This window comes from Streptoalloteichus tenebrarius, assembly GCF_024171885.1.
Lineage (GTDB): Bacteria > Actinomycetota > Actinomycetes > Mycobacteriales > Pseudonocardiaceae > Streptoalloteichus > Streptoalloteichus tenebrarius.
In genome coordinates this window covers 1-57,671 of sequence record NZ_JAMTCP010000031.1, presented here as the reverse complement: position 1 = coordinate 57,671, position 57,671 = coordinate 1, and the positions used below count along the sequence as shown (strand labels likewise).

The following is a 57,671-nucleotide window of genomic DNA, read 5'->3' as shown; positions in this document are numbered from 1 at the left end:
GCGGCCGGCGACCCGGTTCGTCGCCGGGTTCATCGGCACGTCCAACATCCTGGACGCCACCGTCTCGGGCCTGGCCGACGGCGCGGTGGAGCTGACCGCCGACGGCGTGGAGCGGCTGCGGGCGAGCCTGCCGGCCGGCCGCGCGGTGCGTCACGGGCAGCGACTGGCGGTCACCGTGCGCCCCGAGAAGCTGCACCTGTACGACGCCGACGGCGACGAGCAGCCGCCAGCGGGCTGGTGCTCGCTCACCGGCACCGTCGCCGACGTCGTCTACACCGGCATGTCCACGCAGTACGTCGTCGACGTGCCCGGCGGCGGGTCGCTGGTGGCGTTCGTGCAGAACGCCCGGCGGATCTCCGACGCCGGCACGCCGGGCCAGCCGGTGCGGATGGCGTGGGACCCCGAGTTCACCGTCGTGCTGGACGCCGAGCCGGTCGGGCAGGACCGGCGTGAGCTGGTCGAGGAGGTGCGCTGACCCGATGGGTGGCAACGAGCGGACCGTGCGCGTCGCGCGGCTGTGGGACGCCGGCAGCCCGAGGATGACCCGCCGGTCGATGCTGCGGTCGATGGCCTTCTTCGCGCTCGCCGCGCAGGGCGCCGCGGCCTGCGGCATCTCCGAGGCGCCGCCGGCGCCGAGCGGGTCGGCGACCGACGTGAAGGCGACCAACGACGTCGACGAGAAGAAGCTCAACTTCTTCAACTGGACCGACTACATCGCCGACGACACCGTGCCCGGCTTCCAGGCGGAGACCGGCATCCAGGTGACCTACGACAACTTCAGCTCCAACGACGAGCTGGAGGCCAAGATCGCGTCGGGGGCCGCCGGGTACGACCTGGTCGTGCCCAGCGACAACTTCCTGCGCCGGTTCCTGCGGTCGAACCTGGTCCGCCCGTTGGACCACGACCTGATCCCGAACCTGCGCAACCTGGAGCAGCGGTTCAGGGAGGCCGACTACGACCCGGGCAACCGGTACTCGATCCCGTGGGCGTGGGGCACCACCGGCCTGGCCTACTCGCGGTCGCAGGTCGGCGCCGAGGTCACCGGGTTCTCCGCCTACGACCTCGCGTCGGTGAAGGGGCGCGCCACCATCCTGGACGAGGCCAGGGACGGCATGATGATCGGCCTGCTGTCGCTGGGCCACGACCCGAACACCAAGGACGCCCGGCAGATCGAGGACGCGACCCGCTACCTGCTCGACCTGAAGAAGAAGATCGGGCAGATCACCTCCGACGTCATCGAGCCGCTCACCTCGGGCCAGGTCCCGCTCGCGCAGTGCTACTCGGGCGACGCCTTCCAGGCCAGGAAGGCCAACCCCGACCTCGCCTACGCCATCCCGCGCGAGGGCGGCATGAGCTACGTCGACCTGCTGTGCATCCCGGCCAAGGCCCCGCACGCCGAGAACGCGCACCGCTTCCTCGACTACGTGCTCCGGCCGGACGTCGGCGCGAAGCTGGCCAACGCCATCCGCTACGGCAGCGCCAACGCCGCCGCCAAGCCGATGATCGACAAGGAGCTGCTGGACGACCCGCTGGTGTACCCGCCGGCGGACGTGCTCGCCAAGCTCCCGTTCACCAAGGACCTCGGTCCTGACGTGGAGGCCAGGTACGCCGACGCGTGGACCAGGGTCAAGACGGGCTGATGGCACGGCGTCGCGTTCCCCGTTGGCTGTCGGCCAACCTCCTGCTGCTGCCGACCGGGCTCTGGTTGGCGTTGTTCCTGCTGGTCCCGCTCGCCCTGGTGGTGCAGTACAGCTTCGCCACCAGGGACACCGGGCCGCTGCGCGTGGTGTTGCCCTGGACCGCGCAGGCGTACCGCACCGCGCTGGACCCGGCGTTCCTGCCGATCTTCGGTCGGACGCTGGCCTACGCGGCGCTGACGACGGTGGCCTGCCTGGTGCTGGGCTTCCCGCTGGCGTGGTTCATCGCGCGGCACGGCGGCCGACACCGCAACGCGCTGCTGGCGGCGGTGCTGGTGCCGTTCTGGGCGAGCTACCTGGCGCGCATCTACGCGTGGAAGGCGCTGCTGGACGGCGACGGCCTGGTCAACCGGCTGCTCGGCGCGGTGGGGTTGGGCCGCGAGGGCGGCTTCCTGCTCACCGACGGCGCCGTGGTGCTCGGGCTCACCTACGGCTTCCTGCCGTTCATGGTGCTGCCGCTGTACGTGGCGTGCGAACGGTTCGACTACCGGCTGGTGGAGGCGTCCTACGACCTCGGCCACGGCCGGGTGTCGACGTTCTTCCGGGTGGTGTTGCCCGGGGTCCGGCCGGGTGTGCTCGCCGGCTCGCTGCTCGTGCTCGTGCCCTCGGCCGGCGACTTCGTCACGCCGAAGCTGCTCGGCGGCGTCGACCAGTCCACCTTCGGCAGCGTCATCGACGACCAGTTCCGGGGCGGCAACAACTGGCCGCTGGGGTCGGCGATGGCGGTGTTGCTGATGGCGTTGGTGGTCGTGGTGCTCGTCGTGCGTGGCCGTCGAGGGGAGGACGTGCTGTGAACGCGCACCGCGCCGACGGGCGCGTGACCGTGGCGGGGGAGCCCGCTCCCCGGGGCCGCCGTCGCCGCGGGGCCGGCCGCCGGCCGTGGGCGCTGGTCACCGCGGTGGCCCTGGTGTTCGTGTTCCTCTACGCCCCGATCCTGTGGCTGGCGCTGGTCTCGTTCAACGACTCGCGCACGGTCAGCCGGTTCACCGGGTTCTCCACCCACTGGTACGCGGAGCTGGTCGCCGACGAGCGGGTGCGGTCCGCGTTGGGCCTGACGCTGCGGCTGGCGCTGAGCAGCGCCGCGGTGTGCACCGTCGTCGGCACGCTGGCGGCGTTCGGGCTGCGCCGGGTGTTCCGGGGGCGCGGGCTGTGGACGGTGGTGCTCAGCCTGCCGCTGGTGGTGCCCGAGGTCGTGATGGGGGTCAGCCTGCTGGCGTTCTGTGTGAAGCTCGCCGGCATCCCGCTGGGCTTCGGCGCGCTGCTGGCCGCGCACGTCGCGTTCTCGCTGAGCTTCGTGGTGGTCGTGGTGCGGTCCCGGCTGGCGGGGATGGACGTGCGGCTGGAGGAGGCCGCCGCCGACCTGGGCGCCGGCCCGCTCACCGCGTTCCGCACGGTGACGTTGCCGCTGGTCGCGCCGGCGGTGGTCGCGGGGGCGGCGTTCGCCTTCCTGCTGTCCTTCGACGACCTGGTGATCTCCAGTTACCTCACGGGCGTCGGCTCCACCACGTTGCCGGTGTTCATCTACGGCCAGGCGAGCAAGCGCGGGGTGTCGCCGGAGATCGTCGCCCTGTCGACGCTGATGGTCGCCGTGAGCGCCGCGTTGTTGCTCGTCGGGGTGGCGGTCGTGTCGTGGCGGGCGCGCCGGGCGGGAAGGCGCGCGGACCTGGCGCTGCCGGGCTGACAGACGGCTGCCAGGTCGGGCGGGCCGGTGGAGAGGTAGCCGGTGAAGAGGTCGAGGTGGCGCGGGGCTCGTCCCCTGCGCCGCCGAGCTGGAGAAGCCCCCGCCGGGGTGCTGACGACGGCGTGCGCCTGGTGTCGTCCGACCGGCGGCTCGGGCGGCTCGGGCAGCTCCGGCGGCGAGGCGGCGGGGCGGCGGGGCCCCCGTGGTCGGCGGGGACGAGTCCGGACAGACGTCGACCGCGGCGCCCCTCGGGGAAAGGGGCGCCGCGGTCGGTGCTGACGGACCTGGCCCGTCAGTGGGTGACGCGCCTGCCGACGACCGCTCGGTAGATCGCCAGCACGACGATCGAGCCGAGGATGGCCAGCAGCCAGGTCCGGATGTCGAAGAACTGGCCCAGGTCGGTGTTGAAGATCAACCGACCGATGAAGCCACCGACGAAGGCGCCGACGATGCCCAGCAGCATCGTCACCAAGATCCCACCCGGGTCCCTACCGGGCATGATGGCCTTGGCCAGTGCGCCCGCGAGCAAGCCAAGCACGATCCAGCCGATGATGCCCACCGGTGTCTCCTTCCTCGGCGCGCCCGGGGCGCGCCCTCGGCGATCACTACCGCCGCTACTGAGTTGCCCGTGCGCGGCGTCCTCACGCTCCCCTGGGGTTCGTCGTTATCAGGACGTTATCTTGGGGCACCTCAACGGGGGTTTACCCCGGTTCGGGGACAATGGGGGCGATGGAGTCCGCCAGCAGCCAGGGCCCAGCGCCCGCAGCACCCCAGACGCCCCCCTCCCAGCAGCGCGGCGTGCTCGTTCTCGGGTCAACCGGGTCGATCGGCACGCAGGCGCTCGACGTGGTCCGGCGGAACCCGGACCGGTTCCGCGTGGTCGGCCTGGCCGCCGGCGGCGCCGACCCGGCCACCGTGGCCGAGCAGGCGGTCGAGTTCGGCGTGTCCGCCGTCGCCCTGGCCAGGGCGACCGCCGCCGAGGACCTCCAGCTCGCCCTGTACGCCGCCGCCCAGCGGCGCGGCTACGAACGCGGCGAGTTCCGCCTGCCCCGGGTCCTGGTCGGCCCGGACGCGGTCACCGAGCTGGTCGCCAGCACCCCGACCGACGTCGTGCTCAACGGCGTCGTCGGCTCGCGCGGCCTGACCGTGACCCTGGAGGCACTGCGCACCGGGGCCACCCTCGCGCTGGCCAACAAGGAGTCGCTCATCGCGGGCGGCCCCCTGGTGCTGGCCGCCGCGCGGCCCGGCCAGATCGTGCCCGTGGACTCCGAGCACTCGGCGCTCGCGCAGTGCCTGCGCGGCGGCCGCGCCGACGAGGTCGACCGGCTGGTGCTCACCGCGTCCGGCGGCCCCTTCCGCGGCCGGCGCCGCGAGGAGCTGGACGAGGTCACGGTGGAGCAGGCGCTGGCCCACCCCACGTGGGCCATGGGGCCGATGAACACCCTCAACTCGGCGACCCTGGTCAACAAGGGCCTGGAGCTGATCGAGGCGCACCTGCTGTTCGGCGTGCCCTACGAGCGGATCGACGTGGTGGTGCACCCGCAGTCGATCGTGCACTCCATGGTCGTGTTCGCCGACGGCTCGACGCTGGCCCAGGCCAGCCCGCCGGACATGCGGCTGCCGATCGCGCTCGGCCTCGCCTGGCCGGACCGGGTGCCCGGCGCGACCCGGCCCTGCACGTTCCAGGTGCCGACGGCGTGGACCTTCGAGCCGGTCGACGACGAGGCCTTCCCCGCGGTGGCGCTGGCCCGCGCCGCGGGCTCGGCGGGCGGCTGCCTGCCGGCGGTGTACAACGCGGCCAACGAGGAGGCCGCCGAGGCGTTCCTCGCCGGCGGCATCCGGTTCACGGCCGTCGTGGACACGGTCGCCGAGGTGTTGTCCGAGGCCGACGGCTGGCGCGCGGCGCCGGCCGACGTGGCCGACGTGCTCGCGGCCGAGGAGTGGGCGCGGGCGCGGGCCAGGGAACTGGTGGGGGCGGCCGGCGCGGCCGCCGGGGCGGGGAGGAACACGCGGTGACGTTCGTGCTCGGGGTCGTCCTCTTCGCGTTGGGCATCGGCGTCTCGATCGCCCTGCACGAGTTCGGCCACCTGCTGACCGCCAAGGCCTTCGGCATGAAGGCCACGCGGTACTTCGTCGGCTTCGGGCCGAAGATCTTCTCGTTCCGCAGGGGCGAGACCGAGTACGGGCTCAAGGCGATCCCGGCCGGCGGGTTCGTGCAGATCGTGGGCATGACCGCGCTGGAGGAGGTCGACCGCGAGGACGAGCCGCGCGCCTTCTACAACAAGCCGGTGTGGCAGCGCGTCATCGTGCTCGCCGCCGGGTCCATCACGCACTTCCTCATCGGCATCCTCGTGTTGTTCGTGATGGCCGTCTCGATCGGGCTGCCCAACCTGGACAACAAGGCCATCGTCGGCGAGGTCAGCGCCTGCGTCCCGGCCACGCCCACCCAGAAGGAGTGCCGGCCCGGCGACCCCGCCCCCGCGCGGCAGGCCGGGCTGCGGCCGGGCGACGAGATCCTCGCCGTGGGCGGCAGGAGCACCCCGACCTACGAGGACGTCCTGAGGACGACCAGGGAGATGTCCGGCCCGACGCCGTTCCGCATCCGGCGCGACGGGCAGGAGCAGACCCTCACGGTGGACGTGGCGAAGGTGCAGCGCGCACCGCTGGACGCCAAGGCCGGCGACACCCAGTTGGTCAGCGTCGGCGCCGTGGGCCTGTCGAACTCGCGACTGCTCCAGTACGGCGTGCTGGAGGCCGTGCCGGCGACCCTGGGCCTGACCGGGCAGATGTTCGAGAACACCTGGGAGGGCATCAAGCGGCTCCCCCAGAAGGTGCCGGCGGTGTGGCGGGCCATCATGGGGGAGAACGACCCGGAGCGCCCGGTCAGCGTGGTCGGCGCCAGCGTCATCGGCGGCGACGCGGCCGAGCGCGGCCTGTGGGAGCTGTTCCTGATGCTCCTGGCCGGCCTGAACTTCTTCGTCGGCGTGTTCAACCTGCTGCCGCTGCTGCCGTTGGACGGCGGCCACATCGCGGTCAACGTCTACGGCAGGGTGCGGGACTGGGTGCGCCGGCTGCGGGGGCTGCCCGCGGGCGCCCCCGTCGACTACACCAAACTGCTCCCGATCACGTACGTGCTCATGCTCCTCGGCGGCGCGATGATGCTGCTCACGGTGACCGCCGACATCGTCAACCCCATCCGGCTGCCCCAGTAACCTGGACTGGCCGACGCACTGCTGAGAGGACCCGATGACCGTCGACCTGGGCATGCCCGCCACCCCGCCGCCGGTGCTCGCCGAGCGGCGCAAGACCCGCCAGCTCATGGTGGGCTCGGTCGGGGTCGGCAGCGAGTTCCCCGTCTCGGTCCAGTCGATGACCACGACGGTCACCGCCGACGTCAACGCCACGCTCCAGCAGATCGCGGAGCTGACGGCGTCCGGCTGTGACATCGTCCGCGTGGCCTGCCCGTCGCAGGACGACGCCGACGCCCTCGCCGCGATCGCCCGCAAGTCCCAGATCCCGGTGATCGCCGACATCCACTTCCAGCCGAAGTACGTCTTCGCCGCGATCGAGGCCGGCTGCGCGGCCGTGCGGGTCAACCCCGGCAACATCAAGAAGTTCGACGACAAGGTCAGGGAGATCGCCCAGGCCGCCCGCGACCACGGCACGCCGATCCGGATCGGCGTCAACGCCGGCTCGCTGGACCCCCGGCTGCTGGCCAAGTACGGCAAGCCGACGCCGGAGGCGCTGGTCGAGTCGGCGCTGTGGGAGGCGAGCCTGTTCGCCGAGCACGACTTCCACGACATCAAGATCTCGGTCAAGCACCACGACCCCGTGGTCATGGTGCGGGCCTACGAGATGCTGGCCGAGCAGTGCGACTACCCGCTGCACCTCGGGGTGACCGAGGCCGGTCCGGCGTTCCAGGGCACGATCAAGTCGGCGGTGGCCTTCGGCGCGCTGCTGTCGAAGGGGATCGGCGACACCATCCGGGTCTCGCTGTCGGCGCCTCCGGTGGAGGAGGTCAAGGTCGGCATCCAGATCCTCCAGTCGCTCAACCTGCGGCCGCGCAAGCTGGAGATCGTCTCCTGCCCGTCCTGCGGCCGGGCCCAGGTGGACGTGTACAAGCTGGCCGAGGAGGTCACCGCCGGCCTGGAGGGCATGGAGATCCCGCTGCGGGTCGCCGTGATGGGCTGCGTGGTCAACGGGCCGGGCGAGGCGCGCGAGGCCGACCTGGGCGTGGCCTCCGGCAACGGCAAGGGCCAGATCTTCGTCAAGGGCGAGGTCATCAAGACCGTGCCCGAGTCCAAGATCGTGGAGACGCTCATCGAAGAGGCGATGCGGATCGCCGAGGAGATGACCGACTCGGGTGAGATCGAGGTCGGAACCGGTCAGCCCGTCGTCACGGTTTCCTGACCCGGTTGCTCCGAACGGGTGCTCTGAACCGCTCCGGTCAGGGGTCACCGTACGCGTGCCCCTGGTGACGTCTGGCAGGCTGGGGGCGTGCTGAAGCTCGCCGCCGCCCGGCTGCTCGACGACCGGGACGCACGTCAGGTCTCTGGGGTGTTGCGGGCCGATCCCGTCGCCTCCTGCATGGTCGCCTCGCGGGTGGAGGTGGCCGGCGTCGACTCCTGGCGGCTGGGCGGCGAGTTGTGGGGCTACGGCAGCCGGTTGGACGGGCTGTGCTTCTCCGGTGCCAACCTGGTGCCGTTGCGGGGGGAGCGGCCCGCCATCAGGGCCTTCGCCGACCGCGCCCTGCGGCGCGGGCGATGTTGCTCGTCCCTGGTCGGCCCGGCCGAGCAGGTGCTCGCGCTGTGGCAGGAGCTGGAGCCGGAGTGGGGGCCGGCCCGCGAGGTGCGTGGCGACCAGCCGCTGCTGGCCATGAGCGGCGCGCCCAGGGTCGCCCCCGACCCACTCGTCCGGCCGGTGCGGCCGGACGAGCTGGAGCGGTACCTGCCGGCGGCCGTCGCCATGTTCATCGAGGAGGTCGGGATCGACCCCCGGCTCGACGACGGCGGCGCCTGCTACCGGGCCAGGGTGGCCGAGCTGGTCGCCGCCGGCAGGGCGTTCGCCCGGTTCGAGGGCGGCGAGGTGGTCTTCAAGGCCGAGATCGGCGCGTTGTCGACCAGGGTGGGCCAGATCCAGGGCGTGTGGGTGCACCCCTCCCGGCGCGGGCACGGGCTCGGGGCCGCCGGCACCGCCGCCGTCGTGGACCGCCTCGTGCGCGGTCTCGGCCGGGTCGCCAGCCTGTACGTCAACGCCTACAACCTGCCGGCCAGGACCACGTACCACCGCGTGGGGTTCCACCAGGTCGGCAGCTACGCCACCGTCCTGTTCTGACCACCCCGACGATGGCCACGCCGGCCCCGCCGCCCGCCTCGTCCCGGGTGCCGCGCACAGCCGATGCCGTGCGGGACGCCCTCCCCGGCTCCGGGCATACTGCGGCGGTGCACGGAAGACCCGCTCGGCGCAGGATCGGCGCGATCGGCACGGTGATCGCCCTCGGGCTGCTGCCCGTGGCGGGCTGCGGGTGGTTCGGCTCCGACTCCAGCCCCGAGGACGCGGTCCGCGTCTTCTACGAGGCGGTCGCCGGCGGCGACACGACCAGGGCCGGCCAGGGCACCGACGACGGCGTCAGCGCGAAGAACCTGCTGGACCGGGTCAGGGAGGCCCTCGCGCCCACCGGCCTCACCCACCGGGTGGAGCAGGTGCGCAGGCCGTCCTCCGAGGCGGGGACCGCCGAGGCGACGGTCGCGTTGGCCTGGAACCTCGGAAAGGACCGCACGTGGTCCTACCAGAGCACCGTGGAGCTGCGGCGGCACCGCGGGGAGTGGCAGGTGCACTGGTCTCCGTCGGTCGTGCACCCGAAGCTCGCGGTGCAGCAGACGCTGGCGCTGCGGGAGCTGCGGCCCGACCCCGCGCCCGTGCTGGACCGGGACGGCGTGCCCCTGCTGTCGCCGCAGAAGGTGATCTCGGTCCTCCTCGACAGGAAGGCGGCCGGCGACCTCGGCGCGGTGGCCGACGGGCTGGCCGGCGCGCTCCAGCAGTTCGACTCCTCGATCACCCGGCAGTCCATCCTCGACGGCGCGGGGCGGGTCGCCGAGGGCGAGCCCTACGCCGTGATCAGCCTGCGGGAGACCGACTACCAGCAGGTCAAGCCGCGCATCTACGAGCTGCCGGGGGTGCGGTTCACCACCGAGACCCGCCTGCTCGCCCCGGACCGCGCGTTCGCCTCCCAGGTGCTGCCGGCCGTGCGCCGCGCGGTCGAGGACCAGGTCGCCGGCCGGGCCGGGTGGCGGGTGGTCTCGCTCAACGCGGCGGGCGCCGAGGTGGAGACGCTGCACGAGCAGCAGCCCGAGCTGGCCGCGGCGGTGACCACGGGCCTCAGTCGGGCCGTGCAGTCCGCGGCCGAGGACGCGGTGGAGACGGTGCCGCAGCAGGCGATGGTGGTGGCCATCCAACCCTCCACGGGGGACGTTCTCGCGGTCGCCCAGAACAGCGCGGCCGACCGGGCCGGGGCGCTGCCGTTGAGCGGGCGCTACCCGCCCGGCTCCACCTTCAAGATCGTTACTGCCTCGGCGGCGCTCCAGGCGGGCGCGGTGGCCGCCGACGCCCAGGTCCCCTGTCCGGGGTCGTGGGTCGTCGACGGCTACCGGATCCCCAACAACGACGGCTTCGACCTCGGCACGGTGCCGCTGTCGGTGGCGTTCGCCAGGTCGTGCAACACCACGTTCGCGCAGCTCGCCGCCGGTCTGCCCGCCGACGCGTTGACCAGGGCCGCCCAGCAGCTCGGCCTCGGGGTGGACTTCGAGCTGCCCGGGGTCACCACGGTCACCGGGTCGGCGCCGCCGGCCGGCGACACCAGGGAGCGGGCCGCCGACGGCTTCGGGCAGGGGAAGGTCGTGGCCAGCCCGTTCGGCATGGCGCTGGTCGCGGCGTCGGTGGTGCGGGGGTCGATGCCCACGCCCGCCCTGCTGCGGGGCGTGGAGACCAAGGCCGACGCCCGACCGGACGCGCCGCCGCCCGCGGTGCTGGACGCGGTGCGCGCGATGATGCGCGCGGTCGTGACGGAGGGGACGGGGTCCCGCCTGGCCTCGATCCCCGACGTGCACGGCAAGACCGGGACCGCCGAGGTCGGCGACGCGACCACGTCCCACGGCTGGTTCGTCGGCTACCAGGGCGACCTGGCCTTCGCCACCCTGGTGGTGGACGCGAACAGTTCGGTCCCGGCCCTCGACGTCACGGCCCGGTTCCTGTCCTCCGTCAGGTGAGGTCACCAGCCACCCGATAGTGGAGTGAAGGAGCTGGGTGGCGAGGGAGGTCGAAGCACGGTGTAGCACGTGGAGTTGATCTCCGCGGAACACGTCGGCGTGCGGGAGCTCCGGCAGAACGCCAGCGCGTATCCGCGGCGCGTCGCCGAGGGCGAGTCCTTCACCGTCACCGACCGGGGCGTTCCGGTCGCCCTGCTGCGGCCCATCGCCCCGGGGCGACCTTCCGGGAGCAGTTGATCGCTAACGGGGAGCTGGTCCCCGGCCGTGGGGGCCGTTCCCCGAGCCCCTTCCACCGATCCCCCGTGTGAGCGCCTCCGAGGAGCTGCTCCGACTTCGGGACGAGGAGCGCTGGTGATCTACTTCGACTCCTCGGCACTGGTGAGGCTGGTGCGTCAGGGAGGCGGAGACGCCTGCCTTCGCGCGATGGGTCGCCCCGTTTCCCGACCAGGCGCGGGTCACGAGTTCCCTGGCGAGGGTGGAGGTCGTCCGACCGGTGCGGGGCCAGGGCGACGACGCGCTCCGCCAGGCCGGCGCCGTCCTCGTGGAGATCGACCAGACGCCGATGACCTCCGACGTTCTGGACGCCGCCGGCGCGCTCCCGCTCCCCCTGCGGTGGCTGGACGCCGTCCACCTCGCGTCCGCGATCCACCTGCGGGAGCGGCTGTCCGCGTTCGTCACCGACGACAGGAGGTTGCTGGCCGCCGCGGAGGAGGTCGGTCTGCCGGTCGCCGTACCGGGCGCCCCGTAAGGTGGGGGACATGTCCGTGAGAGCACCGCTCGTGCCGGGCCGGCAGTCCCCGCGTCGCCCGGTCCCGGCCACCATCGAGCGTCCCGAGTACGTGGACCGGCCCGCGCCGGCCAGGAACACGGACCCGTGGACGCAGCCGCCCGAGGTGATCGAGGCCATGCGCGTCGCCGGCAAGATCGCCGCGCAGGCGTTGCAGGAGGCCGGCAAGGCGGTGCGGCCCGGCGCGACCACGGACGAGATCGACGCCGTCGTGCACGAGTTCCTGTGCGACCACGGCGCCTACCCGTCGACGCTCGGTTACCGCGGGTTCCCCAAGTCCTGCTGCACCTCGCTCAACGAGGTGATCTGCCACGGCATCCCCGACTCGACCGTGATCGAGGACGGGGACATCGTCAACGTCGACGTCACCGCGTACATCGGGGGCGTGCACGGCGACACCAACGCGACCTTCCTCGCGGGCGAGGTGTCCGAGGAGGCGCGGCTGCTGGTCGAGCGCACCCACGAGGCGACCATGCGGGCGATCAGGGCCGTGCGGCCGGGCCGCCAGCTCAACGTGGTCGGCCGGGTGATCGAGTCCTACGCGCGGCGCTTCGGCTACGGCGTGGTGCGGGACTTCACCGGGCACGGCATCGGCCGCTCGTTCCACAGCGGGCTCGTGGTCCTGCACTACGACGAGCCGGGCGTGGAGACCGTGCTGGAGCCCGGCATGACGTTCACGATCGAGCCGATGATCACTCTCGGCACGATCGACTACGACATGTGGGACGACGGCTGGACCGTCACCACCAAGGACAAGAAGTGGACCGCCCAGTTCGAGCACACCGTGGTGGTCACCGAGGACGGCGTGGAGATCCTCACCCTGCCGTGAGCGCGTCGACCAGGGCGAGCAGCGCGTCGGCCACCGGGCCGGGCTCGGTGGCCGACGCCAGGTGGTGGCCGGGCAGGTGCCGCACGGGCCAGCCCGCCCGGTGCGCCGCCCGCGCGGCGTCGCCGTAGGCGGTGGCGCTGAGCAGCAGGTAGCCGATGCGGCCCGGCCAGGACACGTCCGGTCGCGGCTCGTCGAGGAACGCCGCGGGCACCCTGGGTTGCTCCCGTGCGATCCGCTCGCGCAGGGCGGGGTCGTCCACCAGCTCGGGCAGCGGGTCCGGCTGGAACCACGCGCTCCACGGCGGCAGGTGGTCGTCGGCGACCAGCCCGCGCAGGAGGGTTACCAGCTCGGCCGAGGCGGTCTGGTTCCAGGAGCGGCCGGGGGTGGGCAGCTCGGCGTCGAGCAGGACCAGGGCGAGGACCGGTCGGTCCAGGGCGGCGGCCAGGCTGGGCAGCAGCGGCCCCGCTCCGCTGTGCCCGACCAGGACGAGCGGCCCCGACGTGGCGTTGGTGTCGACGACGCTCGCGAACACGGCGGCCAGCCGCTGGTGCGTCGGGCTCGCGGTCCCCGCCCCCGCTCCCGCCTCCCGCTGGGTCAGGGCGGGCCGCAGGTCCGGGACCAGGGCGGGGCGTCCCTGCCGCAGGAGGGCGGCGGCCAGCGGTCGCAGGCTGCTCGGCCCCAGGAACGGGCTGTGCACGAGGACGGTGGTCGTCGGGGACGGCGGCATGCCCCGGATGATGTCACCCGACGAGGGTCGCGTGAGGGGAGGTCGCGCCGTGGGCGGTGCGTTGCTGGTCGCCGGAACCACCTCGGACGCGGGGAAGAGCGTCCTGGTGGCGGGGCTGTGCCGGTGGCTGGCCCGCCGGGGGGTGCGGGTCGCCCCGTTCAAGGCCCAGAACATGTCGAACAACTCGGTCGTCACGCCGGACGGCGGCGAGATCGGCCGGGCCCAGGCGCTCCAGGCGGCCGCGGCCGGGCTGGAGCCGAGCGTGCGGTTCAACCCGGTCCTGCTCAAGCCGGGGGGCGACCGCAGCTCGCAGGTCGTCGTGCTGGGGAGGGCGGTCGGCGAGGTGACCGCGCTGTCCTACCGGGAGCGCAAGGCCGAGCTGGCCAGGACCGTGCACGCCACGCTCGACGGGCTGCGCCGGGACTTCGACGCCGTGGTGTGCGAGGGCGCCGGCTCCCCGACCGAGATCAACCTCAGGGCGAACGACATCGCGAACATGGGCCTGGCCAGGGCGGCCGGCCTGCCGGTGCTGGTCGTCGGGGACATCGACCGGGGCGGCGTGTTCGCGCACCTGTTCGGCACGCTGGCCCTGCTCGACCCGGCCGACCAGGCGTTGGTGGCCGGGTTCGTCATCAACAAGTTCCGGGGGGACCCCGCGCTGCTCGAACCGGGGCTGCGGCAGCTCCGCGCGCTGACCGGCCGGCCCGTGCACGGCGTGCTGCCGTGGCGGGAGGAGCTGTGGCTGGACGCCGAGGACTCGTTGTCCTACGCGGCGGACGGCGTGGTCGGCCGGCCGAGGCCGCCGGTCGGTGGTCAGTGGCTGCGGGTGGCCGTGGTCCGACTGCCCCGCATCTCCAACGCCACCGACGTGGAGGCGTTGGCCGCCGAGCCCGGGGTCTCGGTCCGGTTCGCCACCGAGCCCTCCCGGCTCGCCGACGCCGACCTGGTGGTGCTGCCCGGCTCGAAGGCCACCGTGACGGACCTGGACTGGTTGCGGCGCACCGGGCTCGCCGACGCGGTGCGGGCGCACGCGGAGCGGGGGCTGCCCGTGCTGGGCGTCTGCGGGGGGTTCCAGATGCTGTCGCGGCGCATCGACGACCCGGTGGAGTCGGGCGCGGGCGTCGTGCCGGGGCTGGGGTTGCTTGACGTCGACGTCGCCTTCGCGCCGGACAAGACGCTCACCCGGCCCGTGGGTGAGGCGTTCGGGCACGCCGTCACCGGGTACGAGATCCATCACGGGCGGGTCGTGCGGCGAGGCGACGGCCTGGCGCCGCTGGTGACGTTGCCGGGCGGGGAGCCCGAGGGCGGCGTGCGGGAGAACGTCGTCGGGACCCACTGGCACGGGCTGTTCGAGAACGACGACTTCCGTCGGGCGTTCCTGCGCTGGGCGGCGGAGCGCGCTGGCCGTGACGGGTTCGTGCCGGCGCCGGACGTCGCGTTCGCGGCGGCGCGCGCGGCCCAGCTCGATCTGCTCGGGGATCTCGTCGAGCGGCACCTCGACACGGACGCGGTGTTGCGGCTGCTCGACGAGGGCGCGCCCGCGGGCCTGCGCACGGTGCCGCCCGGCGCTCCGCCGATGGAACCCTGAGGGCCTGGAGAAGACTGGGAAGGCCGTGACGAGGCCTCAGGAAGCCTGGGGAACTTCGCGGCGAACCAGAACCTGTCACCGATCCGCACGAGGAGCCTGCCGATTCGCCCGACGTGGCCGCGTTTTCGGCACCCTCAGCGCGCCAAATCATCCAAAACAGCGTTACTTGGGGGAACCCCTAAATTTATGATCGCGCGGCGCGAGGGCGGCTGACAAGTCGCTGGTTCGGGGTGTCGCGGCGGGTGGGCCGGCGCGCTGGTTAGTCCATTGTGGACGGATGTGTTGACGTGAGCCCGGGAGGATCAGGCGCGTTCGCCAAGCCCTGTGGAAGCCCGCGAGTCCCAGTGGCCGGAGATCCTCGACAAAGTGGCCGGAGATCCTTCGACAAAGCGGAAGTCGGAGACGCGTCCCGTTCGATCAGGCCGCCCTATCCGATGGCGCGTACCGCGCCGAACAGGGCGGCACCGGGCGAGCGACCCCGGGACCAAGTTGTCGTGGCAGCGAACGATCACCTACTGCTCACGATCCTGGTCGACGCGCTCACCGCGTTCCCCGCCGCCGGATTCAGGCGGCACAGGACATGTCTCGCGTGGGCACTTCGCGCTCTCCCGACGGAACGGCCAGCGGGGGGGCGGGGCGAGTCATGTCGGGAGACCAGCCCCGGCCCGTCGCGCCGTCAGTCCTGCTCGGTCTGGCCGAGCCGGCACAGGATCTCCTCCAGGAAGCCGCCGGCCTCGACCGCCGCCCGTTCCGGGTCCTGGTCGCGCACCGCGTCGAGCAGCGCGGTGTGGGAGATCAGCTCCTGGGACTGGGCCCTGAGGTCGAACGTGGTCACCACGCTGGCCCGGACCGCCTCGGTGAACCCCCGGTACAGCTCGGTCAGCACCGGGTTGTGCGCGCACTCCACGAGCAGGAGGTGGAAGGCGGTGTCGGTCTCGGCGACGCGCTCGCCGTCGCCCTCCTCGGTGGCGGCGTCCCTGGCGGCCAGCGACTCCTCCAGTCGGCGCAGGTCCTCGTCGGTCCGGCGGACGGCCGCGAGTCGCGCTCCCTCGACCTCCAGCGCCCGGCGGACCTCCAGTACCTCGCGCAGCTCCGAGCCGCAGAGGCGGCGGACGGCGCCGGACAGCTCGCTGGTGGCCCGCACGAAGGTGCCGTCGCCCTGACGCACCTCCAGCAGCCCGGCGTGGGCGAGCGCGCGCACCGCCTCCCGCACGGTGTTGCGCCCCACGCCGAGGGCCGAGACCAGCTCCGGTTCCGGCGGGATGCGTTGCCCGACCGGCCATTCGCCGCTGGTGACCAGCTCCCGCATCTGCTCGATCACCTGCTCGACGAGGCCGGCTCGCCGGGTTGTGGCCAACGGCACCGTCTCATCCTTTCATCCAAACATCCTATGTTTGCCACACTATGCGGCGTGACCGTCGAACCACAGGTGCAGCCCGACATCCGTCAGAAGGACAACCCTGCCATTCCGGACGCCGGCGTGGCAGAGGGGACGACGGAAACTCGGCTGTCCGCCCGCCCCGCGGTCGCGGTCACGGGCGGCGCGCTGCTCGTGGCCGGCGTCGTGCTGGCCGCGGCGAACCTGCGGCCGGCGGTCACCAGCCTCGCCGCGGTGCTGTCCGAGGTCACCTCCGCGCTGGCCGTCTCCGACACCTGGGTCAGCGTCGTGACCGCCGTGCCGACGCTCTGCTTCGGCCTCGCCGCGATGGGCACCCCGTGGCTGGCCAGGAAGCTCGGGGCCAGGGGCGCGATCGGCCTGGCCCTCGCGCTGTTGATGGCCGGACTGGTGGTCCGCGTGCTTGGCGGGCCCTCGGTGCTGATGGCCGGCACGTTCGTCACCAGCTCCGCGATCGCGGTCTGCAACGTGCTGATCCCGGTGGTCGTCAAGGAGTCATTCCCTGGCCGGATCGGCCCGGTGACCGGCGCGTACAGCGCCTCCCTGACCGCCGGCGGCGCCGTCGCCGCCGCGGCCACCGTGCCGCTCGACCATGCCACCGGCGGCTGGCGATGGGCCGTGGGCGCGTGGGCGCTGCTGGCGTTGGCCGCGCTGCTGGTGTGGCTGCCGTCCCTGCGGAGCGCGCGGCGGACCGCCACCACGCGAAGCGCGCCGGCCGAGGCCCGGCGCTCGCTGCTGCGGAGCCCGCTCGCCTGGGTGATCACCGTGTTCTTCGGACTCCAGTCGCTGATCGCCTACACCGTCATGGGCTGGCTGCCGAACATCCTGCGGGACGTGGCCGGGGTGGACGCCGCCACGGCCGGCGTGCTGCTGGCCGTGGTCATGGTCATCGGCGTGCCGATCAGCTTCGCCGCGCCGCCGCTGGCCGCCCGCTACCGCTCGCAGTCCGGCATGGCCGTGGCGCTGGTGCTGTCCGGCCTGGCCGGCTTCCTCGGCCTGCTGCTGGCCCCCGCCTTCGCCCCCGGCCTGTGGATCCTGCTCATCGGCATCGGGATGGGCATCTTCCCGCTGGCCCTGACGTTGATCAGCCTCCGCGCCCGCACCGGCGCGGACACGGCGGCGCTGTCGGCGATGGCGCAGAGCTTCGGCTACCTGATCTCGGCGACCGGCCCGTTCCTGGTGGGCAGCCTGCACGGCGCCACCGGCGGCTGGACCGCCTCGCTGGTGCTGCTGGTCGCCGTGCTGCTGGTGCAGATCGTGCTCGGCTGGCTGGCCGGCCGTCCGCGCCACGTCTGAGCGACAATCGACGTCCGAGCGGCACTGAACGGCACTGAACGGCACTGAGCGGCACTGAACGGCACTGAGCGACGTCTGATCGCCTCTGAGCCGCGTTCGGCGCGCGTCTGAGCCGGGTCGGGGGACGCCCGACGACACGACGACGGCCAGCGGCCCGGCGGGAGTCCCGCCGGGCCGCTGGCGTTCGGTGGCTCAGTTGACTTGGTTGACTTGGTTGACTCAGTCGTCCAGCGGCAGGTTGAGCAGGGCGTTCTCCACCAGCTCCGGCATCGACGGGTGGATCCAGTACTGGCCGCGCGCCATCGAGCGGGCGTCCAGGCCGAAGTGCATCGCCTGGACCAGCGGCTGGATCAGGGTCGGCGCCTGCGGGCCGATGATGTGCGCGCCGAGCAGGCGGCCGTCGGCCGGGTCCGCGAGCAGCTTGCAGAAGCCCGTGGTGTCCTCCATCGCCCAGCCGTAGGCGATGCCCGCGTACTGCTGGGTGGCGGTCACGTACCGCACCCCTCGGGCCCGCGCCTGCTGCTCGGTCAGCCCGACCGAGGCGACCTGCGGCGAGGAGAACACCGCGTGCGGCACGAACCGGTGGTCGGTGCTCACCGGGGCGTCGGGGTGCAGCAGGTTGTGCTGCACGACCCTCGCCTCGTGGTTGGCCACGTGCTTGAGCTGGTAGGGCGAGCTGAGGTCGCCGAGCGCGTAGATCCCGTCCACCTCGGTCCGCTGGTGGCAGTCGACCACGACGCGGCCGTCGGGATGCGTGGTGACACCCGTCGCGCCGAGGTTGAGCAGGTCGGAGTTGGGGCGGCGGCCCACGGCGACGAGCAGCGCCTCGCCCTCCACCACCTCGGCGCCGTCCGGCCCCTCCAGGTGCAGGCGGGTGACGTCGCCGTCCCGCTCGGCCCGCACGGCCTTGCGGTTGCGTCGCACGTCCCAGCGCCGCTCGGCCAGTTCGGTGAACCGGGTGGCCACGTCCAGGTCCTGGCCGCGCAGCAGGAGGTCGGACCGGGCGACGAGGGTCACGTCCACCCCGAACGAGCCGAACACGTGGGCGAACTCGGTGGCGACGAACCCGCTGCCGAGGATCACCATGCGGCGGGGCAGCTCGGCGAGGCGCATCACGTCCTCGTTGGTGTGGAAGCCGACCTGCTCGATGCCGACCACGTCCGGCACGATCGGCCGGCTGCCCGCGGCGAGCACGAACCGGTCCGCGGTGATCACCTCGTCCTCGCCGGAGCCGGTCGAGACGGCCAGCCGCTTCGAGCCGACGAACCGGCCCTCCCCGGCGTAGACGGTGACGTTGGCGCACTCCTCGGCCCGGTAGCGCCGGCCGCCCTCGGCGATCGGGTCGATCCGCCCGAAGATCCGGTCGCGGACCTCGGGCCAGCGGACCCCGGTCAGCCGGGCGTCCACCCCGAGCCGGGCGCCGGCGGCGGGGGCGTTGGCCAGGTCGGCGGTGTGCACGAACATCTTGGTGGGGATGCACCCCACGTTCAGGCAGGTCCCGCCGAACACGCCCTTCTCGACGATCGCCACGTTCCAGTCGTCGAACCGCGGGTCGAGGATCGAGTTGCCCGAGCCTGTCCCGATGATCACCAGGTCGAAGTGCCGCACGTGCCCATCCTGTCCTCTCGCTGGGGCTCCTCCACGCCAACCAGGGGGACGCCACGCCGATTCCCGCCGCCGAGGTGGGCGGGCACACGGGGGACACCGAAGGACACCGAGCGATACCGAAGGACCGAGGGATACCGAAGGACCGAGGGATACCGAAGGACCGAGGGGCGCCGAAGGACCGAGGGGCGCCGCCCGCGACCCGCGCGGACGGCGCCCCTGTCGGCGAGCCGCTCAGCTCTGGTAGGTCGGCGTGATGACCGCCCTGGCCAGGGTGTGGAAGGCCAGGTTGAAGCTGACCACGGCCGGCGTGACCGTCTCGTCGACGTCCAGCCGGTCCACGTCCACCGCGTGCACCACGAAGTAGTACCGGTGGGCGCGGTCGCCCTCGGGCGGGGCGGCGCCGCCGAAGCCCGAGAACCCGTAGTCGTTGCGCACGTGGAACGCGCCCTCCGGCAGGCCGGAGCCGTCCTTGGCCCCGGCGCCGGCCGGCAGCTCGGTCACCGAGGCCGGGATGTTCACCGCCACCCAGTGCCAGAAGCCGCTCGGGGTGGGGGCGTCCGGGTCGAAGCAGGTGACGGCGAAGCTCCTGGTGCCCTCGGGGAACCCGGTCCAGCTCAGATGCGGCGAGGTGTTGCCGCCGGAGAACGCGTGCTGGTCCGACATCGGCTCGCCGTCGCGCACGTCCGTGCTGGTCACGGTGAACGAGCCGACGCGGGGCAGCAGCTCGTAGGGGTCGGGGGCGACGGGACGTTCGAGGCTCATCGGCGCTCCTCCACGACGTGCTTTCGGGACACCCGCCCCCGGCCACCGGCCGGGGGCGGGTCGAGGACGATGATCGCCCACGGCTGTCGTGTCCCGCCGTGCGGGACACCCGCGCCAGGTGGCGGGGGCCGCCGCCGCGCCCCGGTGTGCGCCGCCGTCCGGCGGTCAGACCCGGGCTGCGGGGCCGGGGGTCGGCCGAGGCTCGGTCGTGATGCCCGCCGCCGTGGCTCCCGCCGTCGTGGCGCCCACGGCCCTGGCGTCCGCCACCTCCAGCCCGGCGGTGGCGCAGGCCAGTCCGCGGTGGCCCCGGCTGCGCCACGCGGCGAGGACGCTGGCACAGCCGAGCAGGAAGGCGAGCAGCGCCGCGACGCTCCAGCCCATGGTGGTCAGGCCGGCGAGCACCGAGAACCCGCCGATGCCGAAGGCCCAGCGGACCACCCGGCGGACGACGCCCGGTCGCCCGCCCGACCGGGTGGTGGCCCGGACGCGGACGACACGTTCGCCGAGGGTGGCGTCGCCGGCGAGGACGAGGCCGAGTTGCGCCAGCGCCGGCAGCCAGTACGAGACCGTGGCCAGCAGCACCACCGAGGGTCCGTCGAGGTCGCTCTCGCCGCTGCCCCACAGCGCGATGTTCACGACGACCATCAGGGTCGACCCGGTGAGCACGACGGCGAGCAGGTCGCACAGCATGCCCAGCAGGCGGCGCGCCGTGGTCACGGGCCGGGGTTCCTCGGCAGGGGCCTCCACGCGCTGGCCGGGGACCAGCCGCAGCACCGGCGCGAGCAGCGCGCCGAGCACGGCCCCCGCCGTGTTGGCCAGCAGGTCGTCGACGTCGAACAGCCGGTACGGGCAGGGGTAGAGGAACCACACGCCGGTGACCTGCGTGACCTCGATCAGCAGCGAGGCGGAGAAGCCGATCAGCGTGGTGACGGCGACGCCCCTGCGGAACAGGTGCCGGACGAACATTCCCAGCGGCACGAAGAGCGCCACGTTGAACGCGACCTGCTGGAACGCCGGGTTCCGCAGCAGCGCGGCGACACCGCTGCCGACCTGCTCCTTCTGGATGTCCGCCAGGAAGGTGAGCGGGTGGAGCTGGAGGCTGGACCCGCGCCCTGAGCAGAAGTCGGGCGTGATCTGCGGCAGCGGCAACAGCACGTAGGCGATTACCGCGAGGCCGTAGACCAGCAGTCCGAGCGCGAGCACCGCCCGTCCCGGCCCCAGCTCGCCCCGTCGCCGGTACTGCCGGGCGACGTAGGGCACGAACAACAACACCGCCAACACCGCTCCGGCGAACACCGCCACGAGTGCGGGCAGCAGACGGTCGCTCAACTCTCCTCCGATCAGGCCGGGCCGGAGCACACGCTAATCGACCGTTCGGGTGATCATCGGGTGCTCCGTCGGGGTGATCGCGGGGGTCCGCGGGCGCTCGGCCCGCGCCCCGTGGCCGCGGTGCTCTCCTGGGTCAGTGGCGCGCCGGAGCGGGCATCAGCAGCGCGAGCACCAGGTAGAGGAGGAACTGCGGGCCGGGCAGCAGGCAGGAGAGCACGAACGCCAGTCGGACCTTGCCGGGGCTCCAGCCGAAGTGCCGCGCGACGCCGCCGGCCACGCCGAACAGCACCCGGTCGTCCGAGCGGGTCATGCGGATCGCCATCTCAGCCTCCTTGAACGTGCACCGACGTGCACCGTCACGCACGCTGGGGTCGCGTGCTCCTCGTTCGACGAGATCCACGATCACCGGCGGCGTCCCGCGCGCGCGTCGCTCCCGGGGCCAGTTCCCCGGTACTCCCCGGGCGGTAGCCCGCTCCGCCCACGGGTGGAGGGCGCGTGCGTGCCCTCGGGGTAGGGTGACCTGGCTCTCACCGCGCGCAACGCCCCCGCCCGGGCGGCGTCTTGTCGAGTCGGGTGTCGCTGGAAGGGGGCTCGGAGTGGGTGGCAGCGGCTGGGTCTGGCCGCGGCGCGTCCTCGCCGTGGCGGCCGCGTCGGCGCTCGTCGCGTGTGGCTCTCCCGCCGACCCGGTGGCCGCGCCGAACAGCCAGGCGCCCGTGCGGCAGGACAGCGCCACGGCCACCACCACGCCCGCGCCGTCCGGTCCGGCCGTCCCCTCCTTCTCCGCCCCCTACCCCGTAGGGGAGAAGCAGGCGAGCGCGCCACCCGCCAGGGACGGGAGGGCTCCGGTGGTGACCCGGATCGAGACCACCAAGCCGGTGGTCTTCATCACGATCGACGACGGGGCGGTGCGCGACCCGGCCGCGATCGACCTGGTCCGGCGCTCCAACGCCCGGCCGACCCTGTTCCTGACGGACCGCTACGTGGAGAACGACCACGAGTACTTCCGCCAGCTCCGGGACGCGGGCGCGACGATCGAGAACCACACGCTCAGCCACCCCGACCTCAAGGGGCGCCCCTACGACGCGCAGCGCAGGGAGATCTGCGCGACCGCCGACAAGTTCGGGCAGGTCTACGGGCGTCGTCCTGTGTTCTTCCGTCCGCCGTACGGCAAGTACGACGGGACCACGCTGCGCGCCGCCGCCGACTGCGGCATGCGGGCGGTCGTGAACTGGACGGCGGCGGTCAACGACGGGGTCGTGCAGTTCCAGGCGGGCAACCGGCTGCGTCCCGGCGACATCGTGCTCATGCACTTCCGGAAGACGTTCGTCGCCGACTACCAGGCGTTCCTGAACCGGGCGGCGCAGGACGGCCTGACTCCGGTGCCGCTCGGCGACTTCCTCGGCTGAGGGCCGACGTCCGCGCCCGCCACCGGCGACGGCGCCAGCGCTGTCCATTGTGGACTCTCGGCTGCCGTGCGTGGCCGCGCCCGGCACGCCCTCCCCGCGGACGCGCCCGTTCCGCGCCGGCCACCCGATGTCATCCGATAGGTTGAGGCAGCCGTGATCGACGGCGGTGGGCGGTTCGACACGAGACGGCGGTCCCCGGTGGTGGACCCGTCGCGGTACCCGAGGGGGAAGACAGCATGAGCGAGTCCCGTCCCGGCAACGACGTCCAGGCGGTGGAGGGCCGCTCCCTGGTCCGTTTCCCCGAGATCAGCCCCAGGGCCTACGAGCACCCCGCCGACAGGGGCGCGCTGGCGACCGCGCGGGCGCTGCCGGGGTTCGACGCGATCCTCAAGGCGATCTCGGGCGCGGTGGGCGAGCGCAGCGAGCGGCTGCTCGCGCTGGCCTCGTCGGTGCGGGTCTCCGAGCGGCAGCACCCGAGGCTGGACCGGCTGCGCCGCGAGTGCGCCGAGGTCCTCGACCTCGACCCGGTGCCGGACCTGTTCGTGCAGCGCGACCCGCGCCCGAACGCCTACACCATCGGCATGGACCAGCCGTTCATCGTGCTCACCACCGGCCTCGTCGAGCTGCTCGACGAGGAGGCGCTGCGCTTCGCCGTGGGGCACGAGATGGGCCACGCGTTGTCCGGCCACGCGCTCTACTACACGGTGCTGCGCCGTCTGGTGCAGATGGTGACCGGACTGTCCTGGATGCCCGTGGGGTACTGGGGCATGCGCGCGGTGATCGCGGCCCTCACGGACTGGTACCGCAGGGCGGAGCTGTCCGCCGACCGCGCGGGCCTGCTCTGCGTGCAGGACCCTGGCGCGGCGTTGCGCGCGCACGTCATGATGGCCGGCGCCTCCCAGGCCGACGAGGTCGACACCGCCGCCTTCCTCCAGCAGGCCGCGGAGTACGACGCGGTCGAGTCGGTCTGGGACAGCGTGCTCAAGCTCGGCCACCTGGACGGCCTGGTCCACCCGCTGCCCGTGGTGCGGGCCGCCGACCTCCAGCGGTGGGCGGCGGGCGAGCAGTACCGCGCGATCCTGACCGGCGAGTACCCGCGTCGGGGCGAGGACCCGACCTCGACGTGGAAGCAGGACGTCAAGGACGCCGCCCGCTCCTACAAGGAGGCGCTGTCCACCTCGGCCGACCCGTTGGCCAAGGTGCTCAACGAGGTGGGCGACACCCTGGCCGGCGCGGCGAGCAAGGTCTGGCAGCGGTTCAACGGCAGGGACGGCAGGGACGGCGCCGACGGCGGACAGCGCGACGGCGACGCCGACCGGAAGGAGTGACGGTCAGCCACCTGGTCCACGGGCGGTTCCTCCGTCCACCGCTCCCGACGCCCGGCGTTCGGCGTTCCACCGCCGCGCCGGGCGTCGGCGTGTCCGGCCGCCGCCCAGCGGGAGCGGAGGGGGCCCGCTCGGCCTACGACTTCCGGCTCTGGTGCGACCCGTATTCCTTCGGTTGCACTGTGCACACCCCGGATTCCCTGGTCGGGCAAGGAAATCCGGGTGTGTGGACCGAAGGTGACAACTGAACAAAGGAGACAGCCATGGCGGAAACCCTGCGCCGCCTGGCCGCGCTCGTGGGCGCCCTCGGCGCCGCGGTCGCGGTGTTCCTCTCCTCCGGAGTGTCGGCGATGGCGGCCCAGCCGTCGGACGTCACGCCGTTCATCGTCGGCGGAAGTCGGGTCAGCACCAGCACCTATCCGTGGGTCGTGCACCTGACCACCGCGAGTGGGTTCCAGTTCTGCGGAGGAACCCTGGTCAGACCCAACAAGGTCGTGACGGCCGCGCACTGCACCGCGGGCGACTCGCCCAGCGCGGTCCGCGTCGTCGCCGGCCGCGACGACAAGCAGAGCACCGCGGGTGTCGTCGCGAAGGTCACCAGGATCTGGGTGCACCCCCGGTACGACGTCGAGGCGGGCAACGACGTGTCCGTCCTGACGCTGGACCGGAACCTGCCGAACGCGACGTTGCCCCTGGCGTCGGGTTCGGACACCGCGCTCTACGCGCCGGGCACCAACGCCACGATCCTCGGCTGGGGGACCACCCGTGAGGGCGGCTCCGCGTCGCGTTACCTGCTCGGGGCCACCGTGCCGGTGACCTCGGACAGCTACTGCGCCTCGGCCTACCCGAGGGAGTTCGCCGCCAGGGGCGAGGTCTGCGCGGGTTACGAGAGGGGCGGTACGGACACCTGCCAGGGCGACTCCGGCGGTCCGCTCGCGGCCGGCGGCAAGCTGATCGGGGTGACGTCCTGGGGCCAGGGCTGCGCCAGGGCCGGCAAGCCCGGCGTCTATGCCCGCGTCTCGGCGCACCACGCCGCGCTGTCCGAGCAGCTCGACTCCTGACCGGCGGCGACACGGCCGGCTCCGTCCACAATGGACGGAGCCGGCCCGTCGCCGTCCCACCGGATCATGGGCTGGTGCAGCTCGCGACGGCGAAGGGGCCCTCGGCGCTGGCGGTCCTGGGTTCCCCGTCCTCGCTCCGGACGCCGCACGTGACCCTGCCGCCCTCGGCCCCGGCGCTCACCGTCAGCGTGGCGCCCCTGGCCGACCCCTCGACCACGACCTCCTTGGTCCACGGCAACGACACGTTCTGCTCGGTGTGGGTGCCGCTGTTCCCGTTGGTGATGGTCGAGTAGCCGATGGTGACGTTCTTGGCGGTTCCGGTGACCTCGTAGGTCAGCTTCACCGACTTCGCCGTCCGGTCGATTCCCCTGCCGAACACGACGAAGCCGGCGCCGACGACGAGGACGACGGCGGCGGCGAGCACCACCCACGGCCACCTCCTCCTCGTGCTCTCCGGGGTGGCCGCGCCGGGAAGGGCCTGGGGGTCGGACATGGACCTGCCTCTCTCGTCGGGTCGCCGTTCCGTTTCCCGGCCTCGGCCGGCGGACGGCGTGGATGGATCGGGGGAGTCGCGCGGGAGACCGCGCACGGGCGCTCGGCCGCGTGTCTCGTCCTGGCGGAGCGGGGCCGGTCGGGCGGGGTCACCCGAGCACGCCGTCCAGCCATCTGTCCACTTCGGACAGAGCGTGCTCGCGGACCGGCCGCGCCGACAGGAACAGGTCGTGCATGCCACCCTCGACCGGCGTGACCGTGACCCTGCGGCCGATCTTCGGCGCCCAGCGCGCGATCTGGGCGACGTCGAGCACCGTGTCGGCCCGCATCACGTCGTCCTGCCACCGCCGTTCCCTGAGCCGGCGCTCCCTGCCCACGATGCTCCTGGTGGAGTGCATGACCAGCACCGGGACCCGCACGTCCAACCCGCGGTGCACGCGGGCGTGCCCCCGGCGGATCGCCCGGAGCCATCCGGCGCGCACGGGGAAGCCGTCGACCGGCTTCCACTCGGTGCGGAAGTCCCACTCCCCGCGGTGGTCCACGTGGATGCTCTGGCCGTAGACGGGGGACAGTCCCTTCGGCAGCACCCAGGTCGGCCACACCGCGCCCACGAGGTCGACCAGCGCCGTGCCGAGCGTGCGGGCCAGCCAGGGCTCGGCGAGGTCCAACCACGGGCTGTTGAGGACGAGCGCGTCCAGCACGTCGTCGTGGCGGCGCTCGTGCGCCCACAGCGAGGAGACCAGCCCGCCGGTCGAGTGGCCGAGCACGACCAGGCCCCGGTGCCCGTCCTCCTCGCGGATCACCCGCGCCGCGGCGTCCATCTCCTCGAAGTACAGGCTCAGGTCCGTGACGTAGTTGGGCATCTCGCCGGGGCGGAGGGACCGGCCGTACGCCCGCAGGTCGACCGCGTAGAAGTCGAAGCCGCGCGCCGCGAAGTGCCGGGCCAGGTCGACCTGGAAGAAGTAGTCGACGAACCCGTGGACGTAGAGCACCGCGCCTCGGGTGGGGCCGTCCGCCGCGGTGGCCGGGTGGCGGACGAGCGTCGCCGAGGCCGGGCGGTTGGGCTCGCCACCGAGCGGCAGGTCACGGGTCTGGAACGGGTCACCAAGGATGTCGGGCTGCACGCCTCCCAGTCTCCTCCTCGGCGGCGGACGCTCCCTTCGGCGCGGCCGGGCCAGCCCGGCGCGGCGTCGGCGGGACCCGCGTCCGCGCGGTCGGCCCGCCTTCGCCCGACCGAATGATCCACTCCACCGGTGGGTGGAGTGCTCTCCACGGCGCACGGTAGAGATCCGTTCTGCGTAACGTGCCGGTCGTCGCCGGCGCGCCCAGGAAGGAGAGCACCATGGCGCAGGTCCGCCGCGGTCCCCGTGCCCTGATCGGAACCCTGCTCGCCGTCGTGGCGATCGCCGGCGCCGCGGTGCTCACCGCCGTGACGGGCGCTCCCGCGACGGCCGGCGCGGACACGGGTCCGCCTCCCGCGTCCACCGCGGTCCGCCCGTCGCCTCCGGACGGGTCGGGAGCCGAGGAACTCCTCACGGTCCAACCGTTCGTCGTGGGCGGTCAGCGGGTGAGCATCCAGGACCATCCGTGGGCGGTGCACCTGACGACCCGCGCCGGGTACCAGTACTGCGGCGGCGCGGTGGTGGCCCCGACCAAGGTCCTCACCGCCGCGCACTGCGTGGCCAACCGCGCGCTGTCCGACCTCCGGGTGATCGCCGGCCGCGAGGACAAGCTGTCCGGTGAGGGCATCGTCGCCGGCATCGCCTCCGCCTGGGTGCACCCGTCGTTCCAGTCCACCAACCGCGGCGACGACGTCGCGGTGGTCACGTTGGACCGCGCGGTGCCGTACCCGGCGTTGCCCGTGGCCGGCGCCGGCGACGCCGCGCTCTACCAGCCTGGGTCGGTCGCCGCCGTCCTGGGCTGGGGTGACACCGCCGAGGGCGGGCCGTCGGCCCGCTACCTCATGCGCGCGTTCGTCCCGATCATGGTCGACGCCGAGTGTGCCGGGGCCTATCCGGAGTTCGACGCGGCGCGCATGGTCTGCGCGGGCTATCCGGAGGGGCGGATCGACGCGTGCCAGGGCGACTCAGGGGGGCCGCTCGTCGCCGGTGGCAAGCTGATCGGCGTGGTGTCGACGGGCGAGGGGTGCGCCAGGGCGGGACGGCCGGGCATCTACACGCGACTCGGCGTCTACGAGGAGCTGCTGCGCCCGCAGATCTGATCCCACGTGGCCGTCGCACCCGCCGTCGCTGATCGCGTGGGAAGCGGGATTTTCCCGCGTGGCAGCGCTTTTCCGTCAAATCTGATCATCATGTCGTCGCGGTCGCGCGGGGATTTCCCCGACAGGGAACGAAAAGGACGGACGGGGACGGACGTGATCCTCTCCGCCTCGATGGCCCGTGCCCGCTCGTGATCCGTTTCGTCAACTTCCCGGAGGCGCCCGGCTTTCGGTCGGACGGGAGACGTCCGTGGCAGGCCGGCGACGACGGCCCCGCGTCCCCGGTGACGCCGCCGGTGGCGCCGGTCGGCCGTTGACCATGGGTTAACCCCGGTCCCGAGCTGACCTTTCCGGGTGGTCCGCGGGTCACACGTGGGGGTCGAGTTCTGGATCTCGGTTTGTGTCTGATCCCCACCGCTGTTCCCGTGGAGAGGCACCGGAATCGTCGGTAGCGGAAGGGAGACCGTGATGGGGAGTACCGCGCGTCGTCGGGGCGGCCCGCGTCGGATGGTCAGGTGGGTGTGGAGCACGGTGGCGGCCACGGTCGTCGCGGCGTTGTCGGTGGTCCCGGCCACCGCGGCGACCCCGACCGGCGATGATCCCGGCGGGCGGATCGTCAACGGCCAACCCGTCTCGATCGAGCGCTTCCCCTGGATGGTCGCGGTGGCCACGGAGTCCGGCCAGCCGTTCTGCGGGGGGTCCGTCGTCGCACCGACCAAGGTGCTCACCGCCGCCCACTGCGCGGAGAAGGCGAAGGCCAACGACCTCCGGGTGATCGCGGGCCGGACCAACCTGGAGTCCGAGGGCGGGACCGTCGCGAAGGTGGTCAGGACCTGGTCCCACCCGAAGTTCCACGATCCCACGCCCTACGCCAACGACGTCGCCGTGCTGACCGTCGACCAGCCCCTGTCGAAGTCCGCGCTGCGGCTGCCCGCCAGGGACAGGGACCGCCGGTACTACGAGGCGGGGCGGCGCGGGGTCATCCTCGGCTGGGGCCGGACCTCCGAGGGCGGTGACGCCTCGCCGCGCCAACTGATGGGCGCGGTGGTCCCGGTGCTCTCCGACCGGATGTGCGAGAAGGCCTACGGCAAGGAGTACGTGCCGGAGCGGATGATGTGCGCCGGCTACGAGAGCGGCGGCATCGACGCCTGCCAGGGCGACTCGGGCGGTCCGCTGGTCGTCGACGACCGGGTGGTCGGGATCATCTCCTGGGGCACCGGGTGCGCGCGGCCGGGCAAGCCGGGCGTCTACGCCAAGGTGCTGAGCTACTCCCGGCAGCTCCAGCAAGAGATCAGCGACTGAGCGGGTGATGGCGATGACCCGTCTCCGCCACCGGTGGCCCCGCTCGGCGCTGCCGTCGCTGGTCATGTTGTTGTCCCTCGTCCTGCCCGTGTTCCTGCCGACGGCGGCGCACGCCGCGTCGGAGGGCCGGATCATCGGGGGAGCGCCCGTCGACGTCGCCGACCACCCGTGGGTGGTGGCGCTGGTCGACACGGCGTCCCGCCGGGCGTTCTGCGCGGGCGCGTTGGTCGCGCCGACCAAGGTGATGACCGCGGGGCACTGCGCGGCCACCAGGGAGCCGCGTCGGTTGCGGGTCGTCGCCGGCCGGACCGACCTCGTGGCGGCCCACACCGGCAGCGTCGCCCGCGTCTCCGACGCGGTGGTGCACCCCGACCTCCACACGCCGCTGGCCTACGGCCACGACGTCGCGGTGCTGACGCTGGACCGCCCGCTGCCCTACCCGACGCTGCCCTGGGCGGAGCCGGGGGACGAGTCCCCCTACCAGCCCGGCGGCACCGCCTCGGTGTTCGGCTGGGGGCGGACGGAGGAGGACGGGACCGCCTCGACGCACCAGCTCAGAGTGGCCTCGGTCCCGATGTGGGACGACGAGCGCTGCGCGGCCGCCTACCCCGGCCGGGTCGACCGCGAGTCGATGGTCTGCGCGGGGGCGGGCGGTGCCGACGCCTGCCAGGGCGACTCCGGCGGTCCGCTCGTGGTGGACGGCCGGGTCGTTGGGCTCGTCTCCTGGGGCACCGGGTGCGGCCGACCCGACCGGCCCGGGGTCTACACCCGGCTCAGCCACCTGGCCGACTGGGTGGACGCCGCGGTGCGGTCCGCGTGAGGCGGGGTGGGGCGGGGGCGACGCGTCACCCCCGCCCCACCCCGACCACGAACAGGTGCCGAACCGGTGCCGAAGAGGTGCCGAACAGACGGGAACGGACACCGGACGGGCCGCGCGCCTCCGGCGTCACTGGACGGCGAGCGCCACCGACATCGCGAGGAACGCGGTCGCGCTGAGCGCCTCCAGCGCGGTGTGCACGGCCGGCCGCCGCAGCCGGGGGGCGACCCGCGACGCGGTGAGCACGAGCATGAGTTCCCAGCCGGCCGCCAGCGCCGTGAACACCGCGCCGAGCAGCGCGAGCTGCGCGGTCGGGCTGCTCGCCGCGCCGATGAACTGGGGCAGGAACGCCAGGCAGAACAACATCATCTTCGGGTTGGTGATGTTGCAGAGGAAGCCCTGGGCGAAGCCGCCGCCGGTGGGCCCGTCGGCGGTGTCGACGACGGCGCCGGTGCGCCAGCTCCGCGCGAGCGTCCGCGCCGTGCTCAGGGCCAGGTAGCCCAGGTACGCCGCGCCCAGCCAGCGCAGCCCGGTGAGGATCGCCGGGTGCTGGGCCAACACGATGCCCAGCCCCGAGACCACGAGCGCCACCTGCGCGAGTCCGGCGGTGTGGATGCCCAGCAACGTCCGGAGCCCGGCGTCGCGGCCCGCGCGGAGCGAGGTGCGCAGCAGCAGGAACGCGTCCAGGCCCGGGGTCAGCACGAACACGACGGAGGCCAGCAGGAACGCCGGGAGCAGACCGAGGTCCAGCACGGCACACCCCTCCCTTCTCTCCCTCACGGGCCGAACAAAGCACTGTGAACTAGGCCACTTGCCCGAGGAATCTTCGGCCGAGGGGGAGCTTAGCAGAAGGATTTACGGATCCTTAGCTGTTGTGAGGCAGATCTTGACGCCCGCGCGCTGGAGCGGCCGGAGAATCCGCGGTGGCAGGGGTGAGACGCCGGAGGATCCACGTCCGCGCTCCGTCGGGGGAGAGCCGCTCGGCACGGCCTGGTATCCAGGGGGTGTGACCGTCGAGCACCTCGCCACGACCCTGCACGTGGCCCGGCCGGACCAGCTCTCCGTCTCCACGCTGTACGCGCTGCTCAGGCTGCGGGCCGAGGTGTTCGTGGTGGAACAGGGATGCGCCTACGCCGACCCGGACGGCCGTGACCTCGAACCGGGCGTGCTGCACCTGTGGATCTCCCCGACCGGCGCGCCCGAACACGTGTTGGCGGCCCTGCGCGTCCTGCCCGAGCCGGACGGCGGCTGGCGCATCGGCCGGGTCGTGACGGCGAAGGAGGCACGGGGCCGGGGGCTCGCCAGGGACCTGATGACCGGCGCCCTCGCCGAGATCGGCTCCGCGCCGTGCGTGCTCGGCGCGCAGACCTACGTCAGGGACTTCTACGCGTCGTTCGGCTTCGAGGTCGTGGGTGAGGAGTACCTGGAGGACGGCATCCCGCACGTGGAGATGCGCCGCGTCGTGCGCTGAGAGCCCGTCTCGCCGCGCCCCTTCTTGAGGCGCGCCCGCTCACTGGAGCCAGGACAGAACGGTGCGGAGGCTGTCCGCCCACTTCTCCGTGACGAGCTGGGCGGCGCGTTCGAGGTCTCCTCCGCGGAGCGCGGCGAGGATGTCCCGGTGCCACTGGTCGGAGTGCTTCTGGTGGTCCGCCTCTCGTGCTGAGGCGAGTTCGTAGCGGGACAGGTTGGTGCGCAGTGCCCGCGTCATCGTGCTCAGGGGCGGGTTGGCCGCCGCGTCGACCAGGAGGTCGTGGAAGGTCGTGTCGAGGCGCCAGCGCCCGAGCGGGTCCCCGCTCCTCGCGAGGTCCTGCGCGAGGTTGGTGAGCGCGGGCACGTCGAACCCCGCGGGGTTCGCGCCGCGGACGGCCAGGGCCTCCAACGTGCCGAGGATCGGGTAGAGGTTCGCCGCCTCACGGCCGTCGAGGGGGCGGACCGCGAAGCCCCGCGCCAACGCCGACTGGAGCACGCCCTCGGCCTCCAGGCGCAGGAGCGCCTCCCTGACCGGTGTGCGGGAGACGCCGAGCTGGCGGGTCAAAGTGGCCTCGGTGACCGGGCTGCCGGGGGCCAGCTCGCCCCGCGCGACCATGCCGGCGATCCGGGCGTAGACCGCCTCGCGGAGGGGTTCGGAGCGGGGGATGGGGGCCTCGACCGTGTCAACCGCGTCGGCCATGGCGGGCATCGTATGCGATATGCGATAACGCCCACGAGCGGAACGAGAGGAGATCACCCAAGCGTTCGTCGAGCGTGCGGGGGCCGGCGAGTGTCCCGCTGGGGGTCGCGCCCCGCTTTCGGCTGGTCGCAACGGGTATTTCGTATACGAAAAGCGAGCGCTAGCCTGCGATCATGTCGAAGAGCGTCCCCGCGCTGTCGCCGGAGCACATCGAGCGGGCCGCGCGCGAGATCGACCCCGTCTTCCGGAACACCCCCCAGTTCACCGACGGCCACCTGAACGCCGCGCTCGGCCGCGAGGTCGTGGTGAAGGTCGAGACCGTCAACCCGATCCGCTCGTTCAAGGGCAGGGGAACGCACTTCTTCCTCCGTCAGCTCGGCGAGGTCCGCCAGGTCGTGTGCGCCTCCGCCGGCAACTTCGGCCAGGGCGTGGCCCACGCCGGCCGGGCGCTGGGCGTCGACGTCCGCGTGTTCTGCGCCGAACACGCCAACCCGAACAAGGTCGCGCGGATGCGGGCGCTCGGGGCCGTCGTCACGCTCACCGGAGCCGACTTCGACGAGGCCAAGGAGGCGGCGCGGGAGTACGCGAGCGAGCACCCCGACTCCGTCTTCGTCGAGGACGGCCGCGAACCCGCCATCGCCGAGGGCGCGGGAAGCATCGCCGTGGAACTGTTCGACCCCGCGCGCGGGGCCGAACCACTGGACGCCGTGGTCATCCCGCTCGGCAACGGCGCGTTGGCGGCCGGCATGGCCAGGTGGATCAAGGAGGTCTCGCCCGCGACGCGGGTCGTCGGCGCGTGCGCCTCCGGGGCCCCGGCCATGGAGCTGAGCTGGCGCGCGGGCGCGCCGGTGCGCACCGAACGGGCCGACACGATCGCGGACGGCATCGACGTGCGGGTGCCGGTCCCGGCCGCCGTGGAGTGGATCCGCGGGCTCGTCGACGACGTGGTCCTGGTCGACGACGACGAGATGCTGGACATGGTCCGCGTCGTCCGGGACAGCCTCGGCCTCCTCGTCGAGCCGGCGGCCGTCAGCGGGCTGGCCGCGATCGGTCGGCACCGCGTGCCAGGTGACCGCGTGGCCACCGTGCTCACCGGAGGCAACGTCGCCCAGCGCGTCCTGGCGCGGCTGGGCTGATCAACGCCGGCGCGCGGCCCTCAGCAACGCCAGGACGGCGGCGCGCCCCAGGCTCTCCCTGTCGGCCCCCAGCGCGTCGAGCGTGATCGACTCCCGCTCGGCGTTCGGCAGCGCCGCCGCCCACCGCTCGGCGACCTCCCTGGGGTGCACCGGATCGTCCACGCAGCACACGACGGCGGCGGGGGCGGTGATCCGGCGCAGCGTTCCCACGTCGGGCGCGGGGTGACGCGCGGCGGCCCGGAGCGAGTCGGCCAGCCCGGTCCCGTGCCACCGCCACGAGCGGTCCAGCTCCTCGGCCAGCCAGTCGGGGACCCCGTCCGTCGCGGCCCGCAGGGCCGCCTCCAGCCCCAGCCGGTCCACCGACCCCGCGCTGGCCAGCGCGGCCAACGCCGCCGGAGCCGCGTCATCGCCCTCCCCGGCCGGCCCCGTCCACCCCGGCATGGCCAGGAGCAGGCCGGCGCACGACCCCGGGTTCCGCGCGGCCCACTCGGCGGCGAGGTGCGCGCCGAGCGACACACCGCCCACGACCACGGGGTGGCCGGCCGCCAGCGCCGCCCGGTCCAGCGCGGCGAGGTGCTCGTCGACCAGCCGCGGCCCCGGTCGCGGCGACACCGCGACGAGCCGGAACCCCAACGCGGCCAACGGACCCGCGAACGCCCGCCGCACGAACTCCGCGTCCGAGCCGGTCCCCGGGACGAGGACCGCGACCCGCCGCCGCGGCGGACTCACCCACTCCATCCGTCGATCATCTCGTGGAGGGACGCGTCCACCGCGCGCGCATGGTTACGCTGGCGAGTGGACGGCTCGTCCGGGACGACGGGCCCCGAGGCGCACGGGAGCGCGAGATGACGGGCAACGGGGGCGGCTACTGGCGCCGCCTCGTGCGTCGGCTCACCAGCGACGTCAACGAGCTGGACGCCGACGACCTGTCCCGACGGGTGGAGGCGGTGGGCGCGCGCCGCGCCGCCGACTGCCGGTCGGGGGAGGAGGCGACCGTACTCGGTCGGCTACGCAGTGTGGAACACTGTCCGCGCGACGCGGTCGCGACGCTGGAGGCGGAGCTGTTCGACGGCACCGAGGGCGTGACGCTGGTCTGGCTGGGTCGCCGGCGGATCCCCGGCATCGAGCCGGGCCGCACGATCAAGGCCAGGGGCCGCATCGCCGTGCGCGACGGCCGCAAGGTGCTCTACAACCCCTACTACGAGTTGCAGACGACGACCGCATGACCGACTCGACCGCCCGCCCCGCCACGGACGTCCCCGACGTCCCGGTCGCCGCGGCGCCGCTCCCCGGGAGGGACATGGCCCAGGACAGCGTGCAGGAGCCCGTGCCGGACACCGGGCGGGAGACCGAGCGGCAGCAGACGCTGCTGGAGATGATGGGCGGCGTCCACGGTCTGATCTACTCGTCGGTGCCCGTCCTGGTGTTCGTCCTGGTCAACGTGCTGACCGGGCTGACACCGGCGATCTGGGCGGCGCTGGGCGCCGCGGCCGCCATCACCGTGTGGCGCGTGATCCGCAAGGAGCCCGTGCAGCCGGCGATCTCCGGCCTGTTCGGGGTGGGCATCGCGGCGTTCATCGCCCACCGGACCGGTTCGGCCAAGGGCTTCTTCCTGTTCGGGATCTGGGTGAGCCTGGTCTACGGCGGGGTGTTCCTGGTCTCGGCGGTGGTCCGGTGGCCCCTAGTGGGCGTGGTGTGGTCGGCGCTCAACGGCACCGGGTTCGGCTGGCGGTCCGACCGGCGGGTCCGCCTCGCCTACGACCTCGCCACCCTGGCCTGGGTGGTGGTGTTCGCCGCCAGGTACGTGGTGCAGCAGTGGCTGTACGACAACGATCTGACCGGCTGGCTCGCCGCCGCCCGGTTGGGCATGGGCTGGCCGTTGGCCGGTCTGGCCCTGCTGGTCACCGTGTGGGCCGTGCGCAGGGACACCCAGCGGGTGGCCAGGGAGAAGGAGCGGGACGAGCAGGCCGCCACGCCCTCGGCCCCGTCGCCGTCCTGACGACCGCGCGGGCGACGCGCCGGCCGACGGCGGACGGCCTGACCGCTCACCGACGGACACCGACCGCCCCCGGCTGACACGGGAGGCCAACGGGCGGACCAGAAGCGAGAACGACGGTGCCCCTGTGGTGTGGGACTCCACACCACAGGGGCACCGTTCCGTCGTGGGCCCCGGCGGGCTCAGCAGTCGAGCGCGGCCCTGATCTGCTGCTCGACGTTGGCGGCGGCCACGAACAGCAGCTCGTCGCCGGCCTCCAGCGGGTCGTCCGGCTGCGGGACGATGACCCGGCCGCCGCGCAGGATGGTCACCAGCGCGGCGTCCTGCGGCAGGTCCAGCCGCCCCACCGGCCGGCCGGACAGCGGGGTGTCCTCCGGCAGGGTGACCTCCACCAGGTTGGCCTGGCCCTGGCGCAGCGTCAGCAGGCGCACCAGGTCGCCGACGCTGACCGCCTCCTCGACCATCGCGGCGAGCATGCGCGGCGTCGACACCGCCACGTCCACGCCCCACGCCTCGGTGAACAGCCACTCGTTGCGCGGGTCGTTGACCCTGGCGACCACGCGGCGCACCGCGAACTCGGTCTTGGCCAGCAGCGACACCACCAGGTTCACCTTGTCGTCGCCGGTGGCCGCGATGACCACGTCGCACAGCTCCATGCCGGCCTCCTCCAGGGAGGTCAGCTCGCAGGCGTCGGCGTGCACCCACTCCGCCTGCTCGACGCTGTGCGGGTCGAAGTGGGCCCGGTCCCGCTCGATGAGCATGACCTGGTGGCCCGCGGTGAGGAGCTCCTGGGCAATCGAGCGGCCGACGGCGCCGGCCCCGGCGATCGCGACGCGCATCAGTGGGCCTCCTCGGGGGGCTGCGCGGCAGCGCTACAGACGACGGTGACCGTGCCGGACAGGGCCGCGACGTAGACGTCGTCGTCGGCCTGCACCACGGTGTCCGCGGTGGGCAGCACGCCGGTGCCGAACCGCATGATGAACGCCACCCGGCAACCCGTGGTCTCCTCGACCTCGGCCACCCGGCGCCCGACCCAGTCCTCGTGCAGCGGCAGCGGCAGCACCGCGACCGTGCCCGAGGGGTCGCGCCAGGCGGTGGCCACGCCCTCCGGCAGCAACATCCGCATCAGGCGGTCGGTGGTCCACGGCACGGTCGCGACGGTGGGGATGCCCAGCCGCTCGTAGACCGCGGCGCGCTTGGCGTCGTAGATCCTGGCGACGACGTGCTGGACCCCGAAGGTCTCCCTGGCCACCCTGGCCGAGATGATGTTGGAGTTGTCCCCGTTGGAGACGGCGGCGAACGCGCCGGCGCGCTCGATGCCGGCCTCGACCAGCACCTGCCGGTCGAAGCCGTTCCCGACCACCTGCTGACCGTGGAACTCGCCGCCCAGGCGCCGGAACGCCTGGGCATCCTTGTCGATCACGGCCACGGTGTGTCCGAGCCGTTCGAGGGCAGTGGCCAGCGATGACCCCACGCGACCGCAGCCCATGATCACGACGTGCACGACGTGCCCCTCCTCGATGACGTGGGCTGTGGCAACTTACCCGTCGTCGCGTCCGGCGTCATGCCGGGTACCCCGGTGTGCTCGGGAGCACGCCGACGGGCGTTGATGCGCCAACGAGGTGATGGGAGCGCCTACGCTACGCCCCGTGTCGAAGTTCGCTACCGCGGCGAAACGCATCCTCGTCGGTCGCCCCTTCCGGAGCGACCGGCTGGCCCACACCCTGCTGCCGAAGCGGATCGCGCTTCCGGTGTTCGCCTCGGACGCGATGTCCTCCGTCGCCTACGCGCCGGAGGAGATCTTCCTCGTGCTGTCCGTCGCCGGTCTGTCGGCGTTCGCCTTCGCGCCCTGGGTCGGTCTGCTGATCGTCGTCGTCATGCTGGCGGTGGTCGCGAGCTACCGGCAGAACGTGCACGCCTACCCGTCCGGCGGCGGGGACTACGAGGTGGCCACGGTCAACCTCGGCCGGCCGGCCGGCCTGGCCGTCGCCAGCGCCCTGCTGGTCGACTACGTGCTCACCGTGGCCGTGTCGATCTCCTCGGCCATGGCCAACATCGGCTCGACGATCCCGTACGTCGGCGAGCACAAGGTGCAGTTCGCGGTCGCGGCGATCGCGATCCTCACCGCCGCGAACCTGCGGGGCATCCGGGAGTCGGGCTCGGCCTTCGCCGTGCCGACCTACGCCTTCCTGGTCGCCATCATCGGCATGATCCTGTTCGGCCTGTTCCGCGCGTTCGTGCTCGGCGACGAGATGCGCGCGGAGAGCGCGGGCCTGGAGCTGCGGCCCGAGGGCGACCACCTCGCCGGCCTGGCCTTCGTCTTCCTGTTGCTGCGCGCCTTCTCCCAGGGCTGCGCGGCGCTGACCGGCGTCGAGGCGATCAGCAACGGCGTGCCGGCCTTCCGCAAGCCGAAGTCCCGCAACGCGGCGACCACGCTGCTGATGATGGGCCTGATCGCGGTGGTCATGTTGATGGGCCTGATCGTGCTGGCCCAGATGACCGGTGTGCGGATGGCCGAGGACCCCACGCGTCAGCTCGTCAACGCGCCGCCCGGCTACGAGCAGAAGACGATGGTGGTGCAGCTCGCCGGCGCGGTGTTCGACCACTTCCCCGCCGGCCTGTACTTCGTCGCCGGCGCGACCGCGTTGATCCTGGTGCTGGCGGCCAACACCGCCTTCAACGGCTTCCCCGTGCTGGGCTCGATCCTGGCCCAGGACCGCTACCTGCCCCGCCAGCTCCACACGCGGGGCGACCGGCTGGCCTTCTCCAACGGCATCCTGTTCCTGGCCGGGTTCGCGATCCTGCTGGTCGTCGCGTTCGACGCCGAGGTCTCGCGGCTGATCCAGCTCTACGTGGTGGGCGTGTTCGTCTCGTTCACCATGAGCCAGACCGGCATGATCCGACACTGGAACCGGGCGCTGCGCGGCGAGACCGACCCCGCTGCCCGGCGCAGGATGCGGCGCTCGCAGGCGATCAACGCCTTCGGTCTGTTCATGACCGGCTCCGTGCTGGTGATCGTGCTCATCACCAAGTTCACCAAGGGCGCGTGGATCGCGCTGGCGGCGATGGCCGCGATCTACGCCCTGATGACGGCGATCCGCCGGCACTACGACCGGGTCGCCGAGGAGCTGGAGACGCAGGAGCGGACGGCCGTCCTGCCCTCCCGCAACCACGCCATCGTGCTGGTCTCCAAGCTGCACATGCCGACGCTGCGCGCGATCGCGTACGCCAGGGCGACCCGGCCGGACGTGTTGGAGGCGGTCACGGTCAACGTGGACGACGCCGACACGCGCGCCCTGGTGCGGGAGTGGGAGAAGCAGGACATCCCGGTGCCGTTGAAGGTCGTGGAGTCGCCGTACCGGGAGATCACCAAGCCGGTGCTCGACTACGTCCGGCGCGTGCGCAGCAACAACCCCAGGGACGTCGTGACCGTGTTCATCCCGGAGTACGTGGTCGGCCGCTGGTGGGAGCAGTTGCTGCACAACCAGAGCGCGTTGCGGCTCAAGGGCCGGCTGCTCTTCCAGCCGGGCGTGATGGTGACCAGCGTGCCGTGGCAGCTCGCGTCGTCCGCGCGCGTGCACGAGAAGGAGGTGCACGCTCCCGGGTCGGTGCGCCGTGGTCTGGACGGCGTGGAGACCGAGCGTGCCCGCGTGAGTGAGAAGCCGTGACCGGGGGACGTGACGCGGCGTCCGACGCCGGCGACCGGCTGACGGACGACCGCTCGACGGATGGCCGGCCGACAGACGACCGGCTGACGGACGACCGGCCGACGGGGAAGGCGGACCGCCCCGACTGGACGGGCCGCCGCCTGGAGCTGGAGGTGGGCGCGCCGGCCCACGGCGGCCACTGCGTGGCCCGGTTCGAGGGCCGCGTGGTGTTCGTCCGGCACGCGCTGCCGGGGGAACGGGTGCTCGCCGAGGTCACCGAGGACCACGGCGGGTCGTTCTGCCGGGCCGACGCGGTGCGGGTCGACACGGCCTCGCCGGACCGCGTGCCGCAGCCCTGCCCGGTGGCCCGGCCGGGCCTGTGCGGCGGCTGCGACTGGCAGCACGCGAACGCCGACGCGCAACGCCGGATCAAGGCCCAGGTGGTGGCCGAGCAGTTGCGGCGCATCGCGGGCGTCGAGTGGCCGGTGGAGGTCGAGGCGCTGCCGGGCGGCCTGCTGGACTGGCGGAGCCGGGTGCGGATGGCGGTGGACCCGACGGGACGCCCCGGGTTCCGCAAGCACCGGGGGCACGAGGTCGTGCCGGTCGAGCACTGCCCGATCACCGTGCCGGGCGCGGTCGAGGCCGTGACCGGCCGGCGCTGGCGACGCGGGGTCGAGCTGGAGATCGTCGCCGACGACGCGGGCGAGGTCCACGTCAGCGAGCTGCGCCCTGACCGCCCGGCGCGGCTGGTCGCCGGGAGCGGCGTCGTGCTGGAACGCGCCGTCGGCCGCGAGTGGCGCCTGTCGCCCGGCGTGTTCTGGCAGGTCCACCCCGCGGCCGCCGACACCCTGGCCGACACCGTGCGCGAGTGGGCCCAGGCTCCCCGGGGCGGTCTGGCGTGGGACCTCTACGGCGGGGTCGGGTTGTTCGCGGCGGTGCTGGCCGAGCAGGTCGGCCGGGACGGCTCGGTCCTGGTGGTCGAGTCGGCGCGGCGGTCGGTGGCGGACGGCGTGGCGAACCTGGCCGACCTGCCGCAGGTGCGGTGGAAGGTGGGTCGCGTCGAGCGGGTGTTGGGCTCGCCCGACCTGGCCGACGAGCGGCCCGACGTCGTCGTGTTGGACCCGCCGCGCAAGGGCGCGGGCCGGGCCGTGGTCGACGCGGTGGCCGAGCGGGACCCGGAGCGCGTGGTGCACGTGGCGTGCGACCCGGCGGCGCTGGCCAGGGACGTCGGCCTGTTCCTCGACCAGGGCTACACGCTGTCGGCGCTGCGGGCGTTCGACGCTTTCCCGATGACCCACCACGTGGAGTGCGTGGCGCTGCTGACCCGGTGAACCTGATCGGGTACCGACGGCGTGCCCGCCGGGCGCGAGGGTGGGTCCCCATGCCGCTCGAACAGCGGCCGGCGGTGCAGGTCCTCCCCACACACGCGGGGAGGGGGAGTCCAGGTCATGGGGCAGCTTGGCCACTGCGTGGCCCTCATTCCCCGCCGATCGTGTTTTATGAGGCCATGACCACAGACCCAGCTCGCCCTGCGCGAGATCAAGAACCGGTAACGGCCTTGTCTTAGTCCAGGTCGCGAAGGGTCTTCCCCGCGCACGCGGGGGTGAGTCCACGTTCGGGTATCGCTCGTCGAGATCTGCCGTGTCTTCCCCGCGCACGCGGGGGTGAGTCCACGGCGACGCCGCCGTCATCTGCGCGTCCTCAGTCTTCCCCGCGCACGCGGGGGTGAGTCTCAACGGGGGCTGGCCAGTGATCAGCCGTGAAGTCTTCCCCGCGCATGCGGGGGTGAGTCGCCGTGGACCTCGCGGCGCGGGTGGACGCGGCCGTCTTCCCCGCGCACGCGGGGAGGGGTGAGTCCAGGTGTTGGGGCAGCTTGGCCACTGCGTGGCCCTCATTCCCCGGCGATGGTGCTTCCTGGAGCCATGACCACAGACCCAGCTCGCCCCGCGCGAGATCAAGAAACGGTAACGGCCTTGTCTTAGCCCAGGTCGCGAAGGGTCTTCCCCGCGCACGCGGGGGTGAGTCCGTTCCGTCCGTCAGAAACGCGCTCAGGCCCTGGTCTTCCCCCGCACACGCCGGGGTGATCCACCGACTCGCGGGTCCGGGCGCGGCTTGTGTCGTCCCCCCGCGCACGCGGGGGTGAGTCGGTGACCGGACTGTCAGTGACGTGCTGGTTTTGGTCTTTCCCGCACACGCGGGGGTGAGTCATGTTCACCGGCAGCTCCGCCAGCGGCGGGATGGTCTTCCCCGCGTACGCGGGGGTGAGTCGTCGACCACCACGCCCAGAAACGGAGCGAGCCCGTCTTCCCCGCGTACGCGGGGGTGAGTCGGCCGGAGAGTTCGACCACCTGACCTGACGGATGTCTTCCCCGCGCACGCGGGGGTGGGTCCGCTAGCGGCTGGAACTTCTTCACCACCGGTTGGGACGGGCCGGGGAGGTCAGCCAAGGCGAGCGCTCAGGTCATGGGTGGGGAGGACGCGTCGGCCCTAGCTTCGGCGCATGGGCGATGCGTTCATTCTGGACGCGGTGCGCACCCCGCGTGGCAAGGGCAAGCGCGGCGCGCTGCACAGCGTCAAACCCGTGGAACTGGCGGCGACCGCGTTGCGCGGGCTCGCCGAGTGCGTCGAGCTGGACACCGGCCTGGTCGACGACGTGGTGTGGGGCTGTGTGACCCCGGTGGGCGAGCAGGGCGCTGACATCGCCCGCGCCGCCGTGCTGCACGCGGGCTGGGACGTCGACGTGCCCGGCGTGCAGGTGAACCGGTTCTGCGCCTCGGGGCTGGAGGCGGTGAACCTGGCGGCGGCGAAGGTCGCGTCCGGGTGGGAGGACCTGGTGGTCGCCGGCGGCTCGGAGTCGATGTCGCGGGTGCCGATGGGCTCCGACGGCGGCGCCTGGTACGGCGACCCCGAGCTGAACCTGGCGACCGGATTCGTGCCGCAGGGCGTCTCCGCCGATTTGATCGCCACCATGGAGGGATTCGGCCGCGCGGAGCTGGACGCCTACGCCGCGCGGTCGCACCAGCGGGCCGCCGCCGCGCGGGCGGCGGGGCGGTTCGACCGCTCGCTGGTGCCGGTGGTCGACCGGCTCGGCGCGGTCCTGCTCAAGGAGGACGAGGCGATCCGGCCGGAGACCACGGTGGAGTCCCTGGCCGGGCTCGCGCCCAGCTTCGCCGGCGTGGGCGCCGCCGGGTTCGACGCCGTGGCCGTCGACCGGTATCCGATGGTGGAGCGGATCGAGCACCGGCACACCGCGGGCAACTCGTCGGCGATCGTCGACGGGGCCGCCGCCCTGCTGGTCGGCTCCGCCGCGGCCGCGGAGCGGATCGGCGCGCGGCCGAGGGCCAGGGTGTTGGCCACCGCCGTGGTCGGCACGGAGCCCACGATCATGCTGACCGGTCCCGCCCCGGCCGCGCGCCGCGCGTTGGCCAGGGCGGGCATGGGTTTCGGCGACATCGACCTGTTCGAGGTCAACGAAGCCTTCGCCGCCGTGGTGCTGAAGTTCCTCAGGGACACCGGCGTGGACGAGGACCGGGTGAACGTCAACGGCGGCGCGATCGCTCTCGGCCACCCGCTCGGCGCGACCGGCTGCGTGCTTGTCGGCACGCTGCTGGACGAGCTGGAGCGCCGGGACCTGACCACCGGGTTGGCGACCCTGTGCGTCGGGGCGGGCATGGGCGTGGCGACCGTGGTCGAGCGGGTCTGAGGGGGCTGGCGATGAGCGAGATCTTCCGGTGGGAACGGGACGCGCGCGACGTCGTCGTTCTGACGATGGACGCGCCGGGCCGGTCGGCGAACACCCTCGACGCCGCGTTCCGGGCGGCCTTCGCCGCGACGGTCGAGCGGCTGGAGGCGGAACGGGACGAGATCGCGGGGGTGGTGCTCACCTCGGCGAAACGCACCTTCCTGGCCGGCGCCGACCTCGACGAGATGCTGGCGGTCACCGACGAGCACGTGCCGAGGCTGACCGCCGAGCTGGACGGGTTCAAGGGCCTGTTGCGGCGTCTGGAGACGCTGGGGCGTCCGGTCGTCGCCCTGCTCAACGGTTCCGCGTTGGGTGGTGGGTTCGAGTTGGCGTTGGCCTGTCACCACCGGATCTGCGTGGACGATCCGGAGCTGCGGGTCGGCCTGCCCGAGGTGATGCTCGGCCTGTTGCCCGCCGGCGGCGGGGTCACCCGGTACGTGCGCCTGCTCGGCCTCGCGGCGGCGCTTCCCCTGTTGCTGGAGGGAAAACGCCTGCGGCCGGGCCGCGCGCTGCGGGCTGGGCTGCTGCACGAGCTGGCGCCCGACGTGGCGACCGGGCTGGACCGGGCGAAGGAGTGGATCGCGGCCAACCGGGACGCCCGGCAGCCCTGGGACACCCCGGGGTACGCGATCCCCGGGGGCGGGCTGGACGACCCCGTCGTGCGGCAGGTGACGGCGGCCGCGCCGGCGATGCTGCGGAAGCGGACCCACGGCACGCTGCCCGCGCCGGAGCGGATCCTCGCGGCGGCCGTGGAGGGCATGGCGGTGGACGTCGACACCGCGCAGCGGATCGAGACGCGCTACTTCGCGGACCTGGTCTCGGGGCAGGTCGCCAAGAACATGATCACCGCGTTCTGGTTCCAGCTCAACGAGGTCAACGCAGGGCGGTCCCGCCCGGCCGGCGTGCCGGAGCGGGCCGTGCGCCGGGTCGGCGTGCTCGGCTCGGGGATGATGGGCGCCGGCATCGCGCGGGTCACCGCCGAGGCCGGGATCGAGGTCGTGCTCAAGGACGTCTCCGCCGAGGTCGCCGAGCGCGGCCTCGCCAGGATCGCCGGTGAGCTGGCGGAGTCGGTCGAGGCCGGCCGGCTGGCCGGGGCGGAGCGGGACGCCGTGCTGGCCAGGATCACGCCCACCGGGTCCGACGCCGACCTGGCCGGCTGTGACCTGGTGATCGAGGCCGTGCCGGAGAACCGTGAACTGAAGAACGCGGTGCTCGCCGCGGCCGAGGAGGTGGTGGCGGAGACCCGCCCGGACGCGGTCGTCACCTCCAACACCTCGACGTTGCCGATCACCGGTCTCGCCACGGCGGTGCGGCGGCCGGAGCGGTTCTGCGGACTGCACTTCTTCTCTCCCGTCCCGAAGATGCCGCTCGTCGAGATCATCCGGGGACGCGACAGCGGGGACGAGGCGCTGGCGACGGCGTTCGACTACGTGCGCCGGATCGGCAAGACGCCGATCGTCGTCAACGACGGCAGGGGCTTCTTCACCTCCCGGGTGTTCGGCACCTACGCCACCGAGGGGGTGGCGATGGTGGCGGAGGGGGTGCGTCCCGCGCTGGTCGAGAACCAGGCCAGGCTGGCCGGGTTCCCGGTCAGCCCGCTGGCGGTCTCCGACGAGGTGTCCCTGTCGCTGATGTGGCACATCAGGGAGCAGACCGCCGCCGACCTCGCCGCCGAGGGGAGGGCGCTGCCCGACCACCCCGCGTTCCCGGTCATCGACCTGATGGTCAACGAGCTGGGCCGCGCGGGGCGGGCCGCCGGCGCGGGCTTCTACGACTACCCGCAGGACGGGCCGAAACGGTTGTGGCCGGAGCTGACGACCCGGTTCCACCGGCCGGAGCGCGACGACGTGGACGGGCGGGAGCTGCGGGACCGGCTGCTGTTCGTCCAGGCCCTGGAGGCCGTGCGGTGCCTGGAGGACGGCGTGCTGACCTCCGTGGCGGACGCCAACGTCGGCAGCATCATGGGCATCGGGTTCCCGCCGTGGACCGGGGGCGTGCTCCAGTTCGTCAACGGCTACGGGCTGTCGGCGTTCGTCGCCCGCGCCGACGAGCTGGCCGCCGCGCACGGGGAGCGGTTCGCCCCTCCCGCCCTGCTGCGGGAGCGGGCCGCGGCGGACAAGCCGTTCTGACCGCCACGTCTCCCGCGCCCCGCGACCCCGTGTGGCTTCAGCGGGGCGCGGGGGAGCGGGAGGCCCGGTACGAGCCGGGGCTGGCGCCCGTCCACCGGCGGAACGCGCGGTGGAACGCGCTGGCCTCGGAGAACCCGAGCCGGACCGCCAGCTCCTCGATCGACTCCCGCCCGGCGACCAGGGCCGCCACGGCGGCGTCCCTGCGGACCTGGTCCTTGATGCGGCTGAACGCCGTGCCCTCCTCGCGGAGCTGGCGCCGCAGGGTCTGCGGGCTGACCGACAGCCGCGTGGCCACCTGCTCCAGGCCGGGGAGCCCCGCGCCGCCGGGGCCGGCCGCGCCCGCGTGCACCGCCCTGGCCAGCAGGGTGTGCACGCGGGCGCCCGTCGTGCTGCCGTAGTCGCGGCGCGCCAGCAGGTCGGCGGGGGAGCGGTGGAGGAACCCGGCGAGGCTCGCCTCGTCCTGCAACACCGGGCGGTCGAGGTGGGTGGCGGCGAAGCTGATCGCCGTGCGCGGCGCCCCGAACTCCTGCGGGCAGCCGAAGATGAGGTCGTACTCGGCGCGGTGCGCCGGCTGCGGGTAGTCGAACTCCGCCAGCAGCAGGGGGATCCGGGTCCGCACGAGCCAGTTGGCGAAGCGGTGCGCGATCACCAGCACCGACTCGGTGAGGAAGTGCTCTGGATCGTCCACCATGGACAGACGCGTGACCAGGCGGGCGGTGTCGCCCTCGACGTCCAGGCGCACGGGCTCCTCGTCGGCGAACAACGCGTAGAACGCGGACGCCCGCCGCAGGGCCGTGCCCAGGTCGGGGCTGTGCACCGCGAGCAGCCCCATCGTCGCGAAGGTCCCCCGACGGCCGCGGACCGCGCCGAAGCCGAGGAACTCGTCGTCCAACGCGTCCCACAACTTCTTGACCAGCCTGGCGAACTGGTCCGGCGTCACCCTCGCCCTCGGTTGGGACAACAACACCGGGGCGATCCCCGCCGCCGTGAGCAGCGCGTCGACGGCCAGGCCGCGGCGCCGCGCCCCGCGCAGCGCCGCGGTGACGTGGTGGATCGCGATCGTGCGGGTCGTCATCGCCTCGTGCTCGCCGGGACGCCAGGACAGGGCCGGGTGTGACCGCTGCGGTCACCCGGATCGAGCGGCGACGCCATGGGCGACGGCCGCCGGGTGGGCCTAGCGTGCCAGACGGCGACCGGAGGTGATCGACGTGCGGCGTGTGCACTACGAGCCTGGGCACGAGGAGTACCGCTCGGCCTTCCGCGGCTTCCTCCAGCGGGAGGTGGTCCCGCACCAGGAACGCTGGCTGGCCGAGGGCATCGTCGACCGGGAGGTCTGGCGGTCGGCCGGCAAGCACGGCTTCCTGCTGCCGTGGGCCGACGAACGGCACGGCGGGCTGGGGCTCACCGGGTTCCGCTACGAGCAGGTGCTGATCGAGGAGCTGGCGGCGATCGGCGAGACCGGGCTGGCCATCCCGCTGCACTCCGCCGTCGTCGCGCCCTACCTGGCCGCGCACGGCACCCCCGAGCAGCGCGACCGCTGGCTGCCCGGCGCGGTCAGCGGCGACGTGGTGCTCGCCCTCGCGATCACCGAGCCGGGCACCGGGTCCGACGTGGCCGGCATGACGACCAGGGCGGAGCGGGACGGCGACCACTGGGTGATCACCGGCTCGAAGACGTTCATCTCCAACGGCGTGCACGCGGACCTGGTGATCGTGGCCGCCCGCACCGATCCCGAGCAGCGGCACGCGGTCGGGCTGTTCCTCGTCGAGTCGGGGGCCCCAGGGTTCGCGCGCGGCCGCAAGCTGGACAAGCTCGGCATGCGCTCGCAGGACACCGCCGAGTTGTTCTTCGACGGGGTGCGGGTCGGCCCCGACGCGGTGCTCGGCGACCCGGCCCAGGGCTTCGGCGCGATCATGGGAATGTTCGCGCAGGAGCGGCTGACCGTGGCCGCCGGCTGCGTCGCGGGAGCCGAGGCCGCGTTGCGGCTCGCCGTGGAGCACGCGCGGCGGAGGGAGGCGTTCGGCCGACCGCTGGCGAAGTTCCAGGACATCCGGTTCCGGCTCGCCCAGATGCGCACCGAGGTCGACGTGGCGCTGGCGTTCGTCGACCGCTGCGTGCTCGCGCACGAGGCCGGCGACCTCGGACCGGCGGACGCGGCCGAGGCCAAGCTGTTCGCCAGCGAGGTGCTGGGCCGGGTGGTCGACGAGGCCGTGCAGATCCACGGCGGCATGGGCTTCATGTGGGAGCACCCGGTCTGCCGGGCCTACGCCGACGCGCGGGTGCAGCGGATCTACGCCGGGACGTCGGAGATCATGAAGGAGATCGTCGGCCGGGCGATGCTCGGCTGACGCGGGGGGAGGACGCGGCGTGCCAGGACCGTTGCGCGGACTGCGGGTGGTGGAGATCGCGAGCCTCGCGCCGGCTCCGTTCGCCTGCACGGTGCTGTCCGACATGGGGGCGGAGGTCCTGCGGGTCGACCGGGCGGCCCACGTGCCGGCGGACCCGCCGGCCGCCCCGCCGCCCGACCCGCTGGCGCGGGGCCGCCGTTCGGTGGCCGTCGACCTCAAGCACCCCGACGGCGTGGCCGCCGTGCTGCGCCTGGTCGAGCGGGCGGACGTGCTGGTCGAGGGGTTCCGGCCAGGGGTCTGCGAGCGCCTGGGGCTCGGCCCGGACGTCTGCCTCGCCCGCAACCCCCGCCTCGTCTACGGGCGGCTCAGCGGCTACGGCCAGGACGGCCCGCTCGCGCCGGTCGCCGGGCACGACATCACCTACCTGGCGATCTCCGGGGCGCTGTGGCCGGTCGGGCCGGCCGACGCGCCGCCCGTGCCCCCGCTGAACTACGTCGCGGACTTCGGCGGCGGCGGGATGGTGCTGGTCGCGGGGGTCCTGGCCGCGTTGTGGGAGCGGGAGCGCTCCGGGAGGGGCCAGGTCGTCGACGCCGCCATGGTGGAGGGCTCGGTCCTGCTCACCGCCATGCTCCACGGCTTCCGCGCCGCCGGGATGTGGCGTGACCAGCGGGAGGGCAACCTGCTGGACGGCGCGGCGCCCTTCTACCGCTGCTACACCTGCGCTGACGGTCGTTACGTGGCCGTGGGCGCGCTGGAGCCCCAGTTCTACGCGGCGCTGCTCGCCGGGCTCGGCCTGACCGGGGCGGACCTGCCCGACCGGCACGACCGGGCCGCCTGGCCCGCGCTGGGCGACCGCCTCGCGGCCGTGTTCGCCACCAGGACCAGGGACGAGTGGGCCGAGGTGTTCGCCGCCCACGACGCGTGCGTCGCCCCGGTGCTGAGCCCGGCCGAGGCGGTCGACCACCCGCACCTGCGGGCCCGCGCGGCGTTCGTCGACGTCGCGGGGATGCCGCAGCCGGCGCCCGCGCCCCGGCTGTCGCGGACCCCCGGCGAGGTCGCCGGACCCGCGCCCCACCCGGGCCAGCACACGACCAGCGCGTTGCTCGACTGGGGCTTCACGCCCGAGGAGGTCGACGCCCTGCGCGCGGCGGGCGCGGCCCGCTGACCAGTCCGGCCCGCCGCGTCGACGGGGGGCCGACGGCCGCGCCGGCGCCCTGCGGCGCCGTCGCGCTGGTCGGCGTGGCCTCGCGTGGCTTCCGCGTCCCCTCCGTGTCCCTCCCGCGCCCCTTCCCAGGAGGGAAGGCCCCGGCCCAGGCCGGGGGTGAGACGCATCTCACTTCGCCCATCCGGGTGGCTTATCCCCCGATGACGGGAGATCCGGTCTGGAGATGTTCACTCGGTCACGCGCGGGAAATGCCCGGTAGCGAGGCGTGACGCCAACCTCGGGCCCCGGTCGGACGTCCCACTACCGGTCGCCGAGAGCACCCGAATGGGTCTCCGTAGACTGGCCGGAAGTCGCCCACCGGGCGGCAAGTCCGGCGACACGGCACGACGACAACGGCCTGACAGACAGCCCGGTACAGGAGAGGTGGAGCGGTGACGCTGCTGGAATCCGTGCAGAGCCCTGCCGATCTGAAGCGGCTGGAGCACGGGGAGCTGACGCGGCTCGCCGAGGAGATCCGCACCTTCCTGGTGGAGAAGGTCTCCCGAACGGGTGGTCACCTCGGCCCGAACCTCGGCGCCGTCGAGCTGACCCTCGCCGTGCACCGCGTGTTCGACTCGCCGCACGACGCGGTGGTCTTCGACACCGGGCACCAGGCGTACGTCCACAAGATCGTCACCGGCCGGCACGCCGACTTCGACACCCTCCGGACCAAGGGCGGCCTGTCCGGCTACCCGTCGCGGGCCGAGAGCGAGCACGACCTCGTCGAGAACAGCCACGCCTCGACCGCGCTGTCCTACGCCGACGGCCTGTCCAGGGCCTTCCAGCTCCGCGACGCCCGGCGGCACGTCGTCGCGATCGTCGGCGACGGCGCGCTGACCGGCGGCATGTGCTGGGAGGCGTTGAACAACATCGCCGCCGACCAGGACCGGCCGGTCGTGATCGTGGTCAACGACAACGGGCGCTCCTACTCGCCGACCATCGGCGGCCTCGCCGACCACCTCGCCGCGCTGCGGCTGCGCCCCGGCTACGAGAAGGCGCTGGAGAGCGGGCGCCGCGCGTTGCAGCAGACGCCCGTCGTGGGCAAGCCGCTGTACGCGGCGCTGCACGCGGCCAAGCGCGGGATCAAGGACGCGCTGAGCCCGCAGATCCTGTTCGAGGACCTGGGCATGAAGTACCTCGGCCCGGTCGACGGCCACGACCTGCGCGCGCTGGAGGCCGCCCTGCACAGGGCCAAGGCGTTCGGCGGGCCGGTGATCGTGCACGCGGTGACCCGCAAGGGCAACGGCTACGCGCCCGCGGAGAACCACGAGGCCGACCAGATGCACGCCACCGACGCGATGGACCCGGCGACCGGCGAGCCGCTGGTCCGGAAGAAGACGTCGTGGACCTCGGTGTTCTCCGACGAGCTGGTGAAGCTCGGCGCGGAGCGCGAGGACCTGGTGGCGATCACCGCGGCGATGCTCGGCCCGACCGGCCTCCAGCGGTTCGCCGACACCTACCCCGGGCGCTGCTTCGACGTCGGCATCGCCGAGCAGCACGCGCTGACCTCGGCGGCCGGCATGGCCATGGGCGGCCTGCACCCCGTGGTCGCGGTCTACGCCACGTTCCTCAACCGGGCCTTCGACCAGCTCCTCATGGACGTCGCGCTGCACCGGCAGCCGGTGACCGTGGTGCTGGACCGCGCCGGCATCACCGGCAGCGACGGCGCCAGCCACAACGGCATGTGGGACATCTCGATCCTCGGCGTGATCCCGGGCATCCGGGTCGCCGCGCCGAGGGACGCGATCACCCTGCGCGAGGAGTTGCGGGAGGCGGTCGCGGTGACCGACGGCCCGACCGTGCTGCGCTTCCCCAAGGGCGGCGTGATCCCCGAGCTGCCGGCGGTCGAGCGCGTCGGGCAGGTCGACGTGCTGCGCAGGGGCGAGAGCAGGGACGTGTTGCTCGTCGCGGTGGGCGCGTTCGTCAAGCTCGGCGTCGCGGCGGCCGAGCGGCTGGCCGACCAGGGCATCGGGGTCACCGTGGTGGACCCGAGGTGGATCACCCCGGTGCCGGAGGAGCTGGTCGGGATGGCGGCCGAGCACCGGCTGGTCGTCACCGTCGAGGACGGCGGCCGGCACGGCGGCTTCGGCTGGGCGCTGGCGGCCGCGCTGCGCGACGCCGACGTGGACGTTCCGCTGCGCGACCTCGGCGTGCCGCAGCGGTTCCTCGACCACGCCTCGCGGGACGAGGTGCTGGCCGAGCTGGGGCTCACCGCGCAGGACGTGGCGCGCCGGGTGACCGGCTGGGCCGCCGGCCTGCTCGGTGACGTCCCGTCCGAGGTGGACCAGGAGTCGCTGCCGGCCCCCGAGGACGCCGACCACCGCTGAGCCCCCGGCCCCGCCTCCTCCGCTGAGCCCTCTGGCCCTGCCTCCTCGGCGGGGCGGTCCTCGCCTGTCCTCGTGCGTCGGGTTTCCCGCGTGCGGTGACCCAGCGCGACCTGCCCGTCCTGTCAACCCGCTCGTTCAGGGCGCGGATGTGGCGGGTGTGGCTGCGGGAAGTGACGAACGGGCGGCAATCTTCCCCGAGTCGTGTGGCACCTTGGAGAGGTGCGCATCCTGGTCGTGGAGGACGAGCAGCCACTCGCGGACGCGGTCGCGCGGGGGTTGCGGCGGGAAGGGATGGCCGTGGACGTCGCCTACGACGGCGACACCGGCCACGAGAAGGTCAGCATCACCCGGTACGACGTGGTGGTGCTCGACCGGGACCTGCCCGGCATGTCGGGAGACGAGCTGTGCCAGGAGATCGTCTCCTCCGGCGCGCTCACCAGGGTGCTGATGCTCACCGCGAGCGGGGCGATCGAGGACAGGGTCGCCGGGCTGTCCCTCGGCGCCGACGACTACCTGGCCAAGCCGTTCGCCTTCCCCGAGCTGGTGGCCAGGGTGCGGGCGCTCGGGCGGAGGGCCACCCCGCCGACGCCGCCGGTGCTCAGCGCGGGCGACGTCGTGCTCGACCCCGCCCGCCGCACCGTCACCAGGGCCGGCCGGCACGTCGAGCTGACCCGCAAGGAGTTCGGGGTGCTGGAGGTGCTGCTCGCCGCGGGCGGCGCCGTCGTGAGCAGCGAGGAGCTGCTGGAGCGGGTCTGGGACGAGAACGCCGACCCGTTCACCACCACCGTCCGGGTCACGGTCATGACGCTGCGCAAGAAGCTGGGGGAGCCGGGCGTCATCGAGACCGTCGTCGGCTCCGGCTACCGCGTGCCGTCGGCGACGTCCGGCGCCTGAGTCCATGCGCGGAACCACCGGGACGCCGCCGCCGCCGACGGCGGCGTGGGCGGGCGTGCGCCGCCGGCGGGGACCGGGCCTGCGGCTGCGCATGACCCTGGTCGCCACCGGCCTGGTCGCCGGGACGAGCGCCCTGCTGCTGTGGCTGGGGTGGCTGCTCGTGGGCGGCGTCGTGGCGGCCGTGCCCCGGTTGCCCGAGGGCAGCCGGGTGCGGGTCGGCGGGTACGAGATCGCCGCGGACCAGCTCGGCGCGGTGCTGCGGCGGCACGCGCAGGACCAGGTGCTGAGCAGCGGCCTGGTGGCGTTCCTCTGCGTGGTCGTGGCCACCGCCCTGCTCGCCTGGGTGTTCACCGGCCGGGTCCTGGCGCCGGTCCACGAGGTCACCGAGACCGCCCGCCGCCTGTCCGCCGAGTCGCTGGAGGAGCGCATCCGGCTGGAGGGGCCCAGGGACGAGGTCGCCGAGCTGGCCGACACCTTCGACGCCATGCTGGACCGGCTCCAGGCGGGGTTCGACGCGCAACGCCGGTTCGTCGCCAACGCCAGCCACGAGCTGCGGACGCCGCTGGCGGTGATCAGGACCGAGCTGGACGTGACCCTGTCCGACCCCGACGCCGACGCCGAGGAGCTGCGCCGCATGGCCGGCGTGGTGCGGGACGCGACGCTGCGGGCCGAGCAGTTGGTCGAGGCGCTCCTGCTGCTCGCGCGCACCGACGCCGCCGGACTGGCCGTCCACGAGCCGGTCGACCTCGCGGCGGTGGTCGCCAGCGCGTGGCGTGGCGCGCGGGCGGACGCGGAACGCCGGGGCCTGCGCCTGACCTTCGACACCCGCCCCGCCTTCGCCGTGGGGGACCCGGCGCTGTTGGAGCGGGTCGCCGGCAACCTGCTGGAGAACGCCGTGCGGCACAACGTCGACGGCGGCTGGCTGACCGCGCGGACCGAGGCGGGGCCGGGGTGGAGCCGGCTGGAGGTCGCCTCGTCCGGCCCGGTGATCGCCCCGGAACGGGTGGCCGAGCTGTTCGAGCCCTTCCGGCGCGGTGTCGTGGCCAGGACCGGGCGGTCCGGGGCCGGGCTGGGGCTGTCGATCGTGCGGGCCGCCGTGACCGCCCACGGTGGCCGGCTGCGCGCCGCCCCGGTCGCCGGTGGCGGGCTCGCCGTGGCCGTCGAACTCCCCGCGGCCCCCGCCTGACCTACGGCCCCCGCCTGACCTACGGCCCCCGCCTGACCTACGGCCCCCGCCTGACCTACGGCGGCCGCCGGCCCCGCCGAACCCGTTCGCCCTGATCTTGGCGGACTCGCGCCGCCGGCCGGCGGTCGCTCGGTATGGTCCAGGTCGAGTGTCAGCGGTGCGTGAGGGGGCGGAAACCGTGAGCGAGCCCATGTTCGGGCTGGACGGCGCGCGGACCGAACAGGAACTGGAGCGGTGGGCCGCCGAGGTCACGGCGAAGGCCGAGCGGTACCAGACCATGCAGCAGCAGGTCTCGGCGATCAGCTCGACCGCCGCGTCCTCCGACGGGACCGTGCGCGTGACGGTGGACTCCTCCGGCGCCGTGACCGGCCTGGAGATCTCCGACCGGGTGCGGCAGATGTCGGGCTCGGAGGTGGCGGCGCTGGTGCTGTCCACGATGCGGCGCGCGCAGGCGCGGATCACCGACCAGGTCGCCGAGGTCATGCGGTCCACCGTGGGCGACGACGCCCAGACGGTGCGGGCGGTGGTGGACAACTACCGCCAGCGCTTCCCCGAGCCCGAGCCCGAGGAGTCGACCGGGTCGGTGGGCGTGGAGGAGATGCGGATCGGGCCGGAGGACGAGGCCGAACCACCGCGTCCCACGCCCCCGCCGCCGGGGCGGCGGCGCGACGACGGGGACGACGAGGACTGGGGCGGGGACTCGTTCCTGCGCTAGGCGAGCCTGAGGGGGTCGACGATGGCGGACGGCTACGACGTCCTGTTCGACGAGCTGCGGGCGCACGCGTCGCGCCTGGACGCATTGCGGGAGCGGCTGGACGCGGCCGTGGGCGCCGCTCAGCAGGTGTCGATGGGGGACGAGGCGTACGGGAAGATCTGCTCCTTCTTCGTGCCGGTGGTGCACGCGGTGAGCGACCCCGGGATGGACGCGTTGCGGCGGGCGGCGGAGTCGATGTCGGAGACGGCGCGCGAGGTCCGTGACACCGGCCAGACCTACGAGGCCACCGAGCAGGCCAACACACGGCCGTTCGCCGCTGGGGGTGGTGCGTGATGGGTGACAACCCCTTAGTCGCGCAGCGCAAGGACTCGACGACGGCGATCACCGGCATCGGCATCGCCGAGTCCGCCGCCGACGTCTACAACGGCGTCCAGAACAAGTCGTGGCTGGAGGCCGGTCTCGGCGCGGCCGGCACGGGGCTGGAGGCCCTGTCGCTGGCCATGGACCCGGTCGGGACCCTGTTGCAGTACGCGGTCTCCTGGCTGATGGAGCACGTCAAGCCGCTGTCCGACGCCCTGGACTGGCTCGCGGGCGACGCCGACCAGATCGCCGCGTACGCGCAGACGTGGAAGAACGTGGCGCGGGAGACCGGGCAGGTCGCGCAGGACTTCGGCGCCGAGGTCGCCAAGGGCACCGCGGGGTGGACCGGCGCGGCCGCGGACGCGTACCGGGCCTCGGCCGGGCGCCAGCGCGAGCAGATCACCGCCGCCGCGACCGCGGCCGACACGATCGGCACGGCCGTCGAGGTCGTGGGCGTGCTGGTCGGGGCCGTGCGCGAGATCGTGCGGGACCTGGTCGCCGAGTGCGTGGCCACGCTGATCGCGCGGATCCCCCAGTGGCTCGTGGAGATCGGCGGCACCTTCGGCGCCGCGACCCCGCACGTCGTCGCGTCGGCGGCGTCGTTGATCGCCAAGTGGGTCAACCGCATCAAGGACTTCATCCAGAAGCTGGTGCGCTCGCTGGAGAAGCTGCGCCCGCTGATGAAGAAGCTCGGCGACATCTGGGACGCCATCAGGAAGGCGTTGACCAAGGGCGGGCGCGGCGGCCCCCACACCCCGAAGAGCCCCGACGCGCCCACCACCCGGGCGTCGACCACGCCCACCAGCACCAAGACCCCTGACACGACGACGACCTCGCCGACGAGCACGACCCCGACGGCCAGCCACCCGCCGGACGGCGGCCACACGACCTCGCCGACGTCCACCAGTCCGACGTCGACTTCCACCAGTCCGACGTCGACGTCGCCGGGCAGCACCTCGACGACGCCGAGCACGCACGGGCAGCCGGACACCCCGAGCACGTCCACCAGCCCCAACGGAACACCGACGACGCCGGCCGGCGGGAAGCCCGGTGGCGGCGGGAAGAACACCTCGCCCAACCGGCCGAACGACCCGAACACGACGCGGACGCCCGTGGACAAGCGGACGTGCGTGGAGGACCCGATCGACGTCGCGTCGGGCGAGATGGTGCTGCGGCAGACCGACGTCGAGCTGGCCGGCGTGCTGCCGCTGGTGCTCTCCCGCACCCATGTGTCGTCGTACCGCTCCGGCCGGTGGTTCGGCCGTTCCTGGTCGTCCACAGTGGACCAACGGCTGGAGGTGGACGACGAGGGGGTCGTCCTCGTCGCGGACGAGGGCGTGACCCTGGTGTACCCGTCGCCGACGGCGGGTTCGCCGGTGCTGCCGGAGACCGGCGCCCGGTGGCCACTGTCCATTGTGGATGGCACTTACCAGGTCTCCGTCCCGGAACTCGGGCAGACGCTGCACTTCGCCGGCGGGGACTCCGGCGTCCTGCCGTTGCGCGCGATCGTGGACCGCAACGGGCACCGCGTCGATCTGGACTACGACGACGACGGCGTCCTGTCCGGCCTCCGGCACTCCGGCGGCTACCAGATCACTGTGGACAGCACGGCCGGCCTGGTCACGGCCCTGCGGCTGGCCAGCGGCGACCAGGGCAACGACCTGGTCCTGGTCCGCTACGTCTACGACGACGCGCGTCGCCTGGTCGAGGTCATCAACTCCTCCGGCCAGGCGCTGCGGTTCGACTACGACCGCGCCGGGCGGATCACTGGGTGGCAGGACCGGAACGGGGTCTGGTACCGCTACATCTACGACGAGCACGGCCGCTGCGTGCGCACCGTGGGCACGGACGGATACCTCGACAGCGAGCTGACGTACGACACGGACAGCCGCACCACCGTCGTCACGAACGGGCTGGGGCACCGGACGACGTACCACATGAACCAGCTCGGCCAGGTCGTGCGCGTGGTCAACCCGCTCGGGCACGCCACGGTCTCCGAATGGGACCGCTACGACCGGCTACTGGCCCGCACCGACCCGTTGGGCCGCACGACCCGCTACCGCTACAGCGAGGACGGCGACCTCGTCGCCGTGGTCCGCCCCGACGGCACCGAGGCGACCATCGCCTACAACCACCTTCGCCTGCCGGTCCGGGTCACCGAGCCGGACGGTTCGGTGTGGCAACGCGCCTACGACGACCGCGGCAACCTCGTCGCCGTCACCGACCCGATGGGCGCGACCACGCGCTACACGCACGACGAGCGCGGATGCCTGTCGGCTGTGGTCGACGCCCTGGGCAACACCACCCGCATCCAGACCAACGCGGCCGGTCTCCCGGTGGCGGTCACCGACCCGATGGGCGCCACCACCCGCTACACCCGGGACGCCTTCGGGCGCGTCACCGACATCACCGACCCGCTCGGCGGGGTCACGGACCTGGGGTGGACGGTCGAGGGACGGCTCGCCTGGCGCACCCTGCCCGACGGCTCCACCGAGCGCTGGCACTACGACGGGGAGGGCAACCTCGTCGAGCACGTCGACGCCCTCGGGCAGGTCACCCGCACCACCTACACCGGCTTCGACCTGCCGGCGTCCCAGACCTCGCCGGACGGGTCCTGCCTGTCGTTCGCCTACGACAGCGAACTGCGTTTGGTGTCGGTGACCAACCCCCAGGGGCTGGAATGGCGGTACGAGTACGACCCGGCCGGCAACCTGGTGCGGGAGACCGACTTCAACGGCCGCACCCTCACCTACACCTATGACCCGGCCGGGCAACTGACCTCCCGCACCAACGGCGCGGGCCAGACCATCCACTACGTCCGCGACGCGCTGGGCAACGTCGTCGAACAACGGTCCGACGACGCGGTCACCACCCTCGCCTACGACCCGGCCGGGCGGTTGGTGCGCGCGGCCAACGCGCACGCCGAGCTGACCTTCCAGCGTGACCCGCTGGGCCGGGTCCTGTCCGAGACGTGTGACGGCCGTGCCGTCGTGTCCTCCTACGACGCGTTGGGCCGGCGGCTCCTGCGCCGCACCCCCTCCGGGGCGATCAGCCGGTGGGAGTACGGCGCGTCCGACCAACCGCTCGCGCTGCACACCGCCGGCCGCACCCTGCGGTTCCACCACGACGCGGCGGGCCGGGAGATCCAGCGGGCCCTCGACACCGGACCGGTGCTGGCCAGCACCTGGGACCCGGCGCACCGGCTGATCTCCCAGACGCTCACCGCGCCGGGACAGGCCCAGCCGGGGTTCGCCCCCCAGGCCCGGGTGGTGCACCAGCGGCGCTACCACTACCGGCCCGACGGCTACCTGACCGGCGTCGACGACCAGCTCACCGGCCCCCGCCGCTTCGACCTCGACGCCGCCGGCCGGGTCACCGCCGTCCACGCCCCCGGCTGGACCGAGCGCTACGCCTACGACCCGGCCGGCAACCTCACCCACGCCACCTGGCCCACCGCGCCCGGCGCCGAGGCGCAGGGCGACCGCTCCTACGCCGGCACCCTCATCCAGCGGGCCGGCAACATCCACTACCAGCACGACCCCCAGGGCCGGGTCCTGCTCCGCCAGCACCGCACCCTCTCCGGCAAGACCCTGACCTGGCACTACACCTGGGACGCCGAGGACCGCCTCACCGCCGTCACCACCCCCGACGGCCAACGCTGGCGCTACCTCTACGACCCACTCGGCCGCCGCATCGCCAAGCAACGCCTCGCCCCCGACGGGGTCTCAGTCGTCGAGCAGGTCGACTTCACCTGGGACGGCCTGGTCCTGGCCGAGCAGACCCACACCCTGCTCCAGCCCACCGGTCCCGCCCGGCACACCACCACGTGGGACTTCGAGCCCGGCACCTTCCGGCCCCTCACCCAGACCGAGCGCGCACCCCTGCGCGACGCCCCTCAGGAGTGGATCGACCAGCGGTTCTACGCCATCGTCACGGACCTGGTCGGCACCCCTACCGAGCTGGTCGACCCGGCCGGCAACCTGGCTTGGCACCACCGCACCACCCTCTGGGGCGCCTTCCTCCCCGGCCCTCGCACGCCCGCCTACTGCCCGCTCCGGTTCCCGGGCCAGTACCACGACCCCGAAACCGGCCTCCACTACAACTACTTCCGTTACTACGACCCCGCCGGGGGCCGCTACACCACCCCCGACCCGCTCGACCTAGCCGGCGGCCCGAACCCCCACACCTACGTCCCCAACCCCACCGCCTGGCTCGACCCCCTCGGCCTCAC

At 73.3% G+C, this 57,671-nt stretch carries 51 protein-coding genes and 1 CRISPR repeat array (1 of these 52 running past the window's edge); of the genes, 36 read left to right on the top strand and 15 right to left on the bottom strand.

Annotated elements, in window-relative coordinates; translation table 11 throughout:
* The 4 genes in view from LX15_RS22540 to LX15_RS22525 are tightly spaced (at most 4 nt apart) and all read left to right on the top strand, a layout consistent with a single transcriptional unit that may run on beyond the window.
* Positions 1-475, top strand: partial view of an ABC transporter ATP-binding protein gene (locus tag LX15_RS22540; RefSeq protein WP_253671627.1) — the 3' portion only. Its footprint begins 731 nt before the window's first position; only the last 475 of its 1,206 coding nucleotides appear in the window; its start codon lies off the left edge, out of view; its stop codon occupies positions 473-475.
* 4 nt (positions 476-479) lie between these two features.
* Positions 480-1,640, top strand: a complete 1,161-nt coding sequence (locus LX15_RS22535) for a polyamine ABC transporter substrate-binding protein (RefSeq protein ID WP_253671626.1) — start codon at positions 480-482, stop codon at positions 1,638-1,640.
* Positions 1,640-2,491: an ABC transporter permease gene (locus tag LX15_RS22530; RefSeq protein WP_253671625.1), complete on the top strand. Its 852-nt coding sequence runs from the start codon at positions 1,640-1,642 to the stop codon at positions 2,489-2,491. Before LX15_RS22535 ends, LX15_RS22530 begins: the two co-directional genes overlap by 1 nt.
* Positions 2,488-3,378 (top strand): ABC transporter permease, encoded by an 891-nt coding sequence (locus tag LX15_RS22525; RefSeq protein WP_253671624.1) that lies wholly within the window; start codon positions 2,488-2,490, stop codon positions 3,376-3,378. The genes LX15_RS22530 and LX15_RS22525 overlap by 4 nt, the downstream gene beginning before the upstream one ends.
* A 292-nt stretch (positions 3,379-3,670) precedes the next feature.
* Here the strand turns inward: LX15_RS22525 and LX15_RS22520 are convergent, their stop codons facing one another.
* Positions 3,671-3,937: a GlsB/YeaQ/YmgE family stress response membrane protein gene (locus LX15_RS22520; protein WP_253671623.1), complete on the bottom strand. Its 267-nt coding sequence runs from the start codon at positions 3,935-3,937 to the stop codon at positions 3,671-3,673.
* 170 nt (positions 3,938-4,107) lie between these two features.
* Here LX15_RS22520 and dxr point away from each other — a divergent pair, with 170 nt between their 5' ends.
* The 8 genes from dxr (at position 4,108) to map (ending at position 12,259) form a co-directional block, all read left to right on the top strand.
* Positions 4,108-5,394, top strand: a complete 1,287-nt coding sequence (dxr, locus tag LX15_RS22515; RefSeq protein WP_253671622.1) for a 1-deoxy-D-xylulose-5-phosphate reductoisomerase — start codon at positions 4,108-4,110, stop codon at positions 5,392-5,394.
* Positions 5,391-6,590: a M50 family metallopeptidase gene (locus LX15_RS22510; RefSeq protein WP_253671621.1), complete on the top strand. Its 1,200-nt coding sequence runs from the start codon at positions 5,391-5,393 to the stop codon at positions 6,588-6,590. The genes dxr and LX15_RS22510 overlap by 4 nt, the downstream gene beginning before the upstream one ends.
* A 34-nt stretch (positions 6,591-6,624) precedes the next feature.
* Positions 6,625-7,788, top strand: coding sequence for a flavodoxin-dependent (E)-4-hydroxy-3-methylbut-2-enyl-diphosphate synthase (ispG, locus tag LX15_RS22505; protein ID WP_253671620.1), 1,164 nt, complete (start codon positions 6,625-6,627; stop codon positions 7,786-7,788).
* 87 nt (positions 7,789-7,875) lie between these two features.
* Positions 7,876-8,712 carry a GNAT family N-acetyltransferase gene (locus tag LX15_RS22500; RefSeq protein WP_253671619.1) on the top strand — a complete coding sequence of 279 codons (837 nt, stop codon included), beginning with the start codon at positions 7,876-7,878 and terminating at the stop codon, positions 8,710-8,712.
* Between the two features lie 107 nt (positions 8,713-8,819).
* Positions 8,820-10,643, top strand: a complete 1,824-nt coding sequence (locus LX15_RS22495; RefSeq protein WP_253671618.1) for a penicillin-binding transpeptidase domain-containing protein — start codon at positions 8,820-8,822, stop codon at positions 10,641-10,643.
* Positions 10,644-10,712: 69 nt separating this feature from the next.
* Positions 10,713-10,880 (top strand): type II toxin-antitoxin system Phd/YefM family antitoxin, encoded by a 168-nt coding sequence (locus LX15_RS22490; RefSeq protein WP_253671617.1) that lies wholly within the window; start codon positions 10,713-10,715, stop codon positions 10,878-10,880.
* A gap of 238 nt (positions 10,881-11,118) precedes the next feature.
* Entirely contained in the window at positions 11,119-11,391 is a 273-nt protein-coding gene (locus LX15_RS22485) for a PIN domain-containing protein (RefSeq protein ID WP_253671616.1), read from the top strand.
* A 10-nt stretch (positions 11,392-11,401) separates the two neighbouring features.
* Complete coding sequence (gene map, locus LX15_RS22480; protein WP_253671615.1) at positions 11,402-12,259, top strand: type I methionyl aminopeptidase; 858 nt, start codon at positions 11,402-11,404, stop codon at positions 12,257-12,259.
* Here the strand turns inward: map and LX15_RS22475 are convergent.
* On the bottom strand, positions 12,246-12,986 hold the full coding sequence (locus LX15_RS22475) for a serine/threonine-protein kinase (RefSeq protein WP_253671614.1): 741 nt from the start codon (positions 12,984-12,986) through the stop codon (positions 12,246-12,248). The two genes, map and LX15_RS22475, sit on opposite strands and share 14 nt — an antisense overlap.
* A 10-nt stretch (positions 12,987-12,996) precedes the next feature.
* On the opposite strand from LX15_RS22475, the gene LX15_RS22470 reads away from it, so the two are divergent.
* Positions 12,997-14,574 (top strand): cobyric acid synthase, encoded by a 1,578-nt coding sequence (locus LX15_RS22470; RefSeq protein ID WP_253671652.1) that lies wholly within the window; start codon positions 12,997-12,999, stop codon positions 14,572-14,574.
* Between the two features lie 676 nt (positions 14,575-15,250).
* Here LX15_RS22470 and LX15_RS22465 read toward each other — a convergent pair.
* Positions 15,251-15,937 carry a FadR/GntR family transcriptional regulator gene (locus tag LX15_RS22465; protein ID WP_253671613.1) on the bottom strand — a complete coding sequence of 229 codons (687 nt, stop codon included), beginning with the start codon at positions 15,935-15,937 and terminating at the stop codon, positions 15,251-15,253.
* A 48-nt stretch (positions 15,938-15,985) separates the two neighbouring features.
* Here LX15_RS22465 and LX15_RS22460 point away from each other — a divergent pair, with 48 nt between their 5' ends.
* Positions 15,986-17,266 (top strand): MFS transporter, encoded by a 1,281-nt coding sequence (locus tag LX15_RS22460; RefSeq protein WP_253671612.1) that lies wholly within the window; start codon positions 15,986-15,988, stop codon positions 17,264-17,266.
* Between the two features lie 219 nt (positions 17,267-17,485).
* On the opposite strand, the gene LX15_RS22455 is transcribed toward LX15_RS22460, so the two are convergent.
* The 4 genes from LX15_RS22455 to LX15_RS22440 all read right to left on the bottom strand — a co-directional run bounded on the left by LX15_RS22455 (position 17,486) and on the right by LX15_RS22440 (position 21,287).
* The gene (locus tag LX15_RS22455) at positions 17,486-18,874 is read right to left on the bottom strand and encodes a mycothione reductase (protein WP_253671611.1); all 1,389 of its coding nucleotides are present in this window, start codon (positions 18,872-18,874) and stop codon (positions 17,486-17,488) included.
* A 231-nt stretch (positions 18,875-19,105) separates the two neighbouring features.
* On the bottom strand, positions 19,106-19,636 hold the full coding sequence (locus tag LX15_RS22450) for a YbhB/YbcL family Raf kinase inhibitor-like protein (protein WP_253671610.1): 531 nt from the start codon (positions 19,634-19,636) through the stop codon (positions 19,106-19,108).
* 165 nt (positions 19,637-19,801) lie between these two features.
* A complete protein-coding gene (locus LX15_RS22445; protein ID WP_253671609.1) occupies positions 19,802-20,965 on the bottom strand; it encodes a VanZ family protein in 1,164 nt (387 codons plus the stop codon).
* A gap of 133 nt (positions 20,966-21,098) precedes the next feature.
* Positions 21,099-21,287: a PspC domain-containing protein gene (locus tag LX15_RS22440; RefSeq protein ID WP_253671608.1), complete on the bottom strand. Its 189-nt coding sequence runs from the start codon at positions 21,285-21,287 to the stop codon at positions 21,099-21,101.
* A 274-nt stretch (positions 21,288-21,561) separates the two neighbouring features.
* Between LX15_RS22440 and LX15_RS22435 the strand changes: the two genes are divergently transcribed.
* The 3 genes from LX15_RS22435 to LX15_RS22425 all read left to right on the top strand — a co-directional run bounded on the left by LX15_RS22435 (position 21,562) and on the right by LX15_RS22425 (position 24,757).
* Entirely contained in the window at positions 21,562-22,371 is an 810-nt protein-coding gene (locus LX15_RS22435) for a polysaccharide deacetylase family protein (RefSeq protein WP_253671607.1), read from the top strand.
* Between the two features lie 236 nt (positions 22,372-22,607).
* Positions 22,608-23,699, top strand: a complete 1,092-nt coding sequence (locus tag LX15_RS22430; RefSeq protein ID WP_253671606.1) for a M48 family metallopeptidase — start codon at positions 22,608-22,610, stop codon at positions 23,697-23,699.
* A gap of 260 nt (positions 23,700-23,959) precedes the next feature.
* On the top strand, positions 23,960-24,757 hold the full coding sequence (locus LX15_RS22425) for a S1 family peptidase (protein ID WP_253671605.1): 798 nt from the start codon (positions 23,960-23,962) through the stop codon (positions 24,755-24,757).
* A 64-nt stretch (positions 24,758-24,821) separates the two neighbouring features.
* On the opposite strand, the gene LX15_RS22420 is transcribed toward LX15_RS22425, so the two are convergent.
* A complete protein-coding gene (locus LX15_RS22420) occupies positions 24,822-25,250 on the bottom strand; it encodes a hypothetical protein (RefSeq protein ID WP_253671604.1) in 429 nt (142 codons plus the stop codon).
* A gap of 148 nt (positions 25,251-25,398) precedes the next feature.
* A complete protein-coding gene (locus LX15_RS22415; protein ID WP_253671603.1) occupies positions 25,399-26,373 on the bottom strand; it encodes an alpha/beta hydrolase in 975 nt (324 codons plus the stop codon).
* Positions 26,374-26,591: 218 nt separating this feature from the next.
* Here LX15_RS22415 and LX15_RS22410 point away from each other — a divergent pair, with 218 nt between their 5' ends.
* From LX15_RS22410 to LX15_RS22400, 3 genes are all read left to right on the top strand, one after another.
* Positions 26,592-27,470: a S1 family peptidase gene (locus LX15_RS22410; protein ID WP_253671602.1), complete on the top strand. Its 879-nt coding sequence runs from the start codon at positions 26,592-26,594 to the stop codon at positions 27,468-27,470.
* Between the two features lie 465 nt (positions 27,471-27,935).
* The gene (locus LX15_RS22405) at positions 27,936-28,769 is read left to right on the top strand and encodes a S1 family serine peptidase (protein WP_253671601.1); all 834 of its coding nucleotides are present in this window, start codon (positions 27,936-27,938) and stop codon (positions 28,767-28,769) included.
* A gap of 13 nt (positions 28,770-28,782) precedes the next feature.
* Positions 28,783-29,589, top strand: a complete 807-nt coding sequence (locus tag LX15_RS22400) for a S1 family serine peptidase (protein WP_253671600.1) — start codon at positions 28,783-28,785, stop codon at positions 29,587-29,589.
* A 126-nt stretch (positions 29,590-29,715) separates the two neighbouring features.
* Here LX15_RS22400 and LX15_RS22395 read toward each other — a convergent pair whose 3' ends face one another.
* Entirely contained in the window at positions 29,716-30,339 is a 624-nt protein-coding gene (locus LX15_RS22395; protein ID WP_253671599.1) for a LysE family translocator, read from the bottom strand.
* A gap of 253 nt (positions 30,340-30,592) precedes the next feature.
* On the opposite strand from LX15_RS22395, the gene LX15_RS22390 reads away from it, so the two are divergent.
* Complete coding sequence (locus LX15_RS22390; RefSeq protein WP_253671598.1) at positions 30,593-31,057, top strand: GNAT family N-acetyltransferase; 465 nt, start codon at positions 30,593-30,595, stop codon at positions 31,055-31,057.
* Between the two features lie 39 nt (positions 31,058-31,096).
* Here LX15_RS22390 and LX15_RS22385 read toward each other — a convergent pair whose 3' ends face one another.
* The gene (locus tag LX15_RS22385) at positions 31,097-31,756 is read right to left on the bottom strand and encodes a GntR family transcriptional regulator (RefSeq protein ID WP_253671597.1); all 660 of its coding nucleotides are present in this window, start codon (positions 31,754-31,756) and stop codon (positions 31,097-31,099) included.
* Between the two features lie 173 nt (positions 31,757-31,929).
* On the opposite strand from LX15_RS22385, the gene LX15_RS22380 reads away from it, so the two are divergent.
* A complete protein-coding gene (locus LX15_RS22380; protein WP_253671596.1) occupies positions 31,930-32,892 on the top strand; it encodes a threonine ammonia-lyase in 963 nt (320 codons plus the stop codon).
* On the opposite strand, the gene LX15_RS22375 is transcribed toward LX15_RS22380, so the two are convergent.
* Positions 32,893-33,630, bottom strand: coding sequence for an alpha/beta fold hydrolase (locus LX15_RS22375; RefSeq protein ID WP_253671595.1), 738 nt, complete (start codon positions 33,628-33,630; stop codon positions 32,893-32,895). It abuts the gene before it with no gap.
* A 107-nt stretch (positions 33,631-33,737) separates the two neighbouring features.
* Here LX15_RS22375 and LX15_RS22370 point away from each other — a divergent pair, with 107 nt between their 5' ends.
* Positions 33,738-34,118 (top strand): OB-fold nucleic acid binding domain-containing protein, encoded by a 381-nt coding sequence (locus LX15_RS22370; protein WP_253671594.1) that lies wholly within the window; start codon positions 33,738-33,740, stop codon positions 34,116-34,118.
* On the top strand, positions 34,115-34,891 hold the full coding sequence (locus LX15_RS22365) for a DUF3159 domain-containing protein (RefSeq protein ID WP_372502776.1): 777 nt from the start codon (positions 34,115-34,117) through the stop codon (positions 34,889-34,891). The genes LX15_RS22370 and LX15_RS22365 overlap by 4 nt, the downstream gene beginning before the upstream one ends.
* 179 nt (positions 34,892-35,070) lie before the next feature.
* Here LX15_RS22365 and LX15_RS22360 read toward each other — a convergent pair whose 3' ends face one another.
* On the bottom strand, positions 35,071-35,727 hold the full coding sequence (locus LX15_RS22360; protein WP_253671593.1) for a potassium channel family protein: 657 nt from the start codon (positions 35,725-35,727) through the stop codon (positions 35,071-35,073).
* Positions 35,727-36,392, bottom strand: coding sequence for a potassium channel family protein (locus LX15_RS22355; RefSeq protein WP_253671592.1), 666 nt, complete (start codon positions 36,390-36,392; stop codon positions 35,727-35,729). The genes LX15_RS22360 and LX15_RS22355 overlap by 1 nt, the downstream gene beginning before the upstream one ends.
* A gap of 145 nt (positions 36,393-36,537) precedes the next feature.
* On the opposite strand from LX15_RS22355, the gene LX15_RS22350 reads away from it, so the two are divergent.
* The 4 genes from LX15_RS22350 (at position 36,538) to LX15_RS22335 (ending at position 44,406) form a co-directional block, all read left to right on the top strand.
* Positions 36,538-38,556, top strand: a complete 2,019-nt coding sequence (locus LX15_RS22350) for an APC family permease (protein ID WP_253671591.1) — start codon at positions 36,538-36,540, stop codon at positions 38,554-38,556.
* Between the two features lie 83 nt (positions 38,557-38,639).
* Positions 38,640-39,866, top strand: coding sequence for a class I SAM-dependent RNA methyltransferase (locus tag LX15_RS22345; RefSeq protein ID WP_253671650.1), 1,227 nt, complete (start codon positions 38,640-38,642; stop codon positions 39,864-39,866).
* A gap of 251 nt (positions 39,867-40,117) precedes the next feature.
* A CRISPR array of direct repeats spans positions 40,118-40,388; the repeat unit is 28 nt; unit sequence GTCTTCCCCGCGCACGCGGGGGTGAGTC.
* A 647-nt stretch (positions 40,389-41,035) separates the two neighbouring features.
* Complete coding sequence (locus LX15_RS22340) at positions 41,036-42,238, top strand: acetyl-CoA C-acetyltransferase (protein ID WP_253671590.1); 1,203 nt, start codon at positions 41,036-41,038, stop codon at positions 42,236-42,238.
* Positions 42,239-42,249: 11 nt separating this feature from the next.
* Positions 42,250-44,406, top strand: coding sequence for a 3-hydroxyacyl-CoA dehydrogenase NAD-binding domain-containing protein (locus LX15_RS22335; protein WP_253671589.1), 2,157 nt, complete (start codon positions 42,250-42,252; stop codon positions 44,404-44,406).
* 37 nt (positions 44,407-44,443) lie between these two features.
* Here LX15_RS22335 and LX15_RS22330 read toward each other — a convergent pair whose 3' ends face one another.
* The gene (locus tag LX15_RS22330) at positions 44,444-45,481 is read right to left on the bottom strand and encodes an AraC family transcriptional regulator (protein WP_253671588.1); all 1,038 of its coding nucleotides are present in this window, start codon (positions 45,479-45,481) and stop codon (positions 44,444-44,446) included.
* 133 nt (positions 45,482-45,614) lie between these two features.
* Between LX15_RS22330 and LX15_RS33215 the strand changes: the two genes are divergently transcribed.
* From LX15_RS33215 to LX15_RS22290, 8 genes are all read left to right on the top strand, one after another.
* Positions 45,615-46,754, top strand: coding sequence for an acyl-CoA dehydrogenase family protein (locus tag LX15_RS33215; protein ID WP_253671587.1), 1,140 nt, complete (start codon positions 45,615-45,617; stop codon positions 46,752-46,754).
* A gap of 19 nt (positions 46,755-46,773) precedes the next feature.
* On the top strand, positions 46,774-47,919 hold the full coding sequence (locus LX15_RS22320) for a CaiB/BaiF CoA transferase family protein (protein WP_253671586.1): 1,146 nt from the start codon (positions 46,774-46,776) through the stop codon (positions 47,917-47,919).
* 431 nt (positions 47,920-48,350) lie between these two features.
* Complete coding sequence (gene dxs / locus LX15_RS22315; protein ID WP_253671585.1) at positions 48,351-50,285, top strand: 1-deoxy-D-xylulose-5-phosphate synthase; 1,935 nt, start codon at positions 48,351-48,353, stop codon at positions 50,283-50,285.
* Between the two features lie 219 nt (positions 50,286-50,504).
* Positions 50,505-51,179: a response regulator transcription factor gene (locus tag LX15_RS22310; protein WP_253671584.1), complete on the top strand. Its 675-nt coding sequence runs from the start codon at positions 50,505-50,507 to the stop codon at positions 51,177-51,179.
* Between the two features lie 91 nt (positions 51,180-51,270).
* Positions 51,271-52,365, top strand: coding sequence for a sensor histidine kinase (locus tag LX15_RS22305; protein ID WP_253671649.1), 1,095 nt, complete (start codon positions 51,271-51,273; stop codon positions 52,363-52,365).
* 178 nt (positions 52,366-52,543) lie between these two features.
* The gene (locus tag LX15_RS22300; protein ID WP_253671583.1) at positions 52,544-53,080 is read left to right on the top strand and encodes a YbaB/EbfC family nucleoid-associated protein; all 537 of its coding nucleotides are present in this window, start codon (positions 52,544-52,546) and stop codon (positions 53,078-53,080) included.
* A 21-nt stretch (positions 53,081-53,101) separates the two neighbouring features.
* Positions 53,102-53,413, top strand: a complete 312-nt coding sequence (locus LX15_RS22295) for a type VII secretion target (RefSeq protein ID WP_253671582.1) — start codon at positions 53,102-53,104, stop codon at positions 53,411-53,413.
* On the top strand, positions 53,413-57,671 hold a 4,259-nt coding region (locus LX15_RS22290; RefSeq protein ID WP_253671581.1), incomplete at its 3' end, for a DUF6531 domain-containing protein. The genes LX15_RS22295 and LX15_RS22290, both read left to right, overlap by 1 nt.

Bases quoted from the DNA above. Each gene is read 5' to 3' on its own strand.
- map (WP_253671615.1), top strand. From the start codon at position 11,402: ATGTCCGTGAGAGCACCGCTCGTGCCGGGCCGGCAGTCCCCGCGTCGC.
- LX15_RS22305 (WP_253671649.1), top strand. From the start codon at position 51,271: ATGACCCTGGTCGCCACCGGCCTGGTCGCCGGGACGAGCGCCCTGCTG.
- LX15_RS22365 (WP_372502776.1), top strand. From the start codon at position 34,115: ATGACCGACTCGACCGCCCGCCCCGCCACGGACGTCCCCGACGTCCCG.
- LX15_RS22400 (WP_253671600.1), top strand. From the start codon at position 28,783: ATGACCCGTCTCCGCCACCGGTGGCCCCGCTCGGCGCTGCCGTCGCTG.
- LX15_RS22295 (WP_253671582.1), top strand. From the start codon at position 53,102: ATGGCGGACGGCTACGACGTCCTGTTCGACGAGCTGCGGGCGCACGCG.
- LX15_RS22385 (WP_253671597.1), bottom strand. From the start codon at position 31,756: ATGGCCGACGCGGTTGACACGGTCGAGGCCCCCATCCCCCGCTCCGAA.
- LX15_RS22430 (WP_253671606.1), top strand. From the start codon at position 22,608: ATGAGCGAGTCCCGTCCCGGCAACGACGTCCAGGCGGTGGAGGGCCGC.
- LX15_RS22425 (WP_253671605.1), top strand. From the start codon at position 23,960: ATGGCGGAAACCCTGCGCCGCCTGGCCGCGCTCGTGGGCGCCCTCGGC.
- LX15_RS22440 (WP_253671608.1), bottom strand. From the start codon at position 21,287: ATGGCGATCCGCATGACCCGCTCGGACGACCGGGTGCTGTTCGGCGTG.
- LX15_RS22330 (WP_253671588.1), bottom strand. From the start codon at position 45,481: ATGACGACCCGCACGATCGCGATCCACCACGTCACCGCGGCGCTGCGC.
- LX15_RS22380 (WP_253671596.1), top strand. From the start codon at position 31,930: ATGTCGAAGAGCGTCCCCGCGCTGTCGCCGGAGCACATCGAGCGGGCC.
- LX15_RS22335 (WP_253671589.1), top strand. From the start codon at position 42,250: ATGAGCGAGATCTTCCGGTGGGAACGGGACGCGCGCGACGTCGTCGTT.
- LX15_RS22450 (WP_253671610.1), bottom strand. From the start codon at position 19,636: ATGAGCCTCGAACGTCCCGTCGCCCCCGACCCCTACGAGCTGCTGCCC.
- LX15_RS22370 (WP_253671594.1), top strand. From the start codon at position 33,738: ATGACGGGCAACGGGGGCGGCTACTGGCGCCGCCTCGTGCGTCGGCTC.
- LX15_RS22360 (WP_253671593.1), bottom strand. From the start codon at position 35,727: ATGCGCGTCGCGATCGCCGGGGCCGGCGCCGTCGGCCGCTCGATTGCC.
- LX15_RS22420 (WP_253671604.1), bottom strand. From the start codon at position 25,250: ATGTCCGACCCCCAGGCCCTTCCCGGCGCGGCCACCCCGGAGAGCACG.
- LX15_RS22530 (WP_253671625.1), top strand. From the start codon at position 1,640: ATGGCACGGCGTCGCGTTCCCCGTTGGCTGTCGGCCAACCTCCTGCTG.
- LX15_RS22475 (WP_253671614.1), bottom strand. From the start codon at position 12,986: ATGCCGCCGTCCCCGACGACCACCGTCCTCGTGCACAGCCCGTTCCTG.
- LX15_RS22470 (WP_253671652.1), top strand. From the start codon at position 12,997: ATGTCACCCGACGAGGGTCGCGTGAGGGGAGGTCGCGCCGTGGGCGGT.
- ispG (WP_253671620.1), top strand. From the start codon at position 6,625: ATGACCGTCGACCTGGGCATGCCCGCCACCCCGCCGCCGGTGCTCGCC.
- LX15_RS22410 (WP_253671602.1), top strand. From the start codon at position 26,592: ATGGCGCAGGTCCGCCGCGGTCCCCGTGCCCTGATCGGAACCCTGCTC.
- dxr (WP_253671622.1), top strand. From the start codon at position 4,108: ATGGAGTCCGCCAGCAGCCAGGGCCCAGCGCCCGCAGCACCCCAGACG.
- LX15_RS22405 (WP_253671601.1), top strand. From the start codon at position 27,936: ATGGGGAGTACCGCGCGTCGTCGGGGCGGCCCGCGTCGGATGGTCAGG.
- LX15_RS22375 (WP_253671595.1), bottom strand. From the start codon at position 33,630: ATGGAGTGGGTGAGTCCGCCGCGGCGGCGGGTCGCGGTCCTCGTCCCG.
- LX15_RS22340 (WP_253671590.1), top strand. From the start codon at position 41,036: ATGGGCGATGCGTTCATTCTGGACGCGGTGCGCACCCCGCGTGGCAAG.
- LX15_RS22535 (WP_253671626.1), top strand. From the start codon at position 480: ATGGGTGGCAACGAGCGGACCGTGCGCGTCGCGCGGCTGTGGGACGCC.